Origin of the sequence: Methylobacterium sp. ARG-1 (assembly GCF_001262595.1) — a bacterium.
Classification (GTDB): Bacteria; Pseudomonadota; Alphaproteobacteria; order Rhizobiales; family Beijerinckiaceae; genus Methylobacterium; species Methylobacterium brachiatum.
Window position 1 is genome coordinate 56,553 of sequence record NZ_LHCD01000007.1, and the last position, 56,130, is coordinate 112,682.

General features: G+C 68.9%; 50 protein-coding genes and 1 pseudogene (2 of these 51 running past the window's edge). 26 read left to right on the forward strand and 25 right to left on the reverse strand.

What is annotated here, in order from left to right:
- Positions 1-2, forward strand: a 2-nt sliver of a protein-coding gene (locus AKJ13_RS09600) for a rod-binding protein (RefSeq protein WP_007566429.1). 358 nt of this gene lie to the left of the window's left edge; only 2 of the gene's 360 nt are visible here; its start codon lies beyond the left edge, outside the window; only part of the stop codon is in view: it crosses the left edge, with 2 bases visible at positions 1-2.
- Positions 1-462 carry the 3' portion of a hypothetical protein gene (locus AKJ13_RS09605; protein ID WP_050733131.1) on the forward strand. 12 nt of this gene lie to the left of the window's left edge, so 462 of the gene's 474 nt are visible here — the last part of the coding sequence; its start codon lies off the left edge, out of view; it ends in the stop codon at positions 460-462. Before AKJ13_RS09600 ends, AKJ13_RS09605 begins: the two co-directional genes overlap by 14 nt.
- An 8-nt stretch (positions 463-470) precedes the next feature.
- Here the strand turns inward: AKJ13_RS09605 and AKJ13_RS09610 are convergent, their stop codons facing one another.
- The 5 genes from AKJ13_RS09610 to AKJ13_RS09630 all read right to left on the reverse strand — a co-directional run bounded on the left by AKJ13_RS09610 (position 471) and on the right by AKJ13_RS09630 (position 6,084).
- Positions 471-800 carry a hypothetical protein gene (locus AKJ13_RS09610; protein WP_050733132.1) on the reverse strand — a complete coding sequence of 110 codons (330 nt, stop codon included), beginning with the start codon at positions 798-800 and terminating at the stop codon, positions 471-473.
- Between the two features lies 1 nt (position 801).
- The gene (locus tag AKJ13_RS09615; protein WP_050733133.1) at positions 802-1,062 is read right to left on the reverse strand and encodes a hypothetical protein; all 261 of its coding nucleotides are present in this window, start codon (positions 1,060-1,062) and stop codon (positions 802-804) included.
- A 102-nt stretch (positions 1,063-1,164) separates the two neighbouring features.
- Complete coding sequence (locus AKJ13_RS09620) at positions 1,165-2,766, reverse strand: flagellin (RefSeq protein WP_050733134.1); 1,602 nt, start codon at positions 2,764-2,766, stop codon at positions 1,165-1,167.
- Positions 2,767-2,768: 2 nt separating this feature from the next.
- Positions 2,769-4,670: a flagellar hook-associated protein FlgK gene (flgK, locus tag AKJ13_RS09625; protein ID WP_050733135.1), complete on the reverse strand. Its 1,902-nt coding sequence runs from the start codon at positions 4,668-4,670 to the stop codon at positions 2,769-2,771.
- A gap of 34 nt (positions 4,671-4,704) precedes the next feature.
- On the reverse strand, positions 4,705-6,084 hold the full coding sequence (locus AKJ13_RS09630) for a flagellar hook-basal body complex protein (protein WP_050733136.1): 1,380 nt from the start codon (positions 6,082-6,084) through the stop codon (positions 4,705-4,707).
- 298 nt (positions 6,085-6,382) lie between these two features.
- On the opposite strand from AKJ13_RS09630, the gene AKJ13_RS09635 reads away from it, so the two are divergent.
- Together AKJ13_RS09635 and AKJ13_RS09640 are read left to right on the forward strand one after the other, a co-directional pair.
- Positions 6,383-6,850, forward strand: a complete 468-nt coding sequence (locus AKJ13_RS09635; protein ID WP_050733137.1) for a BLUF domain-containing protein — start codon at positions 6,383-6,385, stop codon at positions 6,848-6,850.
- An 8-nt stretch (positions 6,851-6,858) separates the two neighbouring features.
- Positions 6,859-7,317 (forward strand): response regulator, encoded by a 459-nt coding sequence (locus tag AKJ13_RS09640; protein WP_050733138.1) that lies wholly within the window; start codon positions 6,859-6,861, stop codon positions 7,315-7,317.
- A gap of 358 nt (positions 7,318-7,675) precedes the next feature.
- On the opposite strand, the gene AKJ13_RS09645 is transcribed toward AKJ13_RS09640, so the two are convergent.
- Positions 7,676-9,289 (reverse strand): peptide chain release factor 3, encoded by a 1,614-nt coding sequence (locus AKJ13_RS09645; protein WP_050733139.1) that lies wholly within the window; start codon positions 9,287-9,289, stop codon positions 7,676-7,678.
- Positions 9,290-9,479: 190 nt separating this feature from the next.
- Between AKJ13_RS09645 and AKJ13_RS32605 the strand changes: the two genes are divergently transcribed.
- From AKJ13_RS32605 to AKJ13_RS09655, 3 genes and pseudogenes are all read left to right on the forward strand, one after another.
- Positions 9,480-9,698 (forward strand): hypothetical protein, encoded by a 219-nt coding sequence (locus AKJ13_RS32605; RefSeq protein ID WP_244471566.1) that lies wholly within the window; start codon positions 9,480-9,482, stop codon positions 9,696-9,698.
- 14 nt (positions 9,699-9,712) lie between these two features.
- Positions 9,713-10,642 (forward strand): DUF1800 family protein, encoded by a 930-nt coding sequence (locus AKJ13_RS09650; RefSeq protein WP_244471576.1) that lies wholly within the window; start codon positions 9,713-9,715, stop codon positions 10,640-10,642.
- Positions 10,639-11,827: pseudogene (locus AKJ13_RS09655) on the forward strand (DUF1501 domain-containing protein). The gene AKJ13_RS09650 and the pseudogene AKJ13_RS09655 overlap by 4 nt, the downstream one beginning before the upstream one ends.
- Before the next feature lie 67 nt (positions 11,828-11,894).
- Here the strand turns inward: AKJ13_RS09655 and AKJ13_RS09660 are convergent.
- Positions 11,895-12,941: a low specificity L-threonine aldolase gene (locus AKJ13_RS09660; RefSeq protein ID WP_050733140.1), complete on the reverse strand. Its 1,047-nt coding sequence runs from the start codon at positions 12,939-12,941 to the stop codon at positions 11,895-11,897.
- A 322-nt stretch (positions 12,942-13,263) separates the two neighbouring features.
- Here AKJ13_RS09660 and rpsU point away from each other — a divergent pair, with 322 nt between their 5' ends.
- Complete coding sequence (gene rpsU, locus AKJ13_RS09665; protein WP_007566403.1) at positions 13,264-13,599, forward strand: 30S ribosomal protein S21; 336 nt, start codon at positions 13,264-13,266, stop codon at positions 13,597-13,599.
- A 381-nt stretch (positions 13,600-13,980) separates the two neighbouring features.
- Here the strand turns inward: rpsU and AKJ13_RS09670 are convergent, their stop codons facing one another.
- Complete coding sequence (locus AKJ13_RS09670) at positions 13,981-14,373, reverse strand: response regulator (protein ID WP_007566401.1); 393 nt, start codon at positions 14,371-14,373, stop codon at positions 13,981-13,983.
- A gap of 321 nt (positions 14,374-14,694) precedes the next feature.
- On the opposite strand from AKJ13_RS09670, the gene AKJ13_RS09675 reads away from it, so the two are divergent.
- Both AKJ13_RS09675 and AKJ13_RS09680 read left to right on the forward strand, forming a co-directional pair.
- On the forward strand, positions 14,695-15,483 hold the full coding sequence (locus tag AKJ13_RS09675) for a class II glutamine amidotransferase (RefSeq protein ID WP_050733141.1): 789 nt from the start codon (positions 14,695-14,697) through the stop codon (positions 15,481-15,483).
- A 122-nt stretch (positions 15,484-15,605) separates the two neighbouring features.
- Positions 15,606-17,039 (forward strand): NAD-dependent succinate-semialdehyde dehydrogenase, encoded by a 1,434-nt coding sequence (locus AKJ13_RS09680; protein ID WP_050733142.1) that lies wholly within the window; start codon positions 15,606-15,608, stop codon positions 17,037-17,039.
- A gap of 41 nt (positions 17,040-17,080) precedes the next feature.
- Here AKJ13_RS09680 and AKJ13_RS09685 read toward each other — a convergent pair whose 3' ends face one another.
- The 4 genes from AKJ13_RS09685 to AKJ13_RS09700 all read right to left on the reverse strand — a co-directional run bounded on the left by AKJ13_RS09685 (position 17,081) and on the right by AKJ13_RS09700 (position 23,784).
- Entirely contained in the window at positions 17,081-17,287 is a 207-nt protein-coding gene (locus tag AKJ13_RS09685; RefSeq protein WP_007566394.1) for a SlyX family protein, read from the reverse strand.
- 60 nt (positions 17,288-17,347) lie between these two features.
- Complete coding sequence (locus AKJ13_RS09690) at positions 17,348-18,496, reverse strand: GGDEF domain-containing protein (RefSeq protein ID WP_050733143.1); 1,149 nt, start codon at positions 18,494-18,496, stop codon at positions 17,348-17,350.
- Between the two features lie 423 nt (positions 18,497-18,919).
- Positions 18,920-23,002: a Pls/PosA family non-ribosomal peptide synthetase gene (locus AKJ13_RS09695; protein ID WP_050733144.1), complete on the reverse strand. Its 4,083-nt coding sequence runs from the start codon at positions 23,000-23,002 to the stop codon at positions 18,920-18,922.
- Between the two features lie 194 nt (positions 23,003-23,196).
- Entirely contained in the window at positions 23,197-23,784 is a 588-nt protein-coding gene (locus AKJ13_RS09700) for a histidine phosphatase family protein (RefSeq protein ID WP_050733145.1), read from the reverse strand.
- A 99-nt stretch (positions 23,785-23,883) separates the two neighbouring features.
- Between AKJ13_RS09700 and AKJ13_RS09705 the strand changes: the two genes are divergently transcribed.
- Positions 23,884-24,876 carry a polyphosphate kinase 2 family protein gene (locus AKJ13_RS09705; RefSeq protein WP_050733146.1) on the forward strand — a complete coding sequence of 331 codons (993 nt, stop codon included), beginning with the start codon at positions 23,884-23,886 and terminating at the stop codon, positions 24,874-24,876.
- 15 nt (positions 24,877-24,891) lie between these two features.
- Positions 24,892-26,052, forward strand: a complete 1,161-nt coding sequence (locus AKJ13_RS09710; protein ID WP_050733147.1) for an AAA family ATPase — start codon at positions 24,892-24,894, stop codon at positions 26,050-26,052.
- Positions 26,053-26,100: 48 nt separating this feature from the next.
- On the opposite strand, the gene fabI is transcribed toward AKJ13_RS09710, so the two are convergent.
- Together fabI and AKJ13_RS09720 are read right to left on the reverse strand one after the other, a co-directional pair.
- On the reverse strand, positions 26,101-26,925 hold the full coding sequence (gene fabI / locus AKJ13_RS09715; RefSeq protein WP_007566382.1) for an enoyl-ACP reductase FabI: 825 nt from the start codon (positions 26,923-26,925) through the stop codon (positions 26,101-26,103).
- 126 nt (positions 26,926-27,051) lie between these two features.
- Entirely contained in the window at positions 27,052-27,987 is a 936-nt protein-coding gene (locus AKJ13_RS09720) for a DnaJ C-terminal domain-containing protein (protein ID WP_050733148.1), read from the reverse strand.
- Positions 27,988-28,191: 204 nt separating this feature from the next.
- Here AKJ13_RS09720 and AKJ13_RS09725 point away from each other — a divergent pair, with 204 nt between their 5' ends.
- Positions 28,192-28,578: a VOC family protein gene (locus tag AKJ13_RS09725; RefSeq protein ID WP_050733149.1), complete on the forward strand. Its 387-nt coding sequence runs from the start codon at positions 28,192-28,194 to the stop codon at positions 28,576-28,578.
- A 12-nt stretch (positions 28,579-28,590) separates the two neighbouring features.
- On the opposite strand, the gene AKJ13_RS09730 is transcribed toward AKJ13_RS09725, so the two are convergent.
- Both AKJ13_RS09730 and AKJ13_RS09735 read right to left on the reverse strand, forming a co-directional pair.
- Positions 28,591-29,400: a Crp/Fnr family transcriptional regulator gene (locus AKJ13_RS09730; protein ID WP_050733150.1), complete on the reverse strand. Its 810-nt coding sequence runs from the start codon at positions 29,398-29,400 to the stop codon at positions 28,591-28,593.
- Positions 29,401-29,536: 136 nt separating this feature from the next.
- Positions 29,537-30,418, reverse strand: a complete 882-nt coding sequence (locus tag AKJ13_RS09735; RefSeq protein ID WP_007566378.1) for a GH25 family lysozyme — start codon at positions 30,416-30,418, stop codon at positions 29,537-29,539.
- A 202-nt stretch (positions 30,419-30,620) separates the two neighbouring features.
- Here AKJ13_RS09735 and AKJ13_RS09740 point away from each other — a divergent pair, with 202 nt between their 5' ends.
- Positions 30,621-31,064, forward strand: a complete 444-nt coding sequence (locus tag AKJ13_RS09740; RefSeq protein WP_050733151.1) for a DUF488 domain-containing protein — start codon at positions 30,621-30,623, stop codon at positions 31,062-31,064.
- 7 nt (positions 31,065-31,071) lie between these two features.
- Here AKJ13_RS09740 and AKJ13_RS09745 read toward each other — a convergent pair whose 3' ends face one another.
- From AKJ13_RS09745 to AKJ13_RS09760, 4 genes are all read right to left on the reverse strand, one after another.
- Positions 31,072-31,437 carry a hypothetical protein gene (locus tag AKJ13_RS09745; protein ID WP_007566376.1) on the reverse strand — a complete coding sequence of 122 codons (366 nt, stop codon included), beginning with the start codon at positions 31,435-31,437 and terminating at the stop codon, positions 31,072-31,074.
- Between the two features lie 33 nt (positions 31,438-31,470).
- Positions 31,471-31,680, reverse strand: a complete 210-nt coding sequence (locus AKJ13_RS09750; RefSeq protein WP_050733224.1) for a hypothetical protein — start codon at positions 31,678-31,680, stop codon at positions 31,471-31,473.
- 169 nt (positions 31,681-31,849) lie between these two features.
- A complete protein-coding gene (locus AKJ13_RS09755) occupies positions 31,850-32,770 on the reverse strand; it encodes a response regulator transcription factor (RefSeq protein WP_050733152.1) in 921 nt (306 codons plus the stop codon).
- On the reverse strand, positions 32,763-36,137 hold the full coding sequence (locus AKJ13_RS09760) for an ATP-binding protein (protein WP_050733153.1): 3,375 nt from the start codon (positions 36,135-36,137) through the stop codon (positions 32,763-32,765). The genes AKJ13_RS09755 and AKJ13_RS09760 overlap by 8 nt, the downstream gene beginning before the upstream one ends.
- Before the next feature lie 255 nt (positions 36,138-36,392).
- On the opposite strand from AKJ13_RS09760, the gene urtA reads away from it, so the two are divergent.
- The 10 genes from urtA (at position 36,393) to AKJ13_RS09810 (ending at position 46,115) form a co-directional block, all read left to right on the forward strand.
- Positions 36,393-37,661: an urea ABC transporter substrate-binding protein gene (gene urtA / locus AKJ13_RS09765; protein ID WP_007566368.1), complete on the forward strand. Its 1,269-nt coding sequence runs from the start codon at positions 36,393-36,395 to the stop codon at positions 37,659-37,661.
- Positions 37,662-37,880: 219 nt separating this feature from the next.
- Positions 37,881-38,807 carry an urea ABC transporter permease subunit UrtB gene (gene urtB, locus AKJ13_RS09770; RefSeq protein WP_050733154.1) on the forward strand — a complete coding sequence of 309 codons (927 nt, stop codon included), beginning with the start codon at positions 37,881-37,883 and terminating at the stop codon, positions 38,805-38,807.
- Positions 38,808-38,817: 10 nt separating this feature from the next.
- Complete coding sequence (gene urtC / locus AKJ13_RS09775) at positions 38,818-39,990, forward strand: urea ABC transporter permease subunit UrtC (protein ID WP_050733155.1); 1,173 nt, start codon at positions 38,818-38,820, stop codon at positions 39,988-39,990.
- Positions 39,991-39,996: 6 nt separating this feature from the next.
- Positions 39,997-40,782, forward strand: a complete 786-nt coding sequence (gene urtD, locus AKJ13_RS09780; RefSeq protein WP_050733156.1) for an urea ABC transporter ATP-binding protein UrtD — start codon at positions 39,997-39,999, stop codon at positions 40,780-40,782.
- Between the two features lie 2 nt (positions 40,783-40,784).
- A complete protein-coding gene (gene urtE / locus AKJ13_RS09785) occupies positions 40,785-41,549 on the forward strand; it encodes an urea ABC transporter ATP-binding subunit UrtE (RefSeq protein ID WP_082316904.1) in 765 nt (254 codons plus the stop codon).
- Between the two features lie 9 nt (positions 41,550-41,558).
- Complete coding sequence (locus tag AKJ13_RS09790) at positions 41,559-42,578, forward strand: alpha/beta fold hydrolase (protein WP_050733157.1); 1,020 nt, start codon at positions 41,559-41,561, stop codon at positions 42,576-42,578.
- A 62-nt stretch (positions 42,579-42,640) separates the two neighbouring features.
- Positions 42,641-43,870 (forward strand): formamidase, encoded by a 1,230-nt coding sequence (fmdA, locus tag AKJ13_RS09795; RefSeq protein WP_050733158.1) that lies wholly within the window; start codon positions 42,641-42,643, stop codon positions 43,868-43,870.
- Positions 43,871-44,068: 198 nt separating this feature from the next.
- The gene (locus AKJ13_RS09800; protein ID WP_050733159.1) at positions 44,069-44,386 is read left to right on the forward strand and encodes a zinc ribbon domain-containing protein; all 318 of its coding nucleotides are present in this window, start codon (positions 44,069-44,071) and stop codon (positions 44,384-44,386) included.
- Between the two features lie 46 nt (positions 44,387-44,432).
- On the forward strand, positions 44,433-45,488 hold the full coding sequence (locus AKJ13_RS09805; protein ID WP_050733160.1) for an aliphatic amidase: 1,056 nt from the start codon (positions 44,433-44,435) through the stop codon (positions 45,486-45,488).
- A gap of 57 nt (positions 45,489-45,545) precedes the next feature.
- The gene (locus tag AKJ13_RS09810; RefSeq protein WP_050733161.1) at positions 45,546-46,115 is read left to right on the forward strand and encodes an ATP-dependent Clp protease proteolytic subunit; all 570 of its coding nucleotides are present in this window, start codon (positions 45,546-45,548) and stop codon (positions 46,113-46,115) included.
- Between the two features lie 259 nt (positions 46,116-46,374).
- Here AKJ13_RS09810 and AKJ13_RS09815 read toward each other — a convergent pair whose 3' ends face one another.
- The gene (locus AKJ13_RS09815; RefSeq protein ID WP_050733162.1) at positions 46,375-47,220 is read right to left on the reverse strand and encodes an oxidoreductase; all 846 of its coding nucleotides are present in this window, start codon (positions 47,218-47,220) and stop codon (positions 46,375-46,377) included.
- A gap of 19 nt (positions 47,221-47,239) precedes the next feature.
- The gene (locus AKJ13_RS09820; RefSeq protein ID WP_050733163.1) at positions 47,240-49,201 is read right to left on the reverse strand and encodes a hypothetical protein; all 1,962 of its coding nucleotides are present in this window, start codon (positions 49,199-49,201) and stop codon (positions 47,240-47,242) included.
- A gap of 429 nt (positions 49,202-49,630) precedes the next feature.
- On the opposite strand from AKJ13_RS09820, the gene AKJ13_RS09825 reads away from it, so the two are divergent.
- Entirely contained in the window at positions 49,631-51,610 is a 1,980-nt protein-coding gene (locus AKJ13_RS09825; RefSeq protein ID WP_050733164.1) for a malonate decarboxylase subunit alpha, read from the forward strand.
- A 293-nt stretch (positions 51,611-51,903) separates the two neighbouring features.
- On the opposite strand, the gene AKJ13_RS09830 is transcribed toward AKJ13_RS09825, so the two are convergent.
- The 3 genes from AKJ13_RS09830 to AKJ13_RS09840 all read right to left on the reverse strand — a co-directional run bounded on the left by AKJ13_RS09830 (position 51,904) and on the right by AKJ13_RS09840 (position 54,446).
- Positions 51,904-52,779 carry a transporter gene (locus AKJ13_RS09830; RefSeq protein ID WP_050733165.1) on the reverse strand — a complete coding sequence of 292 codons (876 nt, stop codon included), beginning with the start codon at positions 52,777-52,779 and terminating at the stop codon, positions 51,904-51,906.
- A gap of 353 nt (positions 52,780-53,132) precedes the next feature.
- Positions 53,133-54,074, reverse strand: a complete 942-nt coding sequence (locus AKJ13_RS09835) for a glyoxylate/hydroxypyruvate reductase A (protein WP_050733166.1) — start codon at positions 54,072-54,074, stop codon at positions 53,133-53,135.
- 81 nt (positions 54,075-54,155) lie between these two features.
- Entirely contained in the window at positions 54,156-54,446 is a 291-nt protein-coding gene (locus AKJ13_RS09840; RefSeq protein WP_244471567.1) for a hypothetical protein, read from the reverse strand.
- Between the two features lie 159 nt (positions 54,447-54,605).
- On the opposite strand from AKJ13_RS09840, the gene AKJ13_RS09845 reads away from it, so the two are divergent.
- The gene (locus tag AKJ13_RS09845) at positions 54,606-56,078 is read left to right on the forward strand and encodes an MFS transporter (RefSeq protein WP_007566341.1); all 1,473 of its coding nucleotides are present in this window, start codon (positions 54,606-54,608) and stop codon (positions 56,076-56,078) included.
- The last annotated feature ends 52 nt before the right edge of the window (positions 56,079-56,130 follow it).

Below are 56,130 nucleotides of genomic sequence, written 5' to 3' on the forward strand. Positions count from 1 at the left end.
GAGCCGCTGCGCGTCGGCGACCGGGTCACCGCGGAGGCGCTGGTCGGGGGTGTGCTCGCCAACATGGCCGCGCTGGAGGCGATCCTGGCCGAGGAAGCCGCCCATGTCCGGGCCGGGCGCCTGCGCGAGGGCCTGGCGGCGGCCGAGCCGAAGGCGGCCCTGGCCGCGGCCTACATGCAGGGCCTCGAAGTCGCCAAGGCCAATGCCGTGGCGCTCAAGCGCTTCAATCCGGACGGGGTCGAAACCCTGCGGGCCGCCCATCGCCGCTTTACCGCGGCGGTCGAGGCGAACCAGTCGGTCCTCGACAGCGCGCGATCCGTCTCCGAGGGGCTGATCAAGTCCCTGGCAGACGAGATCGGCCGGGCGCAGGTCCCGTCGGGCTACGGCAAGCAGGCCCCCGCCCCGTCCCCGTACGGGCGCGGCGTGCGCAGCGGGCCGCTGGTTCTGTCGCGGAATCTGTAGGACCCAGCTCAGCGCCGGCCGTTGCCGATCCGCACGTAGGTCCGGACTTCGCCGAGATCGGTGTCGGCGCGGTTGTCGATCGCCAGGCGGCCGGCAAGCGCGGGCGGGTCCACTGCGCCGGCGCCGTGTCCCGGGCGCAGGTCGGCGCCCGCGATCACCCGCCCGGACACCCGGATGCAGCTCGCGCTCCCGGGCAGGCGCATGAAGCCCGGCCCCTTCGACGGGCACGCCATCACCGCCGCTGCGGTCGGGGCCTTCTCGAGCTCCCGGGCGGCGGCAGCGTTCGACACGCCGATGAGGGCGGCGGTCAGAACCCGGCCGATCCGCTGTCCGGCCATCTCAGGCGGCCCGGCGCGCCAGGTCCCGGTGCAGCAGATCGATGTAGCGCTCGACCTCGCCGATGAAGCCATCGAGATCAGGCTCGAGCAGCCGCAGCCGCGCGAGGTCGCGCAGCAGGATGTCGAGCGCAGTCGCGCGGTCGTCGGGCCGGCGGCAACCGTCGAGATAGGTGTCGATCGCCTGCTCGGCCATCACGATGGCGCCGATCTGCGCCGCGGCGCCCAGGCGGCGGATCGCGTGGACGGGTTCGGACAGCGCCATGCGGACCTCTCCTCGATCGGGCGATCGCACGACACGCGACCGTCCGGCGCGATTCACTGCGGGAAAGCGGCAGGACTATGGTCGTGGCACTGAATACAGGCGTCAGCTGATGTAGTTGACCAGCGAGAGCTTCGAGAGCGAGGCCGTGACCTGGTAGCTGGCCTGAAGCCGGTTCTGGACGTCGAGCAGCTTGGCGACGACCTCCTCGGTCGGGGCCTGCTCGATTCCGTCGAGGGTGTTCTGGACCGTCGTCTGTGTGGCGGTGTTGGTGGTCTTGGCGTTCGACAGGCGCGTCGCCGCGACGCTGAGCTGCGTGACCGTGTCCTGGATGCTGGGATTGGTCTGGTCGGAGGCCGACAGCAGCGCCCCGGCCTTGCTGACCACCGTCTTATAGGTGGCGCTGGTGTTGGCGTCGCTCGTGGTCGGCAGCGCGAACGCCATGGTCGCAAGGCCTGCGAGCACGTTCTGGATCGTCTTGTCGTTGGCGCGGGCGCCGGTGCCGACCTGGCCGGTGGCGCTGACCTGGACCGACTGGGTGTCGAGCGCCGTGGTCGGCACGGCCTGGGTCGGGTCCGCCGGCGTCGTGTAGGTGTTCTCGCCCTGGTACCACAGCACCGTGTTGGTCGGGGTGGCAGCCACGTAGCCGGTCGGGTTCTTGGCCGCATCGTACGTGATGCGCTGGGGCATGATCCCGGTCCCCGACGGACCGCCCCGGGCCGAGCCGGTGAAGAAGTCCTGGGTGACGGACGCCGTGGCGTTCACCGCCAGGGTGCCGGTGGCCGCCCCCTTGAGGGCGTTGGTCAGCGTCGCGGACAGGTTCTTCATCGTGTCGGCCGCGGTGGCGCCGATGGCGAAGCTGGTGGTCGAGGTCGAGTCGGCGCTGGCGGCCGCGCTCAGGGTCACGGTGGTGGAGGTGCCGTCCGGCATCTTCAGCGCGAAACTGACGCTGTCGCCCACCGCTGGCTGGGCCGCCAGACCGATGGTGAGAGAGGCCGGGCCGGTACCGGTGATCGCGGCGTTGAGCGCCGTCCCGGTGGTGGTCGGGGTGCCGGACAGGGTGAAGCCGAATCGGCCCCGGGTCGCGGGGTTCGCCTCGTCGGTCACCTGGACGGAGGTGGTGCTGGGCGCTGTCTGGGTCAGGCGGCCGTTGCCGTTCGGTCCGAGTTCCGCGGTGACGCGCTCGCTCACCAGCGCGGTGAGGCCGGCCAGCGTGTTGCCCTGGCTGTCGGTGGTGCCGTTGAGGATCGTGTCGGCGTCGAGCACCGGCTGGGTCGTGGCGTCGCGGCCGCCGAACAGGTAGCTGCCCGCCGCCGATTGGTTGAGGGTGTCCAGCGCCGTCTGCAGGTTGGCGAGGGCAATCGAGCGGCCCGCCGTGGTGTTGGCCGCGATGCTCTGCAGGCCGTTGTTCAGGGCCGTGCGGGCGTCGGTGCCCAGCTTCGCGACCTGGGTCAGGCTGGTGACCGCGACGTTGGTGCGGGTCTGGGCGGCGGTGATGCCGGCTTCGTAGCCGTCGAGCGCGCTCAAGGTCGCCTGGGCGGCGAGCGCCGTGGAGCGCCCGGTGCCGAGCCCGCCATAGGTCTGCGAGACCTTGCCGCTGGAGAGCTGGTTCGACAGGTCGTTCAACTGGTTCTTGAGCGCCAGCAGCTGCGACGTGTTCCAGTTGGCGATGTAGGAGCCGGCCGCGAAGGGAGAGATCGTCGTCATGGTCAGATCTGCAGCAGCTGGTTGAGCATGTCGCGGGCGGCGGTGAGCACCCGGGCATTGGCGCCGTAGGCCGTTTGCAGGGCGATCAGGTTCGACATCTCCTGGTCGATATTGACCCCCGCCCCGGCGGAGAACCGGCTCTGCGCCGTGGAGAGGGCGGTCTGCTGGGTGTCGTCGAGGGCAGCGGCGTTCGAGGCCGCCGCACCCTGAGAGGCGATCACGTCCTGCGCGAAGCCGACCACGCTCGCTCGGTAGGGCGCCGAGACGCCCCCGATCCCGCTCGACGACGAGAAGGTCTGCTGGGCCGAGGTCAGGGCGGTGAAGATCGCCTGCGCGCGGCCCCCCGATGCGCTCTTGTCGGTGGCGCTCGAGGCGGTGAGCGCCGTGGTGTCGCCCGAGAGCGCCGGGTTGACCGAGATCCGCTGCGCGAAGCCGGTGAGCTGCGAGCCGCTGTCGAACGAGCCGGTGAACAGCCGCGGGGTCGGGGGCGGCGCCGCCGACACGTCGGTGAACAGGGCGAGCTGCCGGTAGCCCGTGGTCAGGTCGCTCGGCGAGGTCGGCTGTGTGATGCCGGCGCTGGCCCCCGAGACCTTGTCGGTGCCGGCCGCGGCCGGCCCGATCGTGACCGTTGCCCCGGTGCCGGTGGCAGTGAGGTTGGGGGCGTTCTTGATGCCCGCCGCCGTGGCCCGGCTGCTGAGCGCTGCCAAAGCGGTCGAGATCGCGCTGGCGTAGGTCGCGGGGCCGCCCGAGATGTTGAAGGTCTGGGCCAGCCCGCTGGCATCGTCGGTCTGGCTCGGATCGACCGCGGCGGTCGCGGCGTTCGAGGCGATCAGCGTGACGTTGCGGACCGAGCCGTCGGCGGCGGTGACCGGGATCGTCACACTGTTGCCGGCCTTGATGCCGGTCAGGTCGATGGTCGCCGAGGAACCGGTCACCGTGCCGGTCACGGCCTTGTCGGTGAGCGCGCTGGCGAGCCCCCCGGCCAAGTCGTCGAGCTGGCGCTGGGCCTGCGGCAGGATCTGGTCGCGCAGCTCGATCCCGGCGGCGAGGCTCCCCGACCGGATGGCACCGGGCGCACCGAGATCGATCTGGCCGCCGCCCGGGAGCGTGGCCGTGATGGTCCCGACCGTGCGCTGCGTCGGGTCGGTCGAGTAGCTCGAATTGGGGTTGAGCGACCCGTGGCCGTCGAAGGTCAGCGTCGCCGCGCTGCCGCGGTCGACCAGGGTCACGCCCGACCGGGTCAGCACCGAGACCGTCCCGTCCCGCTGGTCCACGGTCTGGACGTCCATGTAGCCCGACAGCGTGTTGATCACCTGATCGCGCTGGTCCTGGAGGTCGGCCAGGGACGCGGCGTCGGTGGTGTTCTGGATCTTGGCGTTCAGGCTCGCGACGCTGGACAGGAGCGTGCTGGCCGAGCGCGTGTCGGTGCCCAGCTGTGCCTCCACCCCGGTGCGCAGGTTCTGCACCGCATTGGCGGCGCCGTTGATCTGGCTGGCCAGCGCCGAGGCGTTGCTCAGCACGGTGGTGCGGGCCGCCGCGGAGGTCGGGTTGGCCGACAGCTCCTGCAGCGACTGGGTGAAGGTGTTCAGCGTGCCGTCCAGCGCCGCCGCGCTGCCTGGCGCCCCGAACAGCGCGTCGAGCTGGGAGGCGATCCCGGCCTTGGTGCTGGTATAGGCCGCCCCCGAGGTCTCGAGCCGCAGCTGCTTGAGCGCGGCAGCGTCGAAGCTGCGGGTGATCGCCCCGGTGGCGACACCGGAATTGTTGGTCCCGGTGGCGACCGTCGAGAGCGTCCGCTTGACGTAGCCGGCGGTGCCCGCATTGGCGACGTTCTGCGAGACGACGTTGATCGCCGCCTGCGTCGCAGCAAGGCCGGCGGTCGCGGTGGAAAGCGCGTTCAACGACACCTCACGGCCTCCGCGGTTCGGATTGCGTCCTCACTCAGCGGATCACGTTGAGCAGATCAGACATCATCGTCTGGGCCGTCGACATGACGCGCGTGTTCGCAGAGTAGGCCTGCTGGGTTACGATCATCTTAGAGAACTCGCTCGCAATGTCGGTATTCGACTGCTCATTGCTCGCGCCCGTGATCGTGCTGCCGTTCAGCCCGACCAAAGCCGGCCCGGATTCGGCGGTCTGGAGGTAATTGCCGTTTGAATCGGCCTTCAGCCCGTCGGGATTGGCGAACTGGGCGATGCCCACCGTGGCGAGCCCCAGCACCGAACCGTTCGAAAAGGTGCCGTTGATCTTGCCGTCCTCGCCGATCGCCACGCTGGTGAGCGTGCCGGCGCTGTTGCCGTTCTGGCTCAGCGTGTTCGTGGTTACCGCGCCCGACGTGTCGGCGTACTGCGTCAGACCGGCCGTGCCGACGTTCATGGTCATGTTCGCGAAGGTGTAGTCGCCCACCGTGACGTTGCCGAGCGGGACGGGGCTTGTCGTCGGCGCCGTCAGCTTGCCGGTGGAATCGAAGGTGAAGGCCGTTCCGACATTCTGCCAGGCCGTCGAATTCGCTGAGGCCGTGGGGTCGGAGGCGTAATAGAGGTTCCAGACCGCGGCCTGCGGCGGCGTCGTGGCGGCGTCCTGCACTTTGGCCCAACGCGTGCTCAGGGTCACCGGCGCGCCGGTCTGCGTGTAGGCGGTGATCGACGGGCCTGCGATGCTGTTGTTCACGAAGGTCCCGGCCCCGGTCGAGGGCACGGAGACGCCGGTCTGGCCGGTTCCGGTGAGGACCACGGCCGCCGGAAGCTGGTTGTAGACGTCGGACCCGGAAGTCGCCGACGCGGTGGTGGCGGGCGTCGCCGGAAGGTTCGCCGCGTAGGTCAGCGAGGTAGTCGGCTGGGCCGGCAGCGACGTGTCGCCGATCCGCAGCAGCCCGGTGCTGGTCGCCTGGCCGGTGACCGGATCGAGGTTGGTGCCGGTCAGGTAGCCGCCGGCGCCGTTGACCAGGTAGCCGTCCTTATCCTTCGCGAAGTCGCCCCGGCGCGTGTAGACGTTCGTGCCGCTGAAGGTGGCCGCGCCGTTCGAATCGCCGGTCTTGCGCACCACGGTGAAGAAGCCGTCGCCGTTGATCGCCATGTTGGTCGGGACGCTCGAGGCCACGACGTTGCCGGCGATCGTGTTGGTCAGCTGCGATTGCGCCAGGACCGAGCCGGCGACCTCGCGCTTCGGCGTGGTCTCGGACATCATGTCGACGAAGCTGGTGTCGATTCGCTTGAATCCGGTCGTCTGCGAGTTCGCGATGTTCCCGGAAATGTTGCTGATGGCGTAGGATTGCGCCTGCAGTCCGGAGACCGAGGTCTGCAGGGCGGTAAAAAGATCCATGGCATGCGATCCCGATACGCGCCGCACTGGCCCGCAGGATCAAGGGACCGCAACCGCTGTGCCAGAGCTAAGCCTTTGATTTATCAGGCACGGGCCGCGGCGGGCCCGGCAGCCCTGGCCGAGCGGGGATGCCGGCCCGGCAGATTCTGCCGGATCGGGGCCGCACCGGTCCGGCGCGGAGGCCGGCGGGCGTTTACGGGGTGTTATCCGGCTCGGGCGAAGATCGTCGACGGAGCAATCTGGGTGGGTCGCGTCCCGCCCGAACGCACACGCGATACGGATTTCGGATCTAGAGGTCATGCGGGCGAAACGGACGAGCCTCGTCCACATCATCTACTTCTCGCGCCTCAATCTGTCGGCGGATCCGGCGAAGCGTTCGGAGCAGATCGCCGAGATCGGCCGCGTCGCGCAGAAGAAGAACGAGTTCTCGGTGATCACCAGCTTCATGATCGTCGAAGGCAACTTCGCCTGCCAGGTGATCGAGGGCGAGCGCTCCTCGGTCCACGAGACCTTCGACCGGGTCAGCGCCGACCAGCGCCACCGGGACGTGCAGATCAACGAGTGGCGGGAGATCGCCAAGCGGGAATTCGTCCACTCCTTCAAGAGCGCCCAGCGCAACACGGCGAATGACGGCCTGTTCGCCAAGGCCAATCTGCTGCCGATGCTCCAGCGCGGGACCCCGAAGGCAACCGCGATCCACGGGCTCTGCCTGGCGCTCCAGAACGACGCGATGTCCCGCCAGGGCATCGACCACCTCTTCATCTGAGCCGAGCGATGTCCGAGAGCGATACGCCCCCGATCCTCATCGTCGACGACCAGGAGAAGCTCCTGCGTCTCGTGGTGATGCTGATGACCCGGATCGGCTTCCCCGACGTCGAGGGGGTGACCACGGCCGCCGAGGCCCTGGAACGGCTGCGCACGCGCCGCTACGCCCTGGTGATCTCCGACCTCGCCATGGAGCCCATGGACGGGCTGGCCCTGCTGCGCGAGATCCGCGGCGACGACACGCTGATGAACACGCCCTTCATGCTCACCGAATCGTCCTTCGATTTTGAGGACATCAACCTCGCTCACCAGGCGGGCGCGGACGCCTTCATCCTCAAGCCGTTCGACATGGCGGTGCTGAAGAGCAAGCTGAAGCAGGTGCTTAACCGCAAGCCGCGCAAGCGCGACGCTCCGATCGCCGCGGAATCGACGCTCACCGCGGATTTCCCCATGCTCGGGAAGTTCTGAAGCTCTTGGCAGGGCTTCCCCGTCGCCGGCTCACCCACCCCGTCATCCCGGGGCCGCGCAGCGGAGCGCGGGATCCGGAACCGCCGACAGACCGTGGTTTTACGACACCGACGGCTTATCCCGGCCAATCCCGTCATCCTGAGCTGCGGCGCCGCAGCCTGGGAGAACGCCTCCCGGAATCCCACGGCTGGCTGGAGGCCTCCTTCGAGGCTCGCTGACGCGGGCACTTCAGGATTAGGGGGTTGGTGGGAGTGATCCGGTGAATGCGGCAGTACGGATACGCGCCGCAGCTCACAGGTAGCCGTATCCGATCATCGCCGACTTGAGGAGGAAGCGAGACGCCCCCACCTCAAAGAAATCACGCCGCTCGCTTCTGATAATCCTTCACGTCGGTGAAGCGCACCGCCGGATAGCGCTCCTCCTCGTAGCGGAGCGAGAAGGCCGTGGTCGCCATGAAGACCGGCGCGCCGTCGAGATCCTTGGCCATGGCCGAGCCGTGGCTTTCGACGAACTTGTCGAGCTCGGCTTCCGAGTCCGAGGACACCCAGCGGCACACCGCGAAGCGCGAGGTCTCGTAATCCACTGGCAGGCCGTACTCGGCCTGGAGCCGCTCCTTCAGCACGTCGAGCTGGAGTGCGCCGACCACGCCGACGATCGCCTGGCTGCCGTCCTGGGGCACGAACACCTGGACGACGCCCTCCTCGCCCATCTGCTGGAGCGCCTCGCGCAGCTTCTTGGCCTTCATGGCGTCGGTGAGCTTGATCCGCCGGAGGATCTCGGGGGCGAAGCTCGGTACCCCGCGGAACACGATGTCCTCGCCCTCGGTGAGCGTGTCGCCGATCCGCAGGGTGCCATGGTTCGGGATGCCGACCACGTCGCCGGCGAAGGCCTCGTCCGCGATGGCGCGGTCCTGCGCGAAGAAGAATTGCGGTGCCGAGAGCGAGATCGGCTTGCCGGTGCGCACCAGTCGGGCCTTCATGCCCCGGCTGAGCTTGCCCGAGCAAACCCGCATGAAGGCGATCCGGTCCCGGTGGTTCGGGTCCATGTTCGCCTGGATCTTGAACACGAAGCCGGTCATGCGCGGCTCGGTCGGCTCGACCAGGCGCTTGTCGGCATCCTGGCCGCGCGGCGGCGGCGCCACCTTGGCGAGGCCGTCGATCAGGTCGCGCACGCCGAAATTGCGCAGCGCCGAGCCGAAGAACACCGGCGTCAGGTGGCCCTCGCGGAACGCGTCGAGATCGAACGGCTTCAGCCCGCCCTCGGCCAGCTCCACCTCCTCGCGCCACGCATCGGCGGCGCCGTTCTCGGTGAGCAGCTCGTCGAACAACGGGTCCTGGGGGCCCGACACCGTGACCATGCCGGCATCCTCGGCGGCGTCGAGCCGGCGCACGCGGTTGCCGCCGAGCTCGTAGGTCCCGGAGAAATTGCGGCCGGTGCCGATCGGCCAGGTCACCGGGGCGACGTCGAGCGCCAGCGTCTTCTCGATCTCGTCGAGCAGCTCGAACGGGTCGCGGGCCTCGCGGTCGAGCTTGTTGACGAAGGTGACGATCGGGATGTCGCGCAGCCGGCAGACCTCGAACAGCTTGCGCGTGCGCGCCTCAATGCCTTTCGCGGCGTCGATCACCATCACGGCCGAATCGACCGCGGTCAGCGTCCGGTAGGTGTCCTCGGAGAAGTCCTCGTGGCCCGGCGTGTCGAGCAGGTTGAAGACGCAGTCGCCGTACTCGAAGGTCATCACCGAGGTGACCACCGAGATGCCGCGCTCCTTCTCGATGCCCATCCAGTCGGACCGGGTCGAGACCCGGTTGCGCTTGGCCTTGACCTCGCCGGCGAGCTGGATCGCGCCGCCGAACAGCAGCAGCTTCTCGGTCAGCGTGGTCTTGCCCGCATCCGGGTGCGAGATGATCGCGAAGGTGCGCCGCCGCGCAACCGGATCGGCCGGCTTCGCTTCGGACTTGGTCTGCATCAGCATGGAGCGAACGCTCTGGGTCGGCAAAACGTGAGGGGCGTCGCCCGGCGGTGCCGTCACGGGCGAAGGTCTCCGGATCGTGTAGCGGCAAGCCCCGGCCTTGGCAAAGAACCGTCACCGGAGCCCTAAATCTGCGGTACAGGCGCGCCGGATCAGGCTGGGCCGGGCGACCACTTCGTCGGCGAGAGCACCGATGATGCGCACCGCACAGCTGTCGCTTCGCGTGGCCATCGCGGCGATGCTAATGGCCGCCGATGTCGCGTTCCTCGACGCCCTGACCTGGGGCGCCACCCCGTCGGCCTTCGCGCAGCTGCGCCGGGACGGCCGCGCCCGCTGGCTGCAGGCGCAGCTCCACCCGCCGGCCGAGCCGCGCCTGCCGCGGCTGCCGCGCAAGCGCAGGTCGACGCGCTGACGCCGCCGGGAACGCTGCTCGAACACGCCCGATCCCTCGAGGCGCAATCCAAGGCCGGCAAGGACTTGGCCGATCCGGAGTCCCGCAAGGCCGCCCAGAGCGCGTTCCAGGCCGCGCTGAACGATGCCGCCCGGAACGCCGCCTCCGCCTGGGTGCTGCGCGCCCTCTACAGCCCGGACCAACTGCGCGAGCGGCTGACCTGGTTCTGGTTCAACCGCCTCAACGTCCACCAGGGCAAGTCGACCCTGCGCGCCGCAGTGGGCGACTACGTCGACACGGCGATCCGCCCCCACGTCCTCGGACGGTTCCGCGACCTGCTGATGGCGAGCCTGCGCCACCCGGCGATGCTGCGCTACCTCGACCACGACGCCAACGTCTCCCGGGCGCTCGCCACCTACTTCCTGGGCCAGGCGCCGGACGACGCGCTGGTGGCCCGGCTGGCGGCGATCTTCACCCGCACCGAGGGCGACATCGCCGCCGTGATGGAGGCCCTGATCCGCGATCCCACCTTCGCGGCGGCGCAGACCAGCGCCTTCAAGGATCCGGTGCGCTACGTCTTCTCGGCCCTGCGGATGGCCTATGACGAGCGGGTGATCCTCAACACCGCCCCGGTGCTCGGCTGGCTGAACCGGCTCGGCGAGGGCCTGTTCAACCGCTCGACGCCTGACGGCTACGCCCTCGACGCCGCCGCCTGGAGCGGCCCGGGCCAGCTCACCACCCGGTTCGAGATCGCCCGGCAGATCGGCTCCGGCCCGGCCGGATTGTTCAAGCCATCCGCCCCGGACCGGCCCGAGGAGCCGGCCTTCCCGGTCCTCGCCAACGCCCTCTACTTCTCGACGCTGTCCGGGACGCTGAGCGCACCCACGAAAGGAGCGCTGGCCCAGGCGGTGTCGCCGCAGGACTGGAACACGCTCTACCTCGCCTCGCCGGAGTTCATGCGATGAATCGCCGTGACCTTCTCCGTGCCGCCACGGCCCTCGGCCTCTCGACCGTGGCCAGCCGCGTCTGGGCGGCTCCGAAGGCGGATGCCCGCCTGCTGGTCGTGTTCCTGCGCGGCGCCTACGACGCGGCCAACGTGGTGATTCCCCACCGGCAGCGCGTTCTACTACCAGGCGCGGCCCAACCTCGCCGTGGCGAAGCCCGATCCCAACAATCCGAACGCTGCGCTGGCACTCGACGCCGATTGGGGGCTCCACCCGGCGCTGCGCGACACGATCCTGCCACTCTACGCCAAGGGCCAGGCGGCCTTCGTGCCCTTCGCCGGCACCGACGACCTGACCCGCAGCCATTTCGAGACCCAAGACACGATCGAGCTCGGCCAGACGGTCGGCGCCACCCGCGACTACAATTCCGGCTTCATGGCGCGGCTCGCCGCGGAGCTGACCCGGGTCAGGCCGATCGCCTTCACGGAGCAGATGCCGCTGACCTTCCGGGGCGGCGAGACCGTGCCGAACGTCGCCATCAACGGGGTCGCCGAGCCGGGTCTCGATGCCCGGCAGGCCAGGCTGATCGCCGCCATATACAGCGATACCAAGCTGGCCGGCGCCGTGGCCGAGGGATTCCGCGTGCGCGACGCGGTCTACAACACGATCTCGAACCATGCCGGACAGGCCGACCGCGGCGCGGTCTCGCCGAAGGGATTCGAGCTCTCGGCGCGGCGCATCGGCCGGCTGATGCGCGAGACCTTCAACCTCGGCTTCGTCGATGTCGGCGGCTGGGACACCCACGTGAACCAGGGCGCCGGCACCGGCTATCTCGCTGACCAGCTCAGCGAACTGGGCCGGGGCCTGGCGGGCTTCGTCGAGGAGATCGGGCCGGGCTGGTCCGAGACCGTCGTGGTGGTGCTGTCCGAGTTCGGCCGCACCTTCCGAGAGAATGGAAACCGCGGCACCGATCACGGCCACGGCAGCGTCTACTGGGTGCTGGGCGGCGGGATCCGGGGCGGCCGCATCGTCGGACCGCAGGTCCGTGCCGACGCGGCGCATCTGTTCCAGAACCGGGATTACCCGGTGCTCACCAACTATCGCGCCCTGCTCGGCGGCCTGCTCCAGCGCCTCTACGGCCTGGATCAGGCGAGTCTCCGCCGGGTCTTCGCCGGCGCCGAGCCTGCCGATCTCGGGCTGATCTGAACGGCCTCCGTCAGGGCCCCGCGCCGATCAACCGCCCAAGGGCCCCGAGCTGGTTGGAAACCCGGCCTCAGGCGGCCTCGGCTGCCAGGGCGCGCAGATCGGCGACGAGGGCGTCGACGCGCGCGGTCTCGGCATCCCAGGCGAACATGAACCGCGCCCCGCCGCCGATGAAGGTGTAGAACCGCCAACCCCGCGCCCGCAGCCGCTCCATGGTCGCGGCCGGCATCGCCAGGAAGACGGCGTTGGCCTCGACGGGGAACAGCGCGCGGATCCCCGGGAGCCCGGCGACGGCATCGGCGAAGCGCCGGGCGCAGGCATTGCCGTGGGCGCCGTTCCGCAGCCAGGCGCCGCTCTCCAGCATGCCGACCCAGGGGGCGGACAGGAAGCGCATCTTCGAGGCGAGCTGGCCGGCCTGCTTGCACCGGAAGCCGAAATCCTCGGCGAGCTTGGGATCGAAGAACACCACCGCCTCGCCGGCATGCATGCCGTTCTTGGTGCCGCCGAAGCACAGCACGTCGATCCCGGCCCGCCACGTCATGTCGGCAGGGCTGCATCCCAGGCTGGCGCAGGCATTGGCGAAGCGCGAGCCGTCCATATGCAGGGCGAGGCCGAGGGCCCGGCAGGTGGCCGACAGCGCCCGCAGCTCGGCCAGCGTGTAGACCTGCCCGGTCTCGGTCGGCTGGGTGATCGTGACCACCCGCGGGCGCGGGAAGTGGATGTCGCTGCGGTTGGTGGCGAGCCCGCGGATCGCCTCCGGGGTGAGCTTGCCGCCCTCGGTGCGCACCGTGAGCAGCTTGGAGCCGTTGGAGAAGAATTCCGGCGCCCCGCACTCGTCGGTCTCGACATGGGCCGAATCGGCGCAGATCACGCTGTGGTAGGATTGGCACAGGGCGGCCAAAGCGAGGGCATTCGCGGCGGTGCCGTTGAAGGCGAAGAACACCTCGCACTCGGTCTCGAACAGGCGGCGGAACGCGTCCGCGGCCCGGGCCGTCCAGGCATCCTCGCCGTAGGCCGGCGCGTGACCGCGATTGGCCGCCTCCATGGCGGACCACGCCTCCGGGCAGATGCCGGAGTAATTGTCACTGGCGAATTGCTGCGAGTCGTCGTTTTGCATGGACACAGCCTAGATCCGCGTCCGATCGCGTTGCAATCGGGCCTTGCGCCAAATCGAGGCCGTGCCGGGCTGGTGCGCGTCGAACCGGTATCCGACTCGCCGCCAGGGGTTTCGAGACCGCCGTGGCGAAGATCGCTGCCGCGAAGATGTTGGAACTGGTTCGCGCTTGGTGTAGAAGGCGCGCCAAGGCGTGGGCTCCACGCCGATTCGGAAACCGACGTTCCCGTCCCTCCCGGGTTCTCCCGGGCGAGGGACGTTGCCGGTTTCCAGATCGGCGGCGGGCTGCGCGAGCCCCAAATCCAGGTCCAGAGGATCAAGTCCGTTGCAGGTACTCGTTCGCGATAACAACGTCGATCAGGCGCTCCGCGTCCTCAAGAAGAAGATGCAGCGTGAAGGCATCTTCCGTGAGATGAAGCAGCGCAAGGCTTATGAGAAGCCGTCCGTCCGCAAGGCGCGCGAGAAGGCGGAAGCCGTCCGCCGCGCCCGCAAGCAGGCGCGCAAGACCGCGATCCGCGAGGGTCTGATCGCCGCTCCGAAGCCGAAGCCTCGTTTCCCGGCTGGCAGCCGCCGCCCCGGCTTCCCGTCGCCGTCCGCCGCCGGCCCGCAGGGCGGCAACGCCGCCGGCCAGGTTCCGGTGAACCCGGCGCCCGTCGCCTAAGACGTTCGTCACCGAACGGCACGAGCCCGGACCGCGCGAGCGGCCGGGCTTTTTGCGTTCGATCATCGTTTAGATCGTGAGGGTTATGGGCGCGGCCGCAGCTGCGGTTATCCCATAAGCCTCCCATTCGTTGCCAAGTCCCGTCATTGCGAGCGCAGCGAAGCAACCCAAAGCAGCGCGCGCTGCCCGGACATGTTGTTTTCCTGGGTTGCTTCGCTGCGCTCGCAATGACGACAGAAGACGCCGCAACGCAGTGCCGGCAACCATCTGTGCGGCTGAGCAGGATCACAGCGCGCGCGTCCGTGCCGGGATAGGGCCTCCGCGGAGCCCGGATACGCGGCCCCTCCCCTCTTACCGGGAGGAGGCGCGCCGCGCCCCGTTTCAGGCCGCCTTGGCGGCCATCGTGGCGTGCTCGGCCTGGACCAGCACGTCGAGCGCCCGCCAGGGCTTCTGCATGTAGACCGCCTGGTTGGGCAGACGTTCGTCGCGGCTCGCCCCGGACGTGACGACCACGCGCACATCCGGCCAGCGGCGCTCGACGGCCTGGGCGAGCGACACGCCGTCCATGGCGCCCGGCAGGCGGATATCGGCGAACAGCAGCGCCACGGTGACGTCGGATCGCTCCAGCACAGAAAGCGCGGCCTCGGCGCTCTCGCAGGCAATCACGCCGAGATCGCTCTCTTCCAGGACCGCGGTCGCGAGATCGCGCACCGCCGCGTCGTCCTCCACGACAAGGGCCACGGGGGCGGAACACTCGGGCTGTGCGCGATCCATGTAAATCTCCTGTTCTGGTTTGCGTTCGACCCCTCGACGGGTCGCGGCCTCATCGATGGACCGCTGATTCCCCGATTCGGCCATGGTGACCTGCGAGGAGCCGGCTCACAAGTGTCCCCGTGGTCGAGCCGTTCTTGCCCGCTCCGCGATCAAGCGGCGCCATTTTTGCTCGGATCGCCCGAAAATGGCGCAGCTGGGTCGCGGTTAAGAAACTGTTCACCCGTGTGGACCGACTGTTAATCTCATTCGCAGGCACCCGTTCCGTTCCGGGGGTGACCTTCAGCGGATCGCGCACGGACCACAGAAGGATCGACGTCCGACATGTGCCGTTTCCTCGCCTATAGCGGTGAGCCGGTCTTTCTCTCGGACCTGGTCTGCGCGCCGACGCATTCGCTGGTGCACCAATCCCTGCACGCCGACGAGGGGAAGACCGAGACCAACGGCGACGGGTTCGGCATCGGCTGGTACGGCGAGCGCCCGGAGCCCGGCGTCTATCGCGACATCTCCCCGGCCTGGTCGGACGAGAACCTGACCAACCTCTGCGGCCAGGTGCGCGCGCGGACCTTCTTCGCCCATGTGCGCGCCTCGACCGGCACCGCCACGGCCCGGGCGAATTGCCATCCGTTCGTCTACGGGCGGCACCTGTTCATGCATAACGGCCAGATCGGCGGCTACCACCGCATCAAGCGGCGGTTGGAAGCGCTGATCCCGGACACGTTCTACGATCACCGGCGCGGCAGCACCGATTCCGAGGCGATCTTCCTGCTGGCCCTGGCCAACGGGCTCGCGCAGGACCCGGTCGGCGCCATGGCCCGTACCCTGGAGACGGTCCGCGGCCTGATGAAGGAGGCGGGCGTCTCGGAGCCGCTGCGCTTCACCGCCCTGCTCACCGATGGCGAGACGCTGACCGCCTATCGCTGGGCTTGCGACGGCCGCCCGCCGAGCCTGTATTTCCGCGATGGCCCGGGCGGGATCGTGGTCGTGTCCGAGCCGATCGACGGCTGCCGCGAGGGCTGGCAGGTCGTCCCGAAGGGCGGCACCCTGCGGGCCCGGCGCGGCAGCGCCACCATCGTCTCGGGCCCCGAGGCCATTTGCTCCCGGGCCGCCTGACCGGGTTTCGGCGGCGAACGCTCCGATCCGACCTCAGCCATGCCGCGAGCGGGATTGTCGATCCGCGCCACGTTGCCACATGTCGGCCACGGCCGATCGTGCGGCCGAGCGGGAATTGACCGATGTATCCGGATACCGAGCTTCACATTGCCGGACGCTGGCGCGCGGGCGCCGACCGGGAGACCCTGGGCGTCCTGAATCCGGCCACGGGCGAGACGATCGGCCAATGCGCCGTCGCCACTACGGCGGATCTCGACGAGGCCCTGGCCGCGGCCGCCCGTGCCTTCCCGGCCGGGCGGAAGGTATCGGCCTTCGAGCGCGGCAAGCTGATGCGCAAGGCCGCCGACCTGCTGCGCAGCCGCGCCGACGAGATCGCCCGCATCATGACTCAGGAGCAGGGCAAGCCTCTGGCCGAGTCGCGGGTCGAGACCCTGGCGGCCGCCGACATCATCGACTGGTTCGCCGAGGAGGGTAAGCGCGCCTACGGCCGCGTCATCCCGGCCCGCGCCGACGGCGTGCTGCAGGCGGTGGTGCGCGAGCCCGTCGGCCCCGTGGCCTGCTTCACCCCCTGGAACTTCCCGATCAACCAGGCGGTCCGCAAGATCTCGGCGGCGCTCTGCACCGGCTGTACGGTGATCCTCAAGGGGCCCGAGGACACGCCGGCGAGCTGCGCCGCCTTGGTCCGCGCTTTCCTGGATGCCGGCATTCCGGGCGATGCCCTGTCGCTGGTCTACGGCGACCCGGGGACGATCTCGGGCTACCTGATCCCGCACCCGGTGATCCGCAAGATCTCGTTCACGGGCTCGACGGTGGTCGGCAAGAAGCTCGCGGCGCTGGCCGGGGAGCACATGAAGCGCGCCACGATGGAGCTCGGCGGGCACGCCCCGGCGATCGTATTCGGCGATGCCGACGTGGAGAAGGCGGTCTCGGTGCTGGCCCCATCCAAGTTCCGGAACGCCGGACAGGTCTGCGTCTCGCCGACCCGGTTCCTGGTCCACGATTCGGTGTTCGACCGGTTCGTCGAGGGCTTCACCAACCACGCCAAGAGCCTGAAGGTCGGCGACGGCCTCGACCCCGATACCAAGATGGGCCCGCTGATCCACGGGCGTCGCCTGGAGGCGATCGAGGCGCTCACCGCCGATGCCGAATCGGCCGGGGCGTCGCTGCGAACCGGCGGCAAGCGCATCGGCAACCGCGGCAACTTCTTCGAGCCGACGGTCTTCACCGAGGTGCCGCTGACCGCCCGGATGATGAACGAGGAGCCGTTCGGCCCGGTGGCCATGATCAATCGGTTCTCGGAGGACGAGGAGGCGCTCATTGAGGCCAACCGCCTGCCCTACGGGCTTGCGGCCTACGCCTATACCCGCTCGGCCGAGCGGGCCGCGCGGGTGGCGAACATGGTGGAGAGCGGGATGATCTCGATCAACCACCACGGCCTCGCGGTGCCGGAGACGCCCTTCGGCGGCGTCAAGGAATCCGGCTACGGCAGCGAGGGCGGCTCGGAAGCGCTCGACGCCTATCTGGTGACCAAGTTCGTCACGCAGGCCAACTTCTGATCCCGTCCCGGCGCGTCGCCGAAAGCGGCGCGCCGACATCGTCAATAATGCGGCGGCGGCGGTTCCGGCCCGCGCGGCGCGGACCGGGCCGCCGCTTCCTCGACCTGATCCCGCAGCGCCGCGACCTGGCGGACCAGCCGGTCGATCACCCGCCATTGCTCCGTGACGGTGCGGTTCAGATCCTCGATGACCGAGTCCTGCTCGGTGAGGCGCATCTCCAGGCGATCGATGCGGGTGGGCTCGTCCATGGCCGGTCTCCAATCCGGCCCGCGATACCGCATCCGCGGCCGGTTTCCGACTGCGCCGGCTTACGCCGCCTGCACCCGCTCCGCCATCGCGACCCGGTCGCGCCCGCCATGTTTGGCGACGTAGAGCGCGGCATCAGCACGACGCATCAGGGCCTCGTAATCGACCCCGTCCCGGGCCTGCGCGATCCCGATGCTGACGCTGACCTGCAGGTTCGGAAGCTCCGAGACCGACAGGCTCGCGAAGATCCGGCGCAGCTCCTCGGCCCGCGCCAGGGCCTCGGCCGGGGAGACGTCGGGCAGCAGGCAGGCGAATTCCTCGCCGCCCAGCCGGCCGAGCACCGCCTCCCGGGGCAGCAGGGAGGCGGCCATGGTGCAGAACCCGACCAGCACGGCGTCGCCGACCGCGTGGCCGTGGACATCGTTGACCGCCTTGAACCGGTCGAGGTCGAACAGCAGCAGGGCCACGTCCCGGCGCGTGGCGAGTGCCACCGCCGCGGCCTCGGCGAAAGCCCGCCGGTTGGGGATTCCGGTAAGCGGATCCGTCGCCGCGGCGAGGCGCTGCTCGCGCTCGGCGCGTTCCTTGACCAGGGCCATGCAGGTGAAGGCCAGGGCGATCGAGAACAGCAGCGTGACGAAGCACAGGATCGCCACCCAGGGCGAGGTCAACGGGTTCAGCCTCGGCGGCGGCGGCGCCAGAAGGGTCGACGGGATACGGACAAGGTAGAAGGTGGCGTGCAGCCCCAGCGTCGTCACGGCCGCCACCCGCGAGGCGAGGCGCTCGCTGCGGCCGCGCCAGAACGCGCGGGCCGAATCGCCGGAATAGAGGGCCGCCACCGCGGACGCGTACACGATCCGGGCCTCGATCGATCCGTAGAAGGCCGGCACCAGGCAGAGCACGCACCACATGGCGGCCCCCGCGAGCGCTAAGCCGATCCGGATCGGTCGCCCCTCGAACGAGCGGACGCCGCTCCAGATCAGCCCATAGGCCGCCAGCACGACGGCATTGGACAGCGCGATGGATACGAGGTCGAAAATCTGGCCGCGCAGGGCGAGGCCGGCGGAGCCGACGGCACCGAGAATATGCGCGGCGCCCCACAGCGCCAGGGCGCGCGACGCCGGCGCCTGCCGCCACGACAGAACGAACAGCGTGCCGACCAGCAAGGTCATCACGGAACTAACGATCAGCAGGGTGGCTGGATCGAGATGCACGGCGTTCTATCAGTCTCCGACTCGGACGATAGCACGAGCGATCTGATATTGGCTGGACCTAAACGCACGTTCCGGCTCATTTCGCATCAGCGCGACGAAAATACCGCGCCGATGCTTACACTTCAGCGGCATAGCAACCTTCGGTTGTGATATTGTGGGACGCCTCAGGCTGGTCCGGCCGCACAGATCTTGGGCGGCTGTGCGTCTTCAGGCCCGATGCGCCATGGATGTTGCGCAGTACTGGACGCCTTCGAACCGGTGCGACACCCGCCCTCCTGGGGGCCGGTCGCGATCCACGACGAAGGCTCGCCTGGTCTTGCCCGCCCCCCTGCGACCCGGCGCCCTCATCCTGAGGCGCCCGGCGATCGACGATCGGAGGGAATCTCACCATGAGGGCGCGGGTGGGGACAATGCCGAGACAAACTATCCCGCGTCGCGCGCCGCGTGGATCACCGGCACCGCCGGGGCCCCTTCCCACTCGGTGTTGGCGGGGATCGACTCGCCCTTCATGACGATGGTGAGCGGGCGCAGGCGCGCGTAGTCGCCGACCTTGGTGTCGTACAGGACCGTCGCGAACGACCCGACCGAGACGCCGCGGCCGACCACGACACGGCCGATCTTCATGATCCGGTCCTCGTACAGGTGGGTCTGCAGCGCGGAGACGCGGTTGATCGTTGCGTAGTCGCCGATCGTCACGCAGTCGAACTCGGTGATGTCGGTGGTGAGCATGCACACGCCCTGGCCGACCTTCACGCCGAACAGGCGCAGGACCCAGGGCAGGAACGGCGTGCCCTGAAGGTGTTCCAGCAGCACCTTGCCGGCGAGCCCCCAATAGGCCACCGCGATGGCCTCGGTGCGCATGGCCCACCACGACCACATCGGCTGCATGCCGGGCTTGTAGACGCCCATCAGCAGCCACTTCATCGCGATGACCGCCGAGGACTGGATCAGCGCGATGGCGACGCTCGCCGTGACGAAGCTGATCGCCAGCCCCGACCAATCCTTCTCCAGGATCGCCGGGTAGAAGTACCAGTCGATAACCGTGATCGCCAAGGTGATGTAGAGCATCGGCGAGAACGAGGTTGCGAAGGCCTCGAACACGCCGCGCCGGACCTTCGGCCACATCCCGGGCTCGTAGGTCTGGGCGTTCGATCCCAGATCGACCTTCTGGCGGGCGGGCAGCCGGATCGGCGGTGAGCCGAACCACGTCTCGCCGGGGCTCATCGCGTCGTTGGCCGGCGGCTTCGACTTGATGCCGATCAGCACGTCGTCCGGGATGACGGCGCCGGGCGGGACCACCGCATCATTGCCGACGAAGACCCGCGCCCCGGTGCGCACCGGCTCGAGATGCATCCAGCCGCGGCGGATCTCCTCCTCGCCATACACGACCTCGTCGGCGATGAAGTTCTTCGCGCCGACCTCCGCGAGGTCGTAGCGGCCGGCGAGATTGGTCGAGATCTCGGCGCCGTGGCCCATATTGGCGCCCATCAGCCGGTACCAGGCGCGCATGTAGACGGTGGCGAAGAGCGACGAGAGCGTCTCCAGCGTCACCTCGACGGCGAGCGCCAGCGACCACTTGCGCAGGTAGAACAGCGAGTGGACCGAGTAGGTGCCCGAGCGGGTCCGCGGCAGCACGATCCAGCGGATGCCGGCGATCAGCAGCACCGTGCCGGCGGTCATCAGCATGGCGGTCGGCCAGGTGAGGATCGGCAGGTACCAGTGGTAGTCGACATCGGTGATGTCGGAGAGCGAATCCGAGATCTGGTCGAAGATGAAGAAGGCCGGGAAGATCGGCAGCAGGCCGACCGCCGGGATCGCGCCGAGCAGCACGATATAAGCCACAGCGAAGGCGGCGCGGCGCGGGAAGGAGGCCTCGGCGGCCGCCGGCAGCTCGGCCGGATTCGCCAGGCCGACCTTGCGGCCGGGGGATCCGTCCCAGATCTCGGCCGGGCCGACCCGGGTGCCGGTCGGGATCGTGGTGAGGTCGGCGATCTCGGCCTGCGCGCCGATCACCGTGTCGTGGCTGAGCACGCAGGACGTGCCGATCGCGGCATCCGCGCCGATCTCGACCGAGCCGATCACCAGCTCGTTGCCGACGATCTCGGCATTGGCGATGACCAGCCGGCCGCCGAGCGACGCGCCGTCGCCGATGGTGAGCAGGTCGGGCGCGCCGATCTCGATGTCGGAGATCAGCGCGTCGCGGCCGACCTTGGCCCCCATCAGGCGCAGATAGACCGAGATCGCCGGCGAGCCCTGGAGCCACTTCACGTGGACCAGGGGCGCAAGACGCTGCGCCAGCCACCAGCGGTAGTAATAGGTCCCCCAGAGCGGGTAGCGGCCGGGCTTCGTCTTGCCGAGAACCAGCCACTTGCCCGCCACGGCGACCACCGCGGTCACGCCGTTGATCGCGATGTAGACGAGCAGCAGCACGCCAAGTTCGGCGAAGAAGCTGAGGCCGCCGCCGGTGAGCAGCAGGTAGGTCACGAACATGCCAAGCCACTGCGCGGTGGCCAGCGCGATGACGAAGGGCAGCGCGGCGGCCTGGGCCAGCCCGCACAGGGCCCGTCGCAGGAGCGGAGGCGGTTCGAAGCTCAGGTCGCGGACCGAGGCCGCCGCGCCCATGCCGCCGGTGCGGGCGATCAGCGCGTCGGCCATCGCCCGCATGGTGCGCAGGGCGTAGACGTCCGGCAGGGTGATGCCGGCGAGCGCCGGGGCCTCGCGCACCGCCGAGACGAAGCGGGCGGCCAGCAGCGAGTGCCCGCCGAGATCGGCGAAGAAATCGCCCTCGAGCGGGATCGGCTGGTTGCCGAAGACCTGCTTGGCCGCGGCGACCAGTGCGGCTTCCGTCTCGTTGGCCGGGGGTTCCTGCTCGCCGTCGGACGACGCGACCGTGAGCGGGGCGATCTTCAGCGCCTTGCGGTCGACCTTGCCGGAGGTCAGGCGCGGCAGGGTCTCGGCCAGCTCGAAATGGCCGGGCACCATGTAGGGCGGCATCTGGCCGGCGAGGGTCCGGCGTAAGGTAGCGGTGTCCACGGTCCGGCCGCGCTCGGGGATCAGGAAGGCGACGAGCCGGTCGACGCCGTCGTCCTGGCGCAGCACCACGGCGGCCTGGTTGATGTCGGGCACGCTGCGGATCCGCGCCTCGATCTCGCCGAGCTCGACCCGGAAGCCGCGGATCTTCACCTGGTCGTCGATGCGGCCGTGGAACAGGATCCGCCCGCCGGCATCGAGCGAGACCGCATCGCCCGAGCGGTAGAGAATCGGGTCGGTCCCGTCCGAGGCGAACGGGTTGGCGATGAATTTCTCGGCGGTCAGCTCGGGCCGCGCGAGGTACCCGCGGGCGACGCCGGGGCCGCCGATCAGCAACTCGCCCTGCTGGTCGCGGCCGAGCAGGCCCAGATCCTCGCCCGCCACATAGACCGAGTAATTCGGGATCGGGCCGCCGATGGTCACCGGCTCGCCCGGGCGCATCTCGGCCGCGGTGGCGACCACGGTCGCCTCGGTGGGTCCGTAGGTGTTGAACAATTGGCGCGAGCCGGTGGCCCAGCGGGCGACCAGCGGCTCGGGCAAGGCCTCGCCACCGAGCAGGACCAGGCGCACGGTCGGCAGGTCGCCGGAAATCATCGCCAGCAGGGTCGGCACGGTGTCAAGCACCGTGATCCGCTCGGCCTCCAGGATGCCAGGCAGGGACTCGACGTCGCCCATCATAGCCGGGCTCGCCACGAAGAGCGTCGCGCCGACGAGATACGGGACCCAGATCTCCTCCATCGACAGGTCGAAGGCGACCGAGGCGCCCTGGAACACGATGTCGTCGGCGCGCATGCCGTAGAGCGCATTCCCCGACCGGAGGAAGTGGCAGATGTTGGCGTGGCTGATGACGATCCCTTTGGGTACGCCGGTCGAGCCCGAGGTGTAGATCAGGTAGGCGGGATGCTCCGGCGTCAGGCCGGCAGCGCGGGCGTCCGGCACCGGCGCATCCGCGGGCGTCGCGGCATCGAGATCGGCCGGGGTCAGGGCCGGCGCCGCGTCGGGGGCGGCGGAGGCGAGTGCCGGCGAGACCAGCAGCGCCTTGGCGGCGGCATCCGTTAGACAGACCCCAACCCGGTCGGCCGGCGCCTCGGCGTCGAAGGGCAGCCAGGCGGCGCCCGACAGGGTGATGCCGATCTGGGCCACGAGGAGGTCGGGACCGCGGGCCATCCAGAGCCCGACGATGTCGCCCGGGCCGATGCCGCGATGGGCGAGGCCGGCGGCGATCCGCCCGGCCCGGGCGGCGACCTCGGCATAGGTCAGGCTGGGGTGGACGCCGCCCGCGATCACGCGCGCACCGTCGATCAGGCAGGGATGGTCCGGCCGGGCGCGCGCCGAGGCGAGAAAAATCTCGGCCAGCACCTCGTCGCGGATCAGGTCGGGGCGGTGCGCGCCGCGCAGCACGGCCGCCCCGTCCGCCGGACGCTCACGCGCCTCGGCAGCCGGTCCGGACCGGGTTTTCTCGGCGAGGTCGCTCATCCGCTGCTCCGCTGGCCGACCGAACAGGTCGGCGCATACCGTGGCGACCGCCCTATAGCCAGTCGATCATGCCGTTATCGAGGCGGCTTTGAACCCTGGGTGAAGGACGGCTGAGCGCGCCTTATCAAACGCACGGGCCACCGGGCCGTCTTCCACCGCACGCGAGCGTGCCGCGGGCATCCCGCGCGAGACGCTCAAGCCCAGCGCCAGCCGGTCGGCTCCAGGACCAGCACCTCGCCTTGGCGGATGCCGAGGCGGGGCGCGGCGTAGACATCCAGCAGGCCGAGGGCGACCAGGGCCGCCCGGGCGACACCGCCATGGGCCACCACCACGGCATTCCCCTGCAAATCGGCCAGGACCGGCCCGACCCGCTCCACCAGGGTGGCGTAGCTCTCGCCGCCGAGGCCGGGCGGACGGTGGTTCCAGCGTTCGCGGTCGCGCGCCGAGGCGCCCCCCGGATCCCGGCGGCGGATCTCGGCCCAGGTCGAGCCTTCCCAGGTGCCGAAGCCGATCTCCCGCAGCCGCGGATCCGTCCGGTACGCGCCCGGCGGCAGGCCCAGCGTGGTGCGCAGGATCTCCATGGTCCGTCGGGTGCGCTTGAGCGGGCTTGCCAGGAACTCGGCCTCCGCCAGGGCCGGCCCCGCCACGGCGGCCAGGCGTTTGGCCACGGCGACGGCCTGCGCCTCCCCTTGCGGGTTGAGGTCGATGTCGCGACTGCCCTGCAGGCGGCCTTCGGCATTCCAGGCGGTCTGGCCGTGGCGGATGAAATAGATCGTGGCCAACCGTCTCAAAATCCTGTCGCTGCGCAGGCGCCCGGAACGGCCGGGCTTGCCAACCGTTCTGCGCGTTCGTCGGCAAAGCCCCTCAACACGGTCCTGCCCATGTCCAAGAAGCACGGCAAGCATCTTCCCGGCCACTCGCAGGACGGGAGCGTGACAGACGGCCCGGATCGGCACCAGGCCGCCCGGGCGCGGGCGCCCTCGACCGCCGTCTGGGCCGGGGCGGCCGACGCGATTGCCGGGACGGCGCCGGCCGCCCTGGGCAGCCACCGGCAGATCCCGATCCTGGCCGCACCGGGAATCGTGGCGGTCGAGCCCGGGACACGCATCGACCTGTCGGCGGTCGATGCCGACGCCGATGGCGGCCTCGACAAGCTTTGGGCCAAGGACGCCCTCGGCCAGGAGCGCGAGCGCATCAGCGCGCTGCAGGAGCGGCTCTATGCCGAGCGCGCCCGCAGCCTCCTGCTGGTGTTCCAGGCGATCGATACCGGCGGCAAGGACGGGACGATCCGGGCCGTGCTCAAGGGCGTGAACCCGCAGGGCTGCACGGTGTCGTCGTTCAAGGTGCCGTCGAGCGACGAGCTCGATCACGATTTCCTGTGGCGCTACCACGCCAGGACGCCGGGTCGCGGCATGATCGGCGTGTTCAACCGCAGCCATTACGAGGACGTCCTCGTAGTGCGGGTGAAGGGCCTCGTACCGGACGCGGTCTGGCAGGGCCGCTACCGGCTGATCAACGATTTCGAGCGTCTGCTCACCGAATCCGGCACGGTGGTGATCAAGTTCTTCCTGCACATCTCCAAGGACGAGCAGAAGAAGCGCCTGGAGGCCCGGATCGCCGATCCGGAGAAGCACTGGAAGTTCGACCCGGCCGACCTGGTCGAGCGGAAATCCTGGGATGCCTACCAGCAGGCCTTCTCGGACGCGCTGTCGCAATGCTCGAGCCCGCACGCGCCGTGGCTGGTGGTGCCGGCCAACCACAAGTGGTTCCGCAACTACGTGATTGCCCGCACGATCGCCGATACGCTGGAGGCGATGGACCCGCGATTCCCGAAGGCTGCCGAGGGCATCGCCGACCTGAAGGTCCCGGACTGAACGAAGGGATGCCGCATGCTGGTGGTTCGGGAGGTCGCGGTCTCGGACTACCGTTCGCTCCGGCGGATCGGCTTCCCGGTAGACGGCCTGTCGGTGTTCGTTGGCGGCAACGGCACCGGTAAGACCAACCTCTATCGCGGCCTCGAATTGCTGCAGGCCGCAGCCCGAGGGACGCTCACCCGGGAGCTCGCCGCGGAGGGCGGCATGGACTCGGCGCTCTGGGCCGGGCGTCGGCGGCAGGGAGAGGCCGCGCGGGTCCGCCTGTCCGCCACCCTGCGCGATGACGGGACCGGGCAGGACTTCGCCTACGCGGTCGAGATCGGGCTGGTGCCGCAGGTCAACGGCATCCCCGCCGGCGCGGCCTTCGCCCAGGAGCCGCAGGTCAAGACCGAGCGCCTGTCGGTGCGCACGGGCGGCCGGACCGCCGTCATCCTCGACCGCGACGGCCGGACCGGCTTCGCCCGGGACGAGGACGGGCGCAAGCGCTCGCTCGGCACGGAGTTGCTGCCCACCGAGACGGCGCTCGGCACCTTCCTCGACGCGACCCTGTACCCGGAGATCGCCCTGGTGCGTCTCGCCATGACGGCGTGGCGCTTCCACCATGCGTTCCGCACCGACGCCGAGTCGCCCCTGCGCCGCCCCTGCCTCGCGGTGACGACGCCGACGCTCGCCTCGGACGGGTCCGACCTCGCCGCCCTGTTCGCCACCCTGGCCCATATCCGGCAGGACATGGCGGATCTCGACGAGGCCCTGGACGAGGCGTTCCCGGGCGCCCGGCTGGTGGTGCCGGTACCCGGGCGCGAAGCGCGTTTCGGGATGACGGTGCCGGATTTTCCGAACCGGGTCTTCGGCCCCCCGGAATTGTCGGACGGGACCTTGCGATACCTCGCCCTGATGGGCGCCCTGCTCGGCTATCGGCTGCCGCCATTCATCGCGTTGAACGAGCCGGAGACCAGCCTGCATCCCGACCTGATGGAGCCGCTGTCCCGGCTGATCGCCCGGGCGGCCCAGCGCACCCAGATCTGGCTGGTCACCCATTCCGGGCGGCTCGCCGACGGAATCGCGAGCCATGGCGGCGCCCGGCCGCGGGTCGTGGTCAAGCGCGACGGCGAGACCTGGATCGAGGGGCTGAGACTCTCGGGGGATTTCGCGGAGGCGGACGACGAGGATCCTTGAACCCGCGTATGGTCCCGAAAGGCGGCGGCGGCCTCTCGGGACGGCGCGCTAATCCTTGTCGAGGGTCAGGTCCGGCGCCTCGGGGTTCTTCATGCCGACCACATGGTAGCCCGCATCCACGTGCAGGATCTCGCCGGTCATGCCGGCCGACATGTCGGAGATCAGGTAGGCGGCGGTCTCGCCGACCTCGCCGATGGTGACGGTCCGGCGCAGCGGCGCGTTGTACTCGTTCCACTTCAGAATGTAGCGGAAGTCACCGATGCCTGAGGCCGCCAGGGTCTTGATCGGGCCGGCCGAGATCGCGTTGACGCGGATATTCTTGGGGCCGAGATCGGCCGCGAGGTAGCGCACCGAGGCTTCGAGCGCCGCCTTGGCCACGCCCATCACGTTGTAATGCGGCATCCATTTCTCGGCGCCGTAATAGGTCAGCGTAACCAGGGAGCCGCCCGGGCGCATGATCTTCTCGGCGCGCTGGGCCACCGCGGTGAACGAGTAGCAGGAGACCAGCAGCGACTTGGTGAAGTTCTCCTCGGAGGTCTCAAGGTAGCGGCCGGTCAGCTCGTCCTTGTCCGAAAAGGCGATGCAGTGGATGACGAAGTCGATGCCCTCGGGAAAGACGCGCGCGGCCTCCGCGAACACGGCATCGATCGTGGCCGCCTCGGTCACGTCGCAATGCCCGATGACGTGGGCGTCGAGCTCCTTGGCCAGGGGCTCGACCCGCTTGCGCAGAGCGTCACCCTGGTAGGTGAAGGCGAGTTCGGCCCCATGCGCGCGGGCGCTGCTTGCGATGCCCCAGGCGATCGAGCGGTTGTTGGCGACCCCGAGCACGAGTCCCCGCTTGCCCGCCAGAATGCCCTGCCCGTGTTCCGCCATGATCGATCCTGGAAACCTCTCGGCCCCTCGCGGCACCGGCGGTCTCCTTAGCGGAGGCGGACCGGCGACGGAAGTCCGCACCGGGCCGCCGCGCGGCCCGAGAGGCCGCGCCTGTCATACAGGCTCTCAGGCAGCCTTCGCGCGCCGGCTCCGGGCGAACTCGATGAGCGCCGGATCCTCGCTCTCCGGCAGGGTGATGGCCGTGGTGGCGAGCAAGTCGCCGCGGGTGCCGTCCTTCTTGGGCAGGCCCTTGCCGCGCAACCGGAAGGTCCGGCCCGAGCTGGTCATGGGCGGCATCTTCATCTCGACCGCGCCGGTCAGGGTCGGCACCCGGATCGTGCCGCCGAGCACGGCATCCTCCAGTGGCACCTCGACGCTGGTCTTCAGGTCGGCCCCGTCGACGGTGAAGCGGGGATGCGGCCGAACCCGGATGGTGAGCAGCGCGTCGCCGGGCTCACCGCGGGGGCCGGCGCTCTGCCCCAGGCCGCGGAGCCGAATGGTCTGACCATCTTCCACGCCCCGGGGGATCACCACGTCGACCTCGCGGCCGGTGGGCAGGGCCAGGCGCAGCTTCTCCTCGCTGGCGACCTGTTCCAGGCTCACGGACAGCTCGGCCGCGACATCGTCGCCCTTGGCGGCCTGGCGGGCGCCGCCCGGCCCGGCGCCCCCCGCGCGGAACGCCTCGCCGAAGATGTGCGAGAAGATATCCTCGCCCATCCCGCCGCCCATGCCACCGCCCATGCCGCCCTGTCGGCCGCGGGCCATGTTCTCGAAATCGAAGCCGCTCGACCGGCCGCCGCCGAACCCGCCCGAGAATCCCTCGAACCCGGAGGCGCGGGGCCTGCCATCGGCGTCGATCTCGCCGCGGTCGAACTGCTTGCGCTTCTCCGAATCGCCCAGGATCTCGTAGGCCGAGTTCGCCTCGGCGAACCGGTCCTTGGCCTTCACGTCGTTCTTGTTGCGGTCGGGGTGGAAGTCCTTGGCGAGCTTGCGATAAGCCTTCTTGATATCGGCTTCGCTCGCTCCCTTGGGGACGCCCAGCACGTCGTAGGGATTGCGCATCGGTCTCTTAAGCTGTGCGGTGTGGGATTTCCACCCGGATGTGGGAAGGATGTTGCATCCCTGCAACGATCGCGGCGGCGAAAGTCTGCGGGTTCGTGCGCTGCGTCAAGCGGCGGATCTCGCCCCGGGACGCGGACCCCCTACCCTTTGTCGGCGACGCCATGACGGGCCGGCCGGGACCGGGCCCCGGGAGACAGACACGCGATGCAGTACGCCTGCGACCACGTCCATCTGCGCAGCCGCGATGCGGTGAAGGCTGCGTCCTTCTACGTCGAGACTTTCGGGGCCAAGGAAGTGAAGCGCGTCGGCGCCGACCCGGTGCAGCGCGTGGTGCTCGATCTCGGCGGCCTGACCGTCTTCATCGAGCAGGCCACGCCCGAGACCGCCCCCGCTACGCAGACGCCCTGCCTGGGCATCGAGCATATCGGCCTGCGCGTGGCCGACATCGGGGCGGCCATGGCCGATCTCATGGCCCGCGGCGTCACCGTGCGGGCGGGCATCACCGAGCGCGGCCCGGGCCTGCGGATCGCGTTCGTGGAAGGACCGGACGGGGCGCTGATCGAGATCCTGGAGCGCCGGTCGGCCGATTGACGCCGGCCCGGCTCAGCCGTGCGCGCTGCTGCGCAACGCCAGGGCGGGCTCCGGATCGCCATCGACCGGGGCCGGCGGCTCGATCCGGTCGAGGCCCTCCGCGGTGTAGACCGCGCCGAGGACGGTCTTGAAATGCCGCTGCACGCGGGAATGGCACTCGCAGGCCGCCGCCGACATCGCGCGGCGGTCGAGCACGGTGATGCGCCCGCGCCCGACCCGGATCAGACCCTGGTCCTGCAGGGTGCTGAGGATCCGCGTCAGATAGGTGCGCTGGACGCCGAGCATCGAGGCCAGCAACTCGTGGGTGATCGGCAGCGTGTCGCCCCCGATCCGGTCCTGGAGCGTCAGCAGCCAGCGCAGGCAGCGCTGCTCGATCGGGTGCAGGGCGTTGCAGGCCGCGGCCTGCAGCACCTGGGCCAGGAGGCAGTCGGAGTAGCGCGCGAACAGGTTGCGGATCTCGGTGGACTGGCGCTTGGCCTCCTGCAGCCGGTCGGTCTCGAGCCGCAGCATCGGGCCGCCGATCTGCACGATCGCCTCGGTGGAGGCCGGCACCCGGCCCGCGCTGACGATCCCCCCGACCGCGCCCTCGCGGCCGATCGTGGCGGTCTCGGCGCAGCGCCCGTCCCGGGTGGCGATGATCAGCGCCACGACGGTCTGCCCGCACGGGAAGGTGATGTGCGTCACGTCCGAGCCCGCCTCGAACACGATCGCGCCCTTGTCGAACGCCATCGGCTCCAGATGCGGCGCGATCAGCGCGCGGTCGGCCCCTCGAAGCGCGTCAAGGAGCAGGTTGCCGGTCGGGGCGGCGCGGTCAGCAGGCATTGCGGGATAAGGATCGTGGAACAAGAGGCTCCCGAAAGGATCCTCACCGGCTGCCCGCCTGCGAGCGGGCGAACCGGACACGCTTATATCCCACCCTGTCTCCGTGAACCAACTTAAGTCTATCGGGCCCGCTCAATTATTTGTCGGTGCACAGGCCCTGTTCCGAGAGCCGCCGGTGCTCGCGGGGATCACAATCGGTCGACAGGAACGAGGCCCAGTCGGACGGCGTGCCGTAGAAAGCGTTGCGATCGACGTCGCCCTGCACCCCGGGGACGCGCCCGGTCGAAGTGAACTGCCACAGCATCCACTTGCGGTTGACGAAACGCTGCTCCGGCTCGGCTGCGGTGGAGCGCAACCAGTGCGGGTAGTCCGGCAGCTCGCCTTCCAGCACATCCTTGTGGAAGGTGATGTCGGTGTAGATGATCGGGCGCTTGCCGGTGTAGCGCTCCATCTCCTCGAGCATCTCGGTGACCATCGCCAGGGCCTGCGCCTTCGGCAGCTTCTTCGGGCAGGTCTGCGAGTGGCCGTTCCACTCGACGTCGAGCACCGGCGGCAGGGCCGTCGGGTCGTTCGGGACGTTGCGCTTGAACCACTCCATCTGATCCCGGGCGGAGCGGCACCAGAACACGAAGTGGTAGGCGCCCCGCGGCACGCCGGCCCGGGCCGCGCCGTCCCAGTTGGTCCGGAAGCGCTCGTCGACGTGGTCGCCGCCCTCCGTCGCCTTGATGAAGGCGAACTGGGTGCCGGCAGCCCGGACCGAGGCCCAGTCGACGTTGCCCTGCCACTTCGAGATGTCGATGCCCTGGATCGGGTGCTGCTTGGCCTTGGCCACGCCCGGATGGGGCTTCGCGTCGCCCTTGGTCGGGTAGAAATTCGTGCTTGAGGCGCAGGCCGCCAAGCCCGCCAGCGCGGCTATGGCCAGCACCCGGGTGGCGATTCGCCGGACGCCCCTCAGGGGGCCGACACCACGGCCGCGCTCGGCGGACGGAACCTGCGAAAGCTTGTAATCCCGCACCATCAGTGTTCAGCCCGCCACCGAAGAAGCGCCAAAGTCAGGCGTAATCGATGGCCCTGACGCAGTTAACGGAGCTTTGCGATCTTTGCGGCGGAATTCCGAGATGCGTTGCGCCGCCGCGACATACCGCATCAATCCCCGGTTGGTGCACAGGCCGAGATCCGGCTAAGTGCCGGTCCCGCAACGCGAGTCCCGTCACGGTCCCGTGAGCAAGCAATTATTCACCATAGGTTACGAAGGGCTCGACCCCGAGCGCCTTACGGATGCGCTGCGCTCGGCGGGCGTGGCCGTCCTGGCCGACGTGCGGGCGGTGGCGAACTCCCGCAAGCGCGGCTTCTCGAAGGGCACGCTGGGGACCGGGCTGGTCGAGGCCGGGCTCGGCTACGTGCATCTGCGCAGCCTGGGCACGCCGAAATCCGGGCGCGAGGCGGCCCGGGCCGACGATGCGGCGCTGATGCGCAAGATCTACTGCGAGGAGGTGCTCGATACGGCGGCCGGCGGCGTCGCCCTCGACGAGCTCGCCACCCTGGCGGAGGCGTCGCCGATCTGCCTGCTGTGCTTCGAGCGGGATCCCGCCCGCTGCCACCGGCGCGTCCTGGCCGAGCGGCTGGCAGAGCGGGGTTTCGTGACGACCGATCTGTTCGGCTGAGGCCGGCTCAGCGCATCGCCCGTCCGGCGGCGAAGCGCCGGATCGGGGCCATGGCGGCGCTGAACAGCATCCGCGGCGTGCGTAGCGCTCCGAATTCCCGCGGGATCGGCCGGCGGCGATTGGGATCGTTCACCGGCTCGACCGGGAGGTACAGGGCTTCGAGGAACGACATCTCCAGGAGTGTCGTGCCGGCCTCGTCGGCGATCACCAGGGCGGCGTCGAGCAAGCGCGGGTCGCCGCCGTGCTGGCGCATCAGCCCCCGGACGATCGTGCGCGCGGCGACCCGAGCCGCATCCATGTCGGCAATGTCCTGGGCCGTCGGCGCGGCCAAGTAGGCGCCGTCGAGGCGAATGTAGAAGTAGGCGCGGACCATGGTGGCGCTCCGGGGCGGATCGGGCAGCAAACGTCAGGCAGCCTGGGCGCCGTCCTGGGGCTCGGCCTTCTCGGTCGCCGATTTCGGATCGAAGGCATCCGCCAGGAGGCTGAGGCGGCGGGCCATGTCCCGCACCTCGTTCAGCGCGATCGATTTCTGGCCTTCCTTGACCGCGCGGGTGATGTCGCTGACCTGCGTGGTGGCGACCCGCCTCAGTTCGTCGGCGAGCTGGTGGCTGGTCATCATCGCATCCGTTCCCGAATTGGTTCGTCTGTGCGCGGACCGTGGTGGGATGCCGCTTACCAACGGGTTTCGCGCTGCAGCGATGCCTGTGGACAACGGTCGGAGCCGTCGATTCACCCGGCGCGCGGACGAGCAACCCGCCTCTGGCAGCAAGCGATCGAGCGGCGACTCAGTCCTGCAGGTGGCGGGCCGCGATGATCGAGGCGGCGGTGCGATTCTCGACGCCGAGCTTGGCGTAGATGCCCTCCAGGTGCTTGGTCACGGTGCGGTGGCTCAGCCCTAAGATCTCGCCGATGTCGCGGCTCGATTTTCCCCGGGACAGCCAGAGCAGCACCTCGGCCTCGCGGCCGGTGACCGGCAGCCGCGCCCGCAGCCGCTCGACGGCGCCCGAGCCCTCCTCGCGCGACAGGCGCAGCAGGATCTCGTCCGGGGTGCGACCGATAAAGCTGAGCGTGTAGGCGGTGCCGTCGGGGCCGGTGAGCGTCAGCGCGTTGGCCGAGGCCCCGGCGAGGCAGCCGCGCAGCCAGTCGCGGGCGCGGGCGGGCAGTTCGAGGACCCCGGCCGGGTCGGCGCCGAGCCCGGCGAGCAGCCGCCCGGCCTGCGGGGTCGTCCACAGCACCGCCCCGGCCTCCGAGACGGCGAACAGGGTGCGCCCGGCGGTGTCGAGGGCGGCGCGGGCGCTCTGCGCAGCCCGGGCGCTGGCGAGGTGCACGCGGATCCGGGCCAGGATCTCGTCCGGGGCGATCGGCTTGGTGACGTAGTCGATCCCGCCGGCGCTGAGCCCCTTCACGATGTGCTCGGTCTCGCTGAGCCCGGTCATGAAGATCACCGGCACCCCGGCGAGCTGGGGCTTGGCCTTGAGCCGCCGACAGGTCTCGAACCCGTCCATGCCCGGCATCACCGCGTCGAGCAGGATCACGTCCGGGGTGATCTCGTCGACGAGTGTGAGGGCGAGGTCGCCGCCCACTGCCACCAGCACGGTGGCGCCGGAACGCTCGATCGCCTCGGTGAGGAAGCTCAGCGTGTCGGGCGAATCGTCCACGACCAGGACGACGTCGCGGCTCGGCTGGTTCGTCGGCGCCTCAGCCATGGCGGGCGAGTCCTTGCAGGACCGAGAGGTAGCGGCGCAGGTCATAGCCCTCCACGAGCCCGCGCATCCGGGCCACGAAGGCGGGCGGGACCGTCGAATCGCCCTCCATCTGGGCGAGCTTGGCCTCGATCGCCCGGATATGGCCGATCCGGCCGAGGCGCAGCAACTCGCCGACATGCTCGGGCCCGGGATGGCCGATCTCGGCGAGCGCCGGGGCGGGCTCGCGCAAGGCGGGCGTCGCGGCGTCGGTCCATTCGAGGTGCAGCAGCTTGCCGATCCGCTCCAGCACGTCGCGCAGGTCGAAAGGCTTGGCGAAGATCGCGTCGTGGGGGGCGTCGTCGCCGCGCACGGGGCTGATCTCGTGGACGTTGGCCGACATCATGGCGATTGGCCCGGTATGCCCCTCGGCGCGCAGCGTCGCGGCGGCAGCCCAGCCGCTCATGCCCGGCATGGCGATGTCCAGCAGGATCAGGTCGATCCCGCCCCTGGCCACCGCCGCCAGGCATTCGGGGCCCGAGCCGGCTTCGAGCACGGAGATCCCGTGCGGCTCCAGGATCGCCCGCATCAGGGCCCGGTGGGCGGTGTCGTCATCGGCCACCAGGATCGTGCGGCGGGCGCCGGCATAGGCCCGCTCCGGCGCGGAGACCGGGGCCGGCAGCACGATCGGAGCGGGCTGCGCAACGGAGGCCAGCATCAGGCGCAGCCGCGCCTGAGTGCCGCCGCCGGGCGCCGCCGCCACGGTGATCTCGCCGCCGAGCAGTTGCGCCAGCAGGTCGGCGATGGTGAGCCCGAGCCCCGTCCCCGGGGTGCTGCGGGCGGCCGGGGTCGAGCCCCGCTCGAACGGCTGGAAGATCCGCGCCAGATCCGCCTCCGGAATGCCCGGACCGGTGTCGCGGATCGTGAACATTGCGATCTGGCTGCGATAGCTCAGGTCCAGGGTGACCGTGCCGGAGGGCGTGAACTTGATCGCGTTCGACAGGAGGTTGAGCAGCACCTGGCGCAAGCGCTTCTCGTCGGTAGCAACCACGGCGGGCAGGATCTCCGGCCGGGAAAACCGGAATTCGAGGCCCGCCTCCCGGGCCTGGAGCCGGACCATATCGACCAGCTGATCCAGGAACTCGGTCAGCCGGACCTCGTCCCGGTGGATCTCCAGCCGCCCGGCCTCCATCCGCGAGATGTCGAGGAGGCCGTCGATCAGGCCGGACAGGTGCTGGGCGCTGCGCCGGATCACCCGGATGCCGTTGAGGCGCTGGGCCGGGATTGCGGGATCGGATTCGAGGAGCTGGGCGTAGCCGAGCACGGTGGAGAGCGGCGTGCGCAATTCGTGGCTGATGCCGACCACGTAGCGGCTCTTGGCCTGGTTGGCCGCCTCGGCCCGCTCCTTGGCCTCCTGCAGCTTGGCGTCGGTGAGCTTGTGGGCGGCGATCTCGGCCTCGTAGAGCGCGGTCTGGCGCATGGTCTCGGCCTGGGCGACCCGCCGGCTCTCCTGGGCGAGCACGAACAGCCACGCGACCACGCCGAGGATCACCACCAGGATGAAGAACACGCTGGTCAGCGCCGTGCGCAGGACCGCGCGATGCTCGGGATGCGCGATGGTCGCCCCCGCATGCACGATCCCGAGGATCAGGCCGATCACCGCGCAGAGGGTCAGCATGACCGCGAGGTAGCGCCCGAGCGGCGCACCGATCCAGGCCGCGGTCCGGCCCGGCAGGATCCGGCCGAGCGTCTGCTGGGCCTGAACCTCCAGCCGCCCGTGCGGCTTGCACAGGTCGCCGCAGCGGGCGTCGAGCGAGCAGCACAGGGAGCAGATCGGGGCGTCGTAGGCCGGGCAATGGGCCATGTCCTCGCCCTCGAACGGCAATTCGCAGACCCGGCAGGTGACCTCGCCCGCCCCCCAATCCCGCTTCGGGATCCGGGCGAGATACCAGCGGCCGCCCGTCGCCCAGGCGATCACCGGGGCCGCCGCGAAGGCGGCGGCCAGGGTTAGGAGCGGCGCGAAGGGCTGGAGCGCGTGCCCGAGCAGGCCGGCATAGGCGAGGCCGCCGACGGCGAGCGCCAGCACCATGGCGCCGGTCCCCACCGGGTTGATGGCGTAGAGATGGGCGCGCTTGAACTCGATGCCCTTGGGCGAGAGGCCAAGCGGCTTGTTCACCGCGAGGTCCGCGGCCAGCGCCCCGACCCAGGCCGAGACCACGGAGGCGTAGAGCGGCAGCGTGCTCTCGATCGTCTTGTCGATGCCGAGCTCCATCAGGAGCACCGCGATCGCCACGTTGAACACCAGCCAGACCACCCGCCCCGGATGGCTGTGGGTCAGCCGGGAGAAGAAGTTCGACCACGCGATCGAGCCGGCATAGGCGTTGGTCAGGTTGATCTTAAGCTGAGAGACCAGGACGAACAGCCCGGTGAGCAGGAGCGCGGCCCGGCCGCCCTCCCCGGTCACGTAGCCAAACGCCACCGCGTACATTCGGGTCGGCTCGGCGGCGTGCTCGGGTGGGACGCCGTGCCCGAGCGCCAGGACAGCGAGGCCGGCGCCGAGCAGGATCTTGAGCATGCCGGGCACGATCCAGCCGGCGCCCCCCGACAGCACCGCCAGCCACCAGCGCCAGTCGCGCCGGCCAACAGGCTCGGGAACGAAGCGCAGGAAATCGACCTGCTCGCCGACCTGGGCCAGCAGGGCCAGCAGCACCCCGGTGGCGAGCCCGAAGCGGCCGATGTCGAAGGCGGCCCCGCCGCCGTCCAGGCCCGGGAACTCGGCGAGCGCGTGCAGGGGCGCGGCGCCCTGGGCCGCCACGAAGACCAGCGGCAGCAGGCTCAAGGCCACCCAGAGCGGCTGCGTCCAGATCTGGAATCGGCTGATCAGTCGGATGCCGTAGACCACCAGCGGGATCACGGCGGCGGCGCAGACGAGGTAGCCGATGCCGAGCGGCAGCCCGAAGCAGAGCTGCAGCGCCAGGGCCATGATCGCCGCCTCGATGGCGAAGAACAGGAAGGTGAAACTGGCGTAGATCAGCGACGTGACCGTGGAGCCGAGATAGCCGAACCCGGCGCCCCGGGTCAGCAGGTCCATGTCGAGCCCGTATCGAGCGGCGTAGACTGTGATCGGCGCTGCGGTGGCGAAGATGATCAGGCCGACGACCAGCACCGCCGCCAGCGTGTTGGGGAAGCCCGCCGTGAGCGCCAGCGTCCCGCCGATCGCCTCCAGCGCCAGGAACGAGACCGAGCCGAGCGCCGTCTGGGCGACCTGGAAGCCGGACCAGCGCCGGGCCTTCTTGGCCGTGAAGCGGAGGGCGTAATCCTCCAGCGTCTCGTCGGCGACGAAGCGGTTGTAGTCCCGGCGGATCGGGATGATGCGTTGGGGACCGCTCATCGCAGCCTGGTCCGGCGCATGGGGCTTCGTCCGCGCGCGCGCGCGCGGACACACTCCGCCGCCCGGGCGCCGCCCACGCTCTCCGCCCTCGCTTCCAACGATCCCTCAGACTTCTCCGCCGCGATGGTGCGCCCGATGCAAGAGAACGGCCATACGCAAAACATCGTATAGGCCGTAGCGTAGCCGAAGACCTAGCCTGGACTGGTCGATCCGGGGCCGCCTCTCGAGGCCCGGACGCGAACCAGGGCAGGCACGATGGCTGACGACACCGAGACCGGCGCGACGAACGGCTTGCGCTCCCCGTTGCGGCGCAGGCTGCTGATGGGTCTGGCCGGCGCACCGGCCCTCGCCCTGATGCCCCGCGGCGCCTGGGCCGCCGCGCCCACCTCGGCGGTGAACACCACCGGGCTCGCCGTGACCGACACCGAGGTGACGGTCGGCATCCTGCACTCGGTCACCGGCACGATGGCGATCTCCGAGACCGGCGCCCAGGAGGCGGAGAAGCTCGCCATCGCCCAGATCAACGAGGCCGGCGGCGTGCTCGGCCGCAAGATCAAGATCATCCAGGAGGACGGCGCCTCCGACTGGCCGACCTTTGCCGAGAAGGCCAAGAAGCTCCTCGTCAACGACCATTGCGCCGCCGTGATGGGCTGCTGGACCTCGGCCTCGCGCAAGGCGGTGCTGCCGGTCTTCGAGCAGTATAACGGCCTCCTGTACTACCCGACCTTCTACGAGGGCCTGGAGCAGTCCAAGAACGTGTTCTACACCGGCCAGGAAGCGACGCAGCAGATCCTCGCCGGCCTCGACTGGGTCCACAAGGAAAAGGGCGGCGACAGCTTCTACTTCATCGGCTCGGACTACATCTGGCCGCGCACCTCGAACAAGATCGCCCGCAAGCACGTCGAGAACGTGCTCAAGGGCAAGGTGGTGGGCGAGGAATATTTCCCGCTCGGCCACACCCAGTTCAATTCGGTGATCAACAAGATCAAGCTGACCAAGCCGAAGGTTATCTTCACCGACGTGGTCGGCGGCTCGAACGTGGCGTTCTACAAGCAGCTGAAGGCCGCGGGCATCGACCTGTCGAAGCAGGTGCTGATGACGATCTCGGTCACCGAGGACGAGATTGACGGCATCGGCGGCGAGAACATCGCCGGCGCCTATGCCTGCATGAAGTACTTCCAGTCGATCGACAACGAGAACAACAAGGCGTTCGTGGCCGCCTTCAAGAAGATGTGGGGCGAGAAGACGGTCATTGGCGACGTCACACAGGCGGCCTATCTCGGCCCGTTCCTGTGGAAGATGGCCTGCGAGAAAGCCGGATCCTTCGACGTCGACAAGGTGGTCGCGGCCTCGCCGGGCCTGGAGTTCAAGGGCGCGCCGGAGGGCTACGTCAAGATCGACGAGAACCATCACCTCTGGTCGAAGACCCGGGTCGGCAAGGCCAAGCCCGACGGCCAGTTCGAGATCGTCTACACAAGCCCGGAGCTGATCAAGCCGGACCCGTTCCCGAAGGGGTACCAGTAGTCGCGCGAAACGCGCGCCTCCAACACGCGACCTCATCCTGAAGTGCAGGGCGATCATCGATCGCCCTGCCTCGAAGGAGCCCTCCAGGACCCGCGCGAGTTCTGGAGCCCTCCTTCGAGGCCTCTGCTGCGCTCCGGCACCTCAGGATGAGGTGGTCTGAGTGGGATCACGGGCCTCCGCCACCGGCGGAGCGCATCTCGGATCGGAGATTACGGGACCATGCTCGGTGACTATTCCCTCGGTGACCTCGGCGCGATCTTCGCCATGCAGGGATTCGCCGGCCTGATCCTATTCTCCGTCTACCTGCTGATGGCGCTGGGGCTCGCGATCATCTTCGGTCAGATGGGCGTGATCAACATGGCGCATGGGGAGTTCATGATCCTCGGCGCCTACGTCACCTATCTCTGCTCGACGTTCTGCCAGACCTACCTGCCGGCCCTGTTCCCGGTCTACTTCTTCATCGCGATGGGCCTAGCGTTCCTCGCCTCCGGGGCCTTGGGCATGCTGGTGGAATGGGGCCTGATCCGGTTCCTCTACAAGCGCCCGCTCGATACGCTCCTCGCCACCTGGGGCCTGTCGCTGATCCTTCAGCAAGCCTACCGGTCGATCTTCGGCGCCCGCGAGGTCGGCGTCGAATTGCCGTCGTGGCTGATCGGCTCGGTACAGGTCACCGACACGATCGAGATCCCGATCAATGGCCTGTTCGTCATGGCGGTGACCATCCTGATCACCGTCAGCGTCGCGCTGCTGATCTACCGCTCGCGCTTCGGCCAGCAGGTCCGCGCCGTGATGGCGAACCGCGCCATGGCGGGGGCGGTGGGCATCGATACCGAGAAGGTCGACCGCTACACGTTCGGCCTCGGCTGCGGCATCGCGGGCGTCGCTGGCTCGGCCTTCACGATGATCGGCTCCACGGGGCCGACCTCGGGCCAGCTCTACATCGTCGACACCTTCCTGATCGTCGTGTTCGGCGGCGCCGCCAGCCTGCTCGGCACCATCGCGTCGGCCTTCTCGATCTCCCAGACCCAGTCGACCCTGGAGTTCTTCCTCTCCGGCTCGATGGCCAAGGTGATCACCCTGCTCGCGGTGGTCGGCATCCTGATGTTGCGGCCGCAGGGCCTCTTCACCCTCAAGGTCCGGCGCTGAGGATTTCCCGATGACCAATCCGGTCCAGACCCTGACCAAGTCGGTCACCGTCAACGACAACCCGTTCATGAAGCCGGTGGAGTGGCTGAGCTTGGCTCTGCTGGCCGGGGTGATCCTGGTGGTCCTGCCGCTCGCCCTCGACGGGTTCCGCCTCAACCTCGTCGGCAAGTACCTGACCTATGCCTTCGTGGCCCTCGGGCTGGTGATCTGCTGGGGCTATGCGGGTATTTTGTCCTTAGGCCAGGGCGTATTCTTCGGCTTGGGCGGGTACTGCATGGCCATGTACTTGAAGCTCGAAGCTTCGAGTGTCGAGAATACAAAAATTCAGTCGACGCCGGGCATCCCGGATTTCATGGACTGGAACCAGATCACCGCCCTCCCTTGGTTCTGGCAGCCGTTCAAGAGCCTGCCGCTCACCCTGATCCTGGTGGTGGCGGTCCCGGTCCTGTTCGCCCTGATCATCTCCTACGCGATGTTCAAGCGCCGGGTCGGCGGCACCTACTTCGCCATCATCACCCAGGCGATCGCCGCGATCCTGACGATCCTGATCGTCGGCCAGCAGGGCTATACCGGCGGCATCAACGGCATCACGGATCTGCGCACCCTCCACGGCTGGGACATCCGCACCGACCACGCCAAGGTGATCCTGTATTTCGTCAACGGTGGCCTGCTCATCGCCTGCATCCTGGCGGCGCAATACGTGAAGAAGTCGAAGCTCGGCCGCATCCTGGTCGCGATGCGCGACAAGGAGGACCGGGTCCGGTTCTCGGGCTACTCGGTGGCCGGCTTCAAGGTCTTCGCCTTCTGCCTGGCGGCCGGCTTCGCGGCGATTGGCGGGGCGATGTTCACCCTGCAGGTCGGGTTCATGTCGCCCTCCTTCGTGGGCATCGTGCCCTCGATCGAGATGGTGATCTACGCCGCCGTCGGCGGGCGCCTGTCGCTGTTCGGCGCGGTCTGGGGCACGCTCTTGGTCAACTGGGCCAAGACCAGCTTCTCCGAGAGCTTCCCCGACCTCTGGCTGTTCGGCCTCGGTGCCCTGTTCATCGCGGTGGTGCTGGCCTTCCCGAACGGACTCGCTGGGATCTGGCGCGAGCATATCGAGCCGCGCCTCACCCGCCGGGTGAAGAGCCTGCGCGCCCCGCCGCCCGCCATCGTCCCGCCCCACGGCGCCCCGGCCGAGTGAGTCCCCATGAACGCCGCGATCCTCTCCTCCCCCGTGGTCGGCGCCGAGGCCGCTCCGCCCGACTATCTCCTCGCCGTCGAGGCGCTCACCGTCTCTTTCGACGGGTTCAAGGCGGTGAACGACGTGTCGTTCTACGTCGATCCGGACGAGATCCGGGTCATCATCGGCCCGAACGGCGCCGGCAAGACCACCGTCCTCGACCTGATCTGCGGGCGCACCAAGGCTAGCGCCGGGTCGATCAAGTACAAGGGCCAGGAGCTGACCAAGCTCACCGAGAGCGCCATCGTGCAGGCCGGCGTCGGCCGCAAGTTCCAGACGCCGTCGATCTACGACGATCTGACGGTTTTCGAGAACCTCGAGATCTCGTTCCCCCGCGGCCGCTCGGTCTTCGGCGCCCTCACGTTCAAGCGGGACGCGGAGGTCCGCGACCGCATCCACGCCATCGCCGAGACGATCTTCCTCAAAGACCAGCTCAAGGAGCGGGCCGAGTTCCTGAGCCACGGCCAGAAGCAGTGGCTGGAGATCGGCATGCTGCTGATCCAGGACCCGGAACTGCTGATGCTCGACGAGCCGGTGGCCGGCATGAGCGTCGGCGAGCGGATCAAGACCGCGGAGCTGCTCAACCAGATCATCAAGGGCCGCTCGGTGCTGGTGATCGAGCACGACATGAAGTTCGTCGAGGACATCGCCCACCGGGTGACCGTCCTGCACCAGGGCAAGGTGCTCTCCGAAGGTTCGATGGAGCGGGTCAAGAACGACCCGAAGGTCATCGAAGTGTATCTGGGACATTGACGATGGCCTCGCTCCAGACCGCGCATCCGCCCCTGGTCCAGGCGCCGCCCCTCGCCACAATCCCATCAGCGACTCCGGCGCTCGCCGTCGAGGACCTGCACGCCGCCTACGGCCAGAGCGAGGTCCTGCACGGGCTGACCTTCTCGGTGGCCCCCGGCGAGATCGTCGCCGTTATGGGCCGCAACGGCATGGGCAAGACCACGCTCATGAAGACCCTGATGGGCCTCGTGCCGGTCAAGGCCGGGTCGATCCAAGTCGAGGGCGCGGACGTCGCTGGGCTCAAGAGCCACGCTCGGGTCGCCAAGGGCCTCGCCTACGTGCCGCAGGGCCGCATGATCTTCTCGACCATGACGGTCCAGGAGAACATCGAGACCGGCCTGACGGTCACGGGCACCCGCAAGGTGCCGCAGGACCTCTACGATATGTTTCCGGTCCTGCTGGAGATGAAGGGACGGCGCGGCGGCAATCTCTCGGGCGGGCAGCAGCAGCAGCTCGCCATCGCCCGGGCGCTGGCGAGCCGGCCGAAGGTCCTGCTCCTCGACGAGCCCACCGAGGGCATCCAGCCCTCGATCATCCGCGAGATGGGCCGGACGCTGAAGGCGATCCGCGACCAGCGCGGCCTCTCGATCGTCGTGTCCGAGCAGGTCCTGAGCTTCGCCCTCGACGTCGCCGACCGGGTGATCGTGCTGGAGAACGGCGCCATCGTCCACGAGGCCCCGCGCGACGGGATCGACGAGGCCGCCGTCGCCCGGTTCCTGTCGGTCTAGGGGCACAGCATGGCCGATCACGAGATCTTCGAACTCGGCGACTTCGTACTCCAGTGCGGCAAGACGCTGCGCGCGGCCAAGCTCGCCTACAAGACCTTCGGGACGCTGAGCCCCGCCAAGGACAACGCCATCGTCTACCCGACCTGGTACTCGGGCCAGCACACCGAGAACGAGTGGCTGATCGGCCCGGGCAAGGCACTCGATCCGGACAAGTACTTCATCATCATCCCGAACATGTTCGGCAACGGGCTCTCGTCCTCGCCGAGCAACACGCCCGCGCCCTGGAATGGGCCGCGCTTCCCCAACGTCACCGCCTACGACAACGTCCGCGCCCAGCACCGCCTCGTCACCGAGCATTTCGGCATCGAGAATCTGGTTCTGGTCACCGGTTGGTCGATGGGCGCGCTCCAGACCTATCACTGGGCGTCGATGTACCCCGACATGGTGCCGAAGATCCTGCCGTTTCAGGGCTCGGCCAAGTGCTCCCGGCACAACTACGTCTTCCTGGAGGGCGCCAAGGCGGCGCTCCAGGCCGACGCTGCCTGGGCGGAGGGCTGGTACACGAGCCCGCCGACCCGGGGCCTGCGCGCCTTCGGCCGGGTCTATGCCGGCTGGGGCCTGTCGCAGACGTTCTATCGGCTCGAAGCCGACATCACCCACATGGGCTACGCCTCCCTGGAGGACTTCCTGATCGGGTTCTGGGAGGGCCTGTTCTACGAGCGCGACGCCAACAACCTGCTCGCCATGCTGTGGACGTGGCAGCACGGCGACATCAGCGCCAACGACACCTTCAAGGGCGACTTCAAGGCCGCGCTCGGCGCCATCCGGGCGAAGGCGATCCTGATGCCCGCCTCGACCGACCTGTATTTTCCGCCCGAGGACAACGCCATCGAGGCGGCCGCCATGCCGAACGCGGAGCTGCGCGTGATCGACACGTGGTGGGGCCACTTCGCGGGCGGACCCGGCACCAGCCCGGACGACATCAAGGTTCTCGACGACGCGCTGAAAGAGCTGCTCGCGAGCGGGTGAGGTTCGCGCAACGGCGCGCGGATGGGGTCCGCCCCATGGTTCTAGGGAGCTGGAGACAGAATATGCCCGAGACGCTGATCAAGGTCGATCTCACGCAATCGGCCTACGACAACGACATGGTGCACAATCGCTGGCACCCCGACATCCCGATGGTCGCCTACGTGAAGCCGGGCGCCGACTTCATCGTCGAGACCTACGACTGGACCGGCGGCTTCATCAAGAACAACGATTCCGCCGACGACGTGCGCGACATCGACCTGTCGATCGTGCACTTCCTGTCCGGCCCGATCGGGGTCGAGGGTGCCGAGCCCGGCGACCTGCTGGTGGTCGACCTGCTCGATATCGGCGCCAAGCCCGAGAGCCAGTGGGGCTTCAACGGTTTCTTCTCCAAGAAGAACGGCGGCGGCTTCCTCGACGAGCACTTCCCCCAGGCCCAGAAGTCGATCTGGGACTTCGAGGGCATGTTCACGAAATCCCGCCACGTGCCCGGCGTGCGCTTCCCCGGCCTGATCCATCCCGGCCTGATCGGCTGCCTGCCCGATCCCAAGATGCTGGAGACCTGGAACACCCGCGAGAAGGCGCTCTACGACACAAACCCGGAGCGCGTGCCGGCGCTGGCCACGCTGCCTTTCGGGCCGACCGCCCATATGGGCCGCCTGAAGGGCGACGCGAAGGACGCGGCCGCCGCCACGGGCGCCCGCACGGTCCCGCCCCGCGAGCACGGCGGCAATTGCGACATCAAGGATCTGTCCCGCGGCTCCAAGATCTACTTCCCGGTCTACGTGCCCGGCGCCGGCCTCTCGATGGGCGACCTGCATTTCAGCCAAGGCGACGGCGAGATCACCTTCTGCGGCGCCATCGAGATGGCCGGCTGGGTGCATCTCAAGGTCGAGCTGATCAAGGACGGCATGGCAAAGTACGGGATCAAGAACCCGATCTTCAAGCCGTCGCCGATCACGCCCAAGTTCGACGATCACCTGATCTTCGAGGGCATCTCGGTCGACGAGCACGGCGGCCAGCATTATCTCGACGTGCACATCGCCTACCGCCAGGCCTGCCTCAACGCGATCGAGTACCTGAAGAAATTCGGCTATTCGGGCGCGCAGGCCTACTCGATCCTCGGCACGGCGCCGGTCCAGGGCCACATCTCGGGCGTCGTCGACATCCCGAACGCCTGCGCGACCCTGTGGATTCCCACCAAGATCTTCGAGTTCGACATCAATCCAGGGGCCGACGGACCGACCAAGTTCCTCGACGGCTCGATCCAGATGCCGCTCTCGCCGGATCTCTGATCGTCCGGCCGTCCGGTGGCCACTTCGTGCTCTCCGGACGCGACCTGCCCCCTCTCCCGTGCGGGCGGGGGTTGGGGTGAGGGACCCGGTCTTTCCGGAGAGGTCGCATCCCTCACCCTGTCCCTCTCCCGCACGGGAGAGGGAACCCGCGCTTGACCCGACAAAGGTCTGATCCGGCAGCCTTTCTGAAAGCACCCCATGCCCGTCTACGACTACGCCTGCGAGGCCTGCGGGCCGTTCACGGTGATGCGGCCGATGGCGGAGTTCCGCGAGCCGCATGCCTGCCCGGATTGCGGCGGCACGAGCCAGCGCGCCTTCCTCACCGCGCCGCGCATCGCCGGCATGGATGCGGGCCTCAGGACCGCCCACGCCACCAACGAGCGCAGCCGTCATGCGCCGCGGCGCTCGGGCAGTCACGGGGCCGGCTGCGGCTGCTGCTCACCCAAGAAGGCGACCGCCGCCCCGGCCGCCGCCAAGAGCTTCCCGAAGGCAAGGCCCTGGATGATCAGCCACTGAGCCGCGCACATCCGAGGGACGAACACGGTCAGGAGGACATCACGCCATGATGCACGGAGACATCTCGTCCAGCCAGGACAGCGTCGGCGTCGCCGTCGTGAACTACAAGATGCCGCGTCTTCACACCCGCGCCGAGGTGCTGGAGAACGCCAAGGCGATCGGCAAGATGATCATCGGCATGAAGACCGGCCTGCCCGGCCTCGACCTAGTAATCTTTCCCGAATACTCGACCCACGGCATCATGTACGACGCCGCCGAGATGTACGAGACCGCCTCCTCGGTGCCGGGCGCGGAGACCGAGGTGTTCGCCGCCGCCTGCCGGGAGGCCAAGGTCTGGGGTGTGTTCTCCCTCACCGGCGAGCGCCACGAGGAGCACCCGAACAAGGCGCCGTACAACACCCTGATCCTGATGAACGACCAGGGCGAGATCGTTCAGAAATACCGCAAGATCATGCCCTGGACGCCGATCGAGGGCTGGTATCCCGGCGACCGGACCTACGTCTCGGACGGGCCGAAGGGCCTGAAGATCAGCCTGATCATCTGCGACGACGGCAATTACCCCGAGATCTGGCGCGACTGCGCCATGCGGGGCGCCGAGCTGATCATCCGCTGCCAGGGCTACATGTACCCGGCCAAAGAACAGCAGATCGTCATCTCGAAGGCGATGGCCTTCGCCAACAACACCTACGTGGCCGTGTCGAACGCTGCCGGGTTCGACGGCGTCTACACCTATTTCGGCCATTCCGCGATCATCGGCTTCGACGGCCGGACGCTCGGCGAATGCGGCGAAGAGGAAATGGGCATCCAGTACGCGGCCCTGTCGAAGTTCCTGATCCGGGATTTCCGCGCCCACGGCCAGTCCGAGAACCACCTCTTCAAGTTGCTGCACCGCGGCTATACCGGCATGATCAACTCGAAGGAGAACCGGCACGGGATGTCGGAATGCCCCTACGACTTCTACCGGCGCTGGATCGAGGATCCCGACGGAACCCGCGACGCCGTTCGGGCCATTACCCGGCAGAGCGTCGGCACCGAGGAATGCCCGATCGAGGGCATCCCGTTCGTCGGCAAGGGCCAGGGCGCGCCAGACCCGGTCCGCTGATCTCCCCCGGCCCGCTCCCGTCTTCCGGCGCGGGCCGGCGCAACGACCAGGACCGCCATGGACACCACGCCTCTCGACCCGACCGCGTTCCGCAGCCCGGCCGTGCTGCTTTCGGGCTCGGTCGATTACGACATGTACAAGGAGTTCCGCCGCCAATTCGCCGCGGCCGGCGAGCGCGACCTCGTCGTGATCGAGCTCTCGACGCTGGGCGGCGACCCGGAGGTCGCCCGGATGATGGGCGAGGACATCCGCTACCACACCGAGACGAGTCCGGAGCGCCGCTTCGTCTTCCTCGGCAAGGCCGCGATCTACTCGGCCGGCACCACCTTCATGAGCTTCTTCGCCCAGCCGAACCGCTACCTCACCCGGGGCACCCGGCTGATGATCCACGAGCGCAAGATGAACAAGCAGCTCCAGGTCCAGGGCCCGCTGACCACCTGTATCGCCTCCGTGAAGGCGACCCTGCACGAGATCGAGTGCTCGATCCTGATCCAGAACGAAGGCTTTGCGAACCTCATCCGGGGCTCGGATGTGAGCCTTGATGAGGTCTTGGAGAAGGCGCCCGCAAATTGGTATCTCGAAGCGCAAGAGGCGAAGCGGCGGGGGCTGATCGAGGCGGTGATCTGAGGGGCCTGTCGTCGGCCTTTCACCGAGCCGGCGGCGCGAGCACCGGGGGGCCGCCGCGGCGGATGTGGTCTTCATAGGCCCGTGTCACGGCCTTCACCGTCATTGCGAGCGCAGCGAAGCAACCTAGGGACGCGCCAGGTTCACGAATCGCGCGCTGCCCTGGGTCGCTTCGCTGCGCGCGATGACGGCTCGGGACGAGCGATCCGTTCTGAAGCCGTATCGATCCTCCGACAACTGCAATGATGCGGTCGCGGCGAGCTCACCCTTCCGGGTAATCCGCCCCCAGGCTGGTCTCGCGCCAGGCCTCGATCTCGGTCAGGCGCTGCTTCAGCCGGCTCGTGACCGCCTCGTAACCCCAGGCGCCAAGCACGAGGTGGCGCGGCGGGTTGGCGAGTTCGGTCACCCGGATCATCGCCTCGCCGGCGCGGACCGGATCGCCGGCCTGGGTGCCGCTCTTCTCAGCCGTCGCCTTGAGGCGGGCGCCCGCGGTCTCGGCGTAGTCGGGGATGGTGCTGGGCGTCTGGATCAGGGACCGGCCGGCCCAGTCGGTCCGGAACGGGCCCGGCTCGATGCAGGTGACCTTGATGCCGAGCGGGCCGGCCTCGGCCGCCAGCGCATCGGAAAAACCTTCTACCGCGTGCTTGGTCGCCGCGTAGTAGCCGGAGGCCGGGAAGCCGACAAAGCCGGCCACTGAGGTCACGTTGAGCACATGGCCGGCGCGCTGGGCCCGCATCGGGGGCAGCACGGCGCGGGTCAGCGCGAACAGGCCGAACACGTTGGCATCGAACTGGGCGCGGATCTTGTCCTCCTCGCCCTCCTCGATCGAGGACTGGTAGCCGTAGCCGGCATTGTTCACCAGCACGTCGATCCGCCCGAATCGTTGCGTCGTCTCTGTGACCGCTTGGGCGATCTGGCCGGCATCCGTCACATCCAGCGCCAGGGCCAAGACCCGGTCGGTCGCGCCCTCCGCCAGATCGGCGACCTTGGCGCTGTCGCGGGCCGTCACCACCGCCCGCCAGCCCCGGGCGATGACCAGCTTGGCGAGCTCCCGGCCGAAGCCCGTGGAGCAGCCCGTGATGAACCAGACCGGTTGGGTGTTTGGCATGGGATCCGTTCCGTCGTGATCAGGGCGTCGCCGCCGGCTCGGTCAGCGTATCGATCGACAGCAGGTAGGCAATCAGCGCATCCTGGTCCCGGCGCGAGACGCCGGCGCCGGCATCCGCCCAGTAGGCGTGCCCCTCGCCGGTAACGCGCGCGATCCGCGCCGTATCCGAGGATTTATTCGCAGCGACGACCTTGGCCCGCAGGTCCCGGTCGACCAAGCTGCGCAGGCTATTCGACGGATCGGGGGCGATGCCGCGCGCAAGCGTCCCCGGAACACCAAGCTGGTTCGCCGGATCGGGGCCGACCGCGACCCCGGAATCGTGCAGGTAGGGCGCCGTCCAGGCCAGGCCCACGAGGTTCGGCACCTTGTAGCCGCCTTCGGTTCCCCCCTGCCCCCAGGCGAGCTGGACCTGGGCGAGCTTGTCGCCCGAGAGCGGCACCGGGACGATGACTGGGTCGGCCGGCAGCGGGAACGGCGTGTCGGTGGCGAACAGGCTGGGGGCCGAGAGGCGGGCCTCCATCCTGGCACCGGCCCTGGCGCGGGTCGGCTCGGTGCCGATCTCCGCGGCCGGAATGATCCGGTGGTTGGTGAGCGCCGGGCCGGAATGGCAGCCGCCGCAGCCGGCCTTCTCGAACACCGCGCGTCCGGCCCGGACCGTGTCCGGATCCCGCTTGGCGGCCGGCGGGTGGAGCAGATTCTGGAACGCCGACATCGCGTTGTTGGCGTGGTTGACCGGCTCCCCGGGCACCGAGGTGAACAGGCCGTTGTCGGTCACGTAGTTGGTGGCCGGATAGGTCGGCAGCACCGCGTAGCTGTTGAGCCCGGGCGCGGCCGGCGTCGGGTCGACGCTGCGCAGCACCTCCGAGGGCGTCCAGGACCCGCCGGGCCGGTACCGGAAGGATTCGGTCGCCGCCCCGCGCAGGACGATGCCGAGATACCGCTCCGGCTCCATGCCGAACAGCCAGGGCGCGGCGGCGGCGAGCTGGGTCGTGTCAGAATTGGCGGCGTGGACGTTGTTGTTGAGCGAGGACAGGCCCGCGAACGGCCCGACCGCTTCGCGCCCGCTCCAGCTATAGGGCTCACTGTACGCGGAGAAGCTCGACGGGATCGATGTCGGGTTGGTCACCCGGTCGGCGGAGGAATCGAAGCTGCCCGGCGGCCAGCTCGCGACCTGAATTTTCGTGGCTGCCTCGACCGCCTCGGCGTCCGGCAGGGCCGGCCCGGTGCCGGTGGAGCCGGTATGCTCGGGCTCCGCGGCGGGCTTGGCATCGGCCTCCGGCACGCTGGCATGCATGAAGTAGGCGGAGGAATTCCTGGCCAGCGCCATCAGCAGCCCGGCATTGAGATCGGTGTTCGGCGCCCCCTCCACGACCTTGCCGGTGCCGGGATCGACCGCGGCGTGGCACAGGGCGCAGGTGATGCCCATGCGCAGGTGGCCGCGGTCGGAGAAGGTCTTGATCTTGATGATGAAGGCGCCGCCCTTCGGCACGTCGAGACCGGTCGGGACCAGCTCACCCGTGCGGTAGGTCCGCTCACCGATACGGACGTCGCGGGCCAGGGCGACCCGGAGGTTGGTGGTGCCCTGCCCTCCGAGCTTGGCCACCGCCAGCGCCACCGCGGTGGGTGTCAGCCCGCCGTCGAGCATGCCCATCACGTCGGTGAGGAAGACCTCGTTGCCGAACGTCTCCTGGTAGAAGGCTTGCCGTCCGCGCTCGACCATGGCGGGATCGATCGCCACCGCGCCGCTGGCCGCCGAGAGCTCCTTGCGGCCCGCCTCGGTGGCGTTCAGCCGATCCGCCTCCGCGCGCGAGACCCGGCGCCCGAGGACGTCGAAGGCGGTCTGGATCGTGTAGCGGTCCGGGTTGAGCAAATCCGCCCGATCCGGCATCGGCGCGTAGCTGAACCGGCCGAGGCCGAGCGTGGCGCCAGCCGCGACGGTCGCGAGGCCGGCGGTGACGAGGATGCGGCGGGACCAACCCATGGATCGTCTTCGATAGCCTCGGCCCGCCACCCGGCGGGCATGCAGGGATCGACGGCCGGCGATCAACGGCGATTCGCCGCCGAGGTTCACGCCGAAAGACGGACCGGCTGTCACGGTTTCGACAGTGGGCGACGGGGGCCGAATACGCGGTGGCCTTATCCAGCGCGGCCGCGCAATTTTTCTGACCTCACGCCAAAGACTTTTTCAGCAGCATTGTCGGCTGATAATGCGTTAGCATGGTGTAGCCGACCTGCATTGACTGCAATGCCGCAAATCTTTGCTGCAGCGCACCCGCGATGACAGGCGAAACGTCGCCGATCGGGCAGCTGGAATTATTCCAGCATCGGGCGGCCGGCCGATAACAGGTTCGGGGACGGGCGGCGCCGAGGCCGGCCGGACATCCGGGCTGGAGGGAGGATCGTGGGCTTCATGAGGAAGAACAAGGTCATCACGGCGGACGAGGCGATCGCGCTGATCCGCGTGAACGACGTCGTGACCACCACGGGCTTCGTCCAGAGCTGCATCCCGGAGGCGCTGCACGCCGCCCTGGAGAAACGCTTCGTCGAGACTGGATCGCCCCGCGGCCTGACGCTGATCATGACCGCGGGCGCGGGCGACAGCAAAGGCCTCGGCACCGGCCGCCTGCATCATGACGGCCTGCTCTCGCGGGTGATCGCCGCCAATTTCGGCCGCATGCCGAAGGTGGCGCAGGCCGCGCAGAACAACCTGATCCGCGGCTACAACCTGCCCCAGGGGGTGATCTCGCAGCTCTACCGGGCCTGCGCCGCCGGCCAGCCCGGCCTGTTTTCGAAGGTGGGGCTGCAGACCTATGTCGACCCGCGCCACGGCGGCGCCAAGGTCAACACCCTGACCACGGAGGATATCGTCAAGCTGGTGGAGGTCGATGGCGAGGAGTGGCTGTTCTACACCGCCACCAAGATCGACGTCGCCTTCATCCGCGCCACCTCGGCCGACCCATCGGGCAACCTCTCCTACGAGAAGGAGGCGCTGACCCTCGATTGCCTCGCCCAGGCCATGGCGGCGCGCAACAACGGCGGCATCGTCATCGCCCAGGTCGAGCGCATCGTCGACGACGGCTACCTGCTGCCCAAGGACGTGCGCGTTCCCGGCATCCTGGTCGATTGCGTGGTGGTCGCCGAGCCGGAGATGCACCGGATGAATTACGGCGTCATGCACGACGCCGCACTGGCCGGCGAGATCCGCGTCCCCGTCACCGGCATCAAGCGGATGGCGCTCAACGAGCGCAAGATCATCGCCCGCCGGGCCGCCTTCGAGCTGCCGCCGAACGGCGTGGTCAATCTCGGGGTCGGTGCGCCGGAGGGCATCTCCTCGGTCGCCAACGAGGAGAAGATCACCCCCTACATCACGCTCACCACCGAGGCCGGTGCGGTCGGCGGGGTGCTGGCCTCCGGCTCGAGCTTCGGCGCGGCGACCAACGCCGACTGCATCATCGACCAGAACCAGATGTTCGACTTCTACGACGGCGGCGGCCTCGACATGACCTGCCTCGGCATGGCCGAGTGCGACGCGGCCGGCAACGTGAACACCTCGAAGTTCGGCGGCAAGCTCAACGGCTGCGGCGGCTTCATCAACATCTCGCAAAACGCCCGCACGGTGGTGTTCGCCGGCACCTTCACGGCGGGCGGGCTGGAGATTGCCGTCGACGACGGCGTGGTCCGGATCGTGAGCGAGGGCCGCTCGCGCAAGTTCGTGACGCAGGTCCAGCAGAACACCTTCTCGGGGCCCTACGCGGTGGAGCGCGCGCAGCCGGTCCTCTACGTCACCGAGCGCTGCGTCTTCCAGCTCACCGCCGACGGGCTGGAGCTGATCGAGGTGGCGCCGGGCATCGACATCGAGCGCGACATCCTGGCTCACATGGATTTCAAGCCGGTGGTGCGCAATCCGGTCCCGATGGACCCGCGCATCTTCCGTGATGAGCCGATGGAGCTGCTCTCCGATCTGCTCAATCTCGATCTCGCCTCGCGCATCAGCTACGACGGCGAGCGCAACATCCTCTTCATCAACCTCGAAGGCTGGTATTGCCGGGTGAAGAGCGACATGGACGAGCTGCGCATGACCATCGTCGGGGCCTGCCGCAAAGCCGGCCAACGGGTCAACGCCGTGATCAACCACGACGGCTTCCGGCTCAACGAAAACCTGATCGACGATTATGCTGGGATGATCCAGTACCTCCAGGCGAATTACTACGCGACCACGACCCGCTACGTCACCAGCGCGTTCCTGCGCCTGAAGATGGAGGAGGCGCTAACCAAGCGCGGCGTCGCCCCCCACGTGTTTGAGCGCAAGGAGGAGGCCCAGGCTTTCCTCGGCAGCACCGACAAGAAGGCGCGCAAGCGGATCTCTCCGGCGGTCGCCTCGGCGGCTTAGGGGATCGATGCGGCCTCACCTCGAAGGCGATGCGTGCATGCGGATGTTGTCTTCGCGCTCGGTCACGACCCGTGGCAGGCCTTGGAAAAGTCTGTTTCCCGGTACCCGACTGAACAGGCCTAATGACGAGACCGAGTGCAGCGTCACCCGCAGGCTTTTGATCGCCCCAAGCTTGAAAGGTCCTCAGTTCCGGCCGATACGATCCGTTCAAACATGCAGGATCATGCCAGGGACGTTCGTGCATCCATCACGACGAAGGACGCACAACATCATCATACGTATCCAACGCGGTTTCAGAACTTGCGCAGGATGGGGCTCGGCTCCGGCGGCCCACCCTTGTCTTGGTAGATGGGCACCGTGGCGCGCAACCAGCCGCGGGTCTCGAGGCCGGCGTAGTTGCGTTGAACGACGTCCCGCGTGACGTAGGCCTGGAGATTGACCGGACCGAAGTTGTATCCCACGAGGCCGCCCACAGCGAACTGGCCCTGCCGAGCATAGGACGGATTGTTGGTCGGCAGGTCGGTCGATCCGAAGGCGACCGGCCCGATTTCCCACTTTCCGAAATGCTTGGTGGCGGTGAGGTCGAGATTGAGGAAGTCGGGGTAAAAGGTACCGCTGGCCGACCGCGTATCGAAGAAAGTGCCGTACAGGAAGTTGCCTGTCAGGTTCCAGCCATCGCCATTGAAGGTGATGGCGAACCGCTGGTGCAGAACCGGGTTTTGGATGACGATCTTGGTCTCGCTGGGTAGGTACGCCCCGAGCAGGTAGCTGAAATTGAGGTTGTTGCCGAGCTTCCAGGCCGCCTGCGCGGCGAGCAGCGTCTGGCCGAACCCGCTCTGGTACGCAGCGCCTCGCGTGCTCGAAGCCGTGATCGGCTGCAACACGACGAGTTGCAGCCGGCCGCCGATCACCTCAGCCGGTGTCGCCCAGATGAAAGACGGGAGGTTGACGCTCGAGTCGGTTCTGCGTGGGGTGATATCGCGCGAGCCGAAACTGGACGTGTCAATGAAGTAAAGCCCGATCGGCAGTGGCGCGCCCGGGGCTTGCCCCACGGTCTGTCCAGGTTGTGCCGATGAGCCGGCCTGCGCGGGGCCGCCGACCAACCCGTAGGTGGCCGAAGCGGCAATCGTAGAGATTTGGATCGCTCGGATAAGCCCAGCTGTCGTCATTCTGCAGTCCAAGCCTCTCCGTTGTCGGATCGGCCTTTATTGCATGCCGGGGCGGATTAGATGACCTTTCCGTGCGTGCGGCACAGAGTTGCGACACGAACGTAGCCGTCGGGCAACAACCGACGCAGCCCGGGCTCGCCTCCTCGGATGCCTCAATCCGCACTCACCGTGAGGACCGGTGCGTGGCACAGCGTCCGGTTTGGGGCGCTTCACCGAGGTCCGCTCCCAAATCCAAGCCGAAACTGCCGGACGACAGAAGAATGGCTGCTTTTAAGACATTCAGACCACTGTCGGCATGGCTGGCATCGGTCGCATGCGGACCCTGCTCGTTTCCCGACGACCAGATTTGAGCCCTAATATCCCCGCCCGGCATCGACGCCCTGCGGCGGCTGCCCGGTGCTGCGGTATTCCCGCAGGTTGGCGGCCACGGTCGCGGCGGCCGAATCCATGTCGGTGGGGCCGGAGATGTGCGGCAGCACGGTCACGCCCGGATGGGTCCAGAGCGGCGACTCGGCCGGCAGAGGCTCGACATCGAACACGTCGAGCACGGCATGCGACAGGTGGCCGGCATCGAGCGCCGCGATCAGGTCAGCGGTCACCACGATCGGGCCCCGGGCGAAGTTGATCAGCGCCGCTCCGGGCTTGAGCGCCGCGAGCCGGTCGGCATTCACGAGGCCGCGGGTCTCGGAGGTGAGCGGCACGAGGCAGACGAGGATATCGCAGTGCCCGAGCATCGGCGCGAGGCCGTCCGCGCCGTGGACGGTCTCGATCCCCGCGATGGTCTTCGGCGTCCGGCTCCAGCCGGTGACGGAGAACCCCGCCCCGGTCAGCCGCTCGGCCGCCGCAGTGCCGAGCGCCCCGAGGCCGAGCAGGCCGACATGCGTGTCGGCGGGCTTGCGATAGGGATGCGGCTTCCAGACCCGGTCGCGCTGCTGGCGGGCATAGGCCGGCATGTCGCGCTGAAGGTAGGTGGTCCAGGCCAGCACCGCCTCGGCCATGGCGCGGGCCATCTCGCGGTCGACCAGACGGACGATCGGCAGCGGCCGGTCGAAGGCGCCGACGAGCTTTTCGACGCCGGCCCACAGGCTCTGCACCCAGACGAGGCCCGGCAGGGCGGCGACCTCGGCGGGATCGGGATTTGCCACGATCGCGACCTGCGCCTGGGCGCGCTCGGCCTCGTTCATGGTGCGGAACGGGACGAGCCGCTCACCGGGCAACGCCGCCGAGAGGATCTGCAGATACTCCGCCTCTTGGGCGGGGCCCTTGCACCCGACCAGCGCGACAACCTCCGCCATCCTCGAACTCCGTACGCGTCCCGGGCCACGCCCGCTCAGGGCGATGCAGACGCTGTGCCGGCTCGCGACGGTTTCGCCAAGTCAGCGCGGCTCGACGAGGGCCGGGTAGACGAGGCGGACGTTGCGCCGATCCTCGGGGATCGCGGTCGCGGTGCGCCTGCGCAGGCTGCCGGTGGTGACAGGCACCGCCACCTCGGTGGGCCGCAGGCGCCAGCGCTCGGCGCTCGCCATCGGGACCGGCGGCTTCGGGCGCTCGAGATGCCGGTCCGCGCCCTCGGTGGGTACGGTGGCGAGCCCGGCCAGGGTGATGACGGCGAGGAGGCCGTATCGATACCGGCGCGATGGTCGGGAGCGCAATGATGGGGAGGACATGGCAGAGAACCCGCGTGGACACGCTCGTTCTGCCTGCCGGGGATGAAGACGGGATCGAACCGAATCGATTCCCAACCCGTTCCCAACACCTGTCTGGTCTTGCGGTAAACGCGGGGTCTTGAGGCACGGTAAACGAACGGATCGGGAGGATGCGCGGGCATGGCGAGCAAGGTTGAGGGGAGCGCCGGGACACCCGAGCGCGCGGAGATCGGCCGCGTCATCGACACCGACATCTCCGCGCGGCTGGACCGGCTGCCATGGGGCCGCTTCCACGTGCTCGTCATCGTGGCGCTCGGCATCACCTGGGTGCTCGACGGGCTGGAGGTGACGCTCGCCGGCTCGCTGGTCGGCGCCCTGCGCAAGGCGCCGATGTCGTTCTCGGAATTCGATGTCGGGCTGGCAGCCTCCTGCTACCTCGTCGGTGCGGTGACCGGCGCCCTCGGCTTCGGCTGGCTGACCGACCGGATCGGCCGCAAGAAGCTCTTCTTCATCACGCTCGCCCTCTACCTGATCGCCACCGCGGCTACGGGCCTGTCCTGGAACGTCGCGAGCTTCTGCTTCTTCCGCTTCCTCACCGGCGCCGGCATCGGCGGCGAGTACACGGCGATCAATTCGACCATCCAGGAGCTGGTCCCGGCCCGGGTCCGCGGCTGGACCAACCTGGTCATCAACGGCTCGTTCTGGATCGGAGCGGCGCTCGGTTCGTTCATGTCGATCGTGCTGCTGAAGCCCGAGGTGATCGATCCGGCCTGGGGCTGGCGCGTCGCGTTCTTCACGGGCGGCGCCATCGGCCTGGTGATCCTGCTGCTGCGCACTTGGATCCCCGAGAGCCCCCGCTGGCTCGCCACCCACGGCTATGCCGCGGAGGCCGACCGGGTCGTAACCGGCATCGAGAAGCGCTTCACCGATGCGGGCGTCACGCTGCCGCCGATCGACGAGACCAAGCGCATGAAGGTCCGCACCCGCGACCACACCCCCCTCTCGGAGGTGTTCCACGCCCTGTTCGTCACGAACCGGCTGGCCACGATGGTCGGCCTCGCCCTGATGGTGGCGCAGGCCTTCTTCTACAACGCCCTGTTCTTCACCTACGCGCTGGTGCTGGAGCGGTTCTACGACGTGCCGGGCAACAGCGTCGGCTGGTACCTGCTACCCTTCGCGCTCGGCTCGTTCCTCGGCCCGCTGCTCCTCGGTCGGCTGTTCGACACGATCGGCCGGCGCCAGATGATCGCCTTCACCTACGGCATCTCGGCGGTGCTGCTGGTCGCCGTCGGCCTCCTGTTCCGCCTCGACGTGATCGGGCCGGTGGGGCAGACAGCGGCCTGGATGGTGGTGTTCTTCTTCGCGTCCGCCGCGGCAAGCTCGGCCTACCTCACCGTCTCCGAGACCTTCCCGCTGGAGATCCGCGCGCTCGCCATCGCGGCCTTCTACGCGGTCGGCACCGGCATCGGCGGCGTCTCCGGCCCGCTGCTGTTCGGCAGCCTGGTGGAGACCGGCTCCCGGGACTGGGTCCTGTTCGGCTACGGGATCGGCGCCGCGCTCATGCTGATCGCCGCGGTGGTCGGCGGGATCTGGGGCACGGCCGCGGAGGGCAAATCCCTGGAGGACGTGTCGAAGCCGCTCGCGGCGGCGTAGGCGGAAGACGGGCCCCGAGCCGGATCTCCCCGCGTTCGACGCTTCGAGATCC

What these genes read in the sequence shown, in the direction of transcription:
- AKJ13_RS09805 (WP_050733160.1), top strand. Translation starts at nt 44,433, where the DNA reads ATGATGCACGGAGACATCTCGTCCAGCCAGGACAGCGTCGGCGTCGCC.
- AKJ13_RS32605 (WP_244471566.1), top strand. Translation starts at nt 9,480, where the DNA reads ATGATGCGCACCGCACAGCTGTCGCTTCGCGTGGCCATCGCGGCGATG.
- AKJ13_RS09725 (WP_050733149.1), top strand. Translation starts at nt 28,192, where the DNA reads ATGCAGTACGCCTGCGACCACGTCCATCTGCGCAGCCGCGATGCGGTG.
- AKJ13_RS09710 (WP_050733147.1), top strand. Translation starts at nt 24,892, where the DNA reads ATGCTGGTGGTTCGGGAGGTCGCGGTCTCGGACTACCGTTCGCTCCGG.
- AKJ13_RS09610 (WP_050733132.1), bottom strand. Translation starts at nt 800, where the DNA reads ATGGCCGGACAGCGGATCGGCCGGGTTCTGACCGCCGCCCTCATCGGC.
- AKJ13_RS09620 (WP_050733134.1), bottom strand. Translation starts at nt 2,766, where the DNA reads ATGACGACGATCTCTCCCTTCGCGGCCGGCTCCTACATCGCCAACTGG.
- AKJ13_RS09790 (WP_050733157.1), top strand. Translation starts at nt 41,559, where the DNA reads ATGGCCGATCACGAGATCTTCGAACTCGGCGACTTCGTACTCCAGTGC.
- urtA (WP_007566368.1), top strand. Translation starts at nt 36,393, where the DNA reads ATGGCTGACGACACCGAGACCGGCGCGACGAACGGCTTGCGCTCCCCG.
- AKJ13_RS09675 (WP_050733141.1), top strand. Translation starts at nt 14,695, where the DNA reads ATGTGCCGTTTCCTCGCCTATAGCGGTGAGCCGGTCTTTCTCTCGGAC.
- AKJ13_RS09645 (WP_050733139.1), bottom strand. Translation starts at nt 9,289, where the DNA reads ATGCTGATGCAGACCAAGTCCGAAGCGAAGCCGGCCGATCCGGTTGCG.
- AKJ13_RS09745 (WP_007566376.1), bottom strand. Translation starts at nt 31,437, where the DNA reads ATGGTCCGCGCCTACTTCTACATTCGCCTCGACGGCGCCTACTTGGCC.
- AKJ13_RS09750 (WP_050733224.1), bottom strand. Translation starts at nt 31,680, where the DNA reads ATGACCAGCCACCAGCTCGCCGACGAACTGAGGCGGGTCGCCACCACG.
- AKJ13_RS09800 (WP_050733159.1), top strand. Translation starts at nt 44,069, where the DNA reads ATGCCCGTCTACGACTACGCCTGCGAGGCCTGCGGGCCGTTCACGGTG.
- AKJ13_RS09825 (WP_050733164.1), top strand. Translation starts at nt 49,631, where the DNA reads ATGAGGAAGAACAAGGTCATCACGGCGGACGAGGCGATCGCGCTGATC.
- AKJ13_RS09615 (WP_050733133.1), bottom strand. Translation starts at nt 1,062, where the DNA reads ATGGCGCTGTCCGAACCCGTCCACGCGATCCGCCGCCTGGGCGCCGCG.
- AKJ13_RS09755 (WP_050733152.1), bottom strand. Translation starts at nt 32,770, where the DNA reads ATGGCTGAGGCGCCGACGAACCAGCCGAGCCGCGACGTCGTCCTGGTC.
- AKJ13_RS09835 (WP_050733166.1), bottom strand. Translation starts at nt 54,074, where the DNA reads ATGGCGGAGGTTGTCGCGCTGGTCGGGTGCAAGGGCCCCGCCCAAGAG.
- fabI (WP_007566382.1), bottom strand. Translation starts at nt 26,925, where the DNA reads ATGGCGGAACACGGGCAGGGCATTCTGGCGGGCAAGCGGGGACTCGTG.
- urtD (WP_050733156.1), top strand. Translation starts at nt 39,997, where the DNA reads ATGAACGCCGCGATCCTCTCCTCCCCCGTGGTCGGCGCCGAGGCCGCT.
- AKJ13_RS09815 (WP_050733162.1), bottom strand. Translation starts at nt 47,220, where the DNA reads ATGCCAAACACCCAACCGGTCTGGTTCATCACGGGCTGCTCCACGGGC.
- urtE (WP_082316904.1), top strand. Translation starts at nt 40,785, where the DNA reads ATGGCCTCGCTCCAGACCGCGCATCCGCCCCTGGTCCAGGCGCCGCCC.
- urtC (WP_050733155.1), top strand. Translation starts at nt 38,818, where the DNA reads ATGACCAATCCGGTCCAGACCCTGACCAAGTCGGTCACCGTCAACGAC.
- AKJ13_RS09720 (WP_050733148.1), bottom strand. Translation starts at nt 27,987, where the DNA reads ATGCGCAATCCCTACGACGTGCTGGGCGTCCCCAAGGGAGCGAGCGAA.
- AKJ13_RS09680 (WP_050733142.1), top strand. Translation starts at nt 15,606, where the DNA reads ATGTATCCGGATACCGAGCTTCACATTGCCGGACGCTGGCGCGCGGGC.
- fmdA (WP_050733158.1), top strand. Translation starts at nt 42,641, where the DNA reads ATGCCCGAGACGCTGATCAAGGTCGATCTCACGCAATCGGCCTACGAC.
- AKJ13_RS09845 (WP_007566341.1), top strand. Translation starts at nt 54,606, where the DNA reads ATGGCGAGCAAGGTTGAGGGGAGCGCCGGGACACCCGAGCGCGCGGAG.
- urtB (WP_050733154.1), top strand. Translation starts at nt 37,881, where the DNA reads ATGCTCGGTGACTATTCCCTCGGTGACCTCGGCGCGATCTTCGCCATG.
- AKJ13_RS09840 (WP_244471567.1), bottom strand. Translation starts at nt 54,446, where the DNA reads ATGTCCTCCCCATCATTGCGCTCCCGACCATCGCGCCGGTATCGATAC.
- AKJ13_RS09730 (WP_050733150.1), bottom strand. Translation starts at nt 29,400, where the DNA reads ATGCCTGCTGACCGCGCCGCCCCGACCGGCAACCTGCTCCTTGACGCG.
- AKJ13_RS09705 (WP_050733146.1), top strand. Translation starts at nt 23,884, where the DNA reads ATGTCCAAGAAGCACGGCAAGCATCTTCCCGGCCACTCGCAGGACGGG.
- AKJ13_RS09820 (WP_050733163.1), bottom strand. Translation starts at nt 49,201, where the DNA reads ATGGGTTGGTCCCGCCGCATCCTCGTCACCGCCGGCCTCGCGACCGTC.
- AKJ13_RS09630 (WP_050733136.1), bottom strand. Translation starts at nt 6,084, where the DNA reads ATGGATCTTTTTACCGCCCTGCAGACCTCGGTCTCCGGACTGCAGGCG.
- AKJ13_RS09735 (WP_007566378.1), bottom strand. Translation starts at nt 30,418, where the DNA reads ATGGTGCGGGATTACAAGCTTTCGCAGGTTCCGTCCGCCGAGCGCGGC.
- AKJ13_RS09810 (WP_050733161.1), top strand. Translation starts at nt 45,546, where the DNA reads ATGGACACCACGCCTCTCGACCCGACCGCGTTCCGCAGCCCGGCCGTG.
- AKJ13_RS09695 (WP_050733144.1), bottom strand. Translation starts at nt 23,002, where the DNA reads ATGAGCGACCTCGCCGAGAAAACCCGGTCCGGACCGGCTGCCGAGGCG.
- AKJ13_RS09760 (WP_050733153.1), bottom strand. Translation starts at nt 36,137, where the DNA reads ATGAGCGGTCCCCAACGCATCATCCCGATCCGCCGGGACTACAACCGC.
- AKJ13_RS09830 (WP_050733165.1), bottom strand. Translation starts at nt 52,779, where the DNA reads ATGACGACAGCTGGGCTTATCCGAGCGATCCAAATCTCTACGATTGCC.
- AKJ13_RS09670 (WP_007566401.1), bottom strand. Translation starts at nt 14,373, where the DNA reads ATGGATCGCGCACAGCCCGAGTGTTCCGCCCCCGTGGCCCTTGTCGTG.
- AKJ13_RS09685 (WP_007566394.1), bottom strand. Translation starts at nt 17,287, where the DNA reads ATGGACGAGCCCACCCGCATCGATCGCCTGGAGATGCGCCTCACCGAG.
- AKJ13_RS09660 (WP_050733140.1), bottom strand. Translation starts at nt 12,941, where the DNA reads ATGCAAAACGACGACTCGCAGCAATTCGCCAGTGACAATTACTCCGGC.
- AKJ13_RS09640 (WP_050733138.1), top strand. Translation starts at nt 6,859, where the DNA reads ATGTCCGAGAGCGATACGCCCCCGATCCTCATCGTCGACGACCAGGAG.
- AKJ13_RS09635 (WP_050733137.1), top strand. Translation starts at nt 6,383, where the DNA reads ATGCGGGCGAAACGGACGAGCCTCGTCCACATCATCTACTTCTCGCGC.